Annotated in this window: 41 protein-coding genes and 2 pseudogenes; 15 read left to right on the forward strand and 28 right to left on the reverse strand. The window is 63.0% G+C overall.

Features of this window, described 5'->3' with window-relative positions; genetic code table 11:
• Positions 1-273: 273 nt before the first annotated feature.
• The 10 genes and pseudogenes from AOA61_RS12710 to gspG form a co-directional block, all read right to left on the reverse strand.
• Positions 274-12,789: a filamentous hemagglutinin family protein gene (locus AOA61_RS12710; RefSeq protein ID WP_099601873.1), complete on the reverse strand. Its 12,516-nt coding sequence runs from the start codon at positions 12,787-12,789 to the stop codon at positions 274-276.
• A 183-nt stretch (positions 12,790-12,972) separates the two neighbouring features.
• Positions 12,973-14,154, reverse strand: coding sequence for a substrate-binding domain-containing protein (locus tag AOA61_RS12715; protein ID WP_099601874.1), 1,182 nt, complete (start codon positions 14,152-14,154; stop codon positions 12,973-12,975).
• 523 nt (positions 14,155-14,677) lie between these two features.
• The gene (gene gspF / locus AOA61_RS12720) at positions 14,678-15,889 is read right to left on the reverse strand and encodes a type II secretion system inner membrane protein GspF (RefSeq protein ID WP_095185996.1); all 1,212 of its coding nucleotides are present in this window, start codon (positions 15,887-15,889) and stop codon (positions 14,678-14,680) included.
• Positions 15,889-17,307, reverse strand: a complete 1,419-nt coding sequence (gene gspE / locus AOA61_RS12725; RefSeq protein WP_099601875.1) for a type II secretion system ATPase GspE — start codon at positions 17,305-17,307, stop codon at positions 15,889-15,891. Before gspE ends, gspF begins: the two co-directional genes overlap by 1 nt.
• 217 nt (positions 17,308-17,524) lie before the next feature.
• Positions 17,525-17,677, reverse strand: a pseudogene (locus AOA61_RS12730) (type II secretion system protein GspE); the annotation flags it as partial.
• Positions 17,678-17,816: 139 nt separating this feature from the next.
• Positions 17,817-20,123, reverse strand: a complete 2,307-nt coding sequence (gene gspD, locus AOA61_RS12735; protein WP_099601876.1) for a type II secretion system secretin GspD — start codon at positions 20,121-20,123, stop codon at positions 17,817-17,819.
• Positions 20,120-20,632, reverse strand: a complete 513-nt coding sequence (gene gspM / locus AOA61_RS12740) for a type II secretion system protein GspM (protein ID WP_099601877.1) — start codon at positions 20,630-20,632, stop codon at positions 20,120-20,122. Before gspM ends, gspD begins: the two co-directional genes overlap by 4 nt.
• Complete coding sequence (gspL, locus tag AOA61_RS12745; RefSeq protein WP_099601878.1) at positions 20,625-21,695, reverse strand: type II secretion system protein GspL; 1,071 nt, start codon at positions 21,693-21,695, stop codon at positions 20,625-20,627. The genes gspM and gspL overlap by 8 nt, the downstream gene beginning before the upstream one ends.
• Complete coding sequence (gspK, locus tag AOA61_RS12750; RefSeq protein ID WP_158234800.1) at positions 21,692-22,570, reverse strand: type II secretion system minor pseudopilin GspK; 879 nt, start codon at positions 22,568-22,570, stop codon at positions 21,692-21,694. The genes gspL and gspK overlap by 4 nt, the downstream gene beginning before the upstream one ends.
• Before the next feature lie 8 nt (positions 22,571-22,578).
• The gene (gspG, locus tag AOA61_RS12755) at positions 22,579-23,028 is read right to left on the reverse strand and encodes a type II secretion system major pseudopilin GspG (RefSeq protein WP_032885405.1); all 450 of its coding nucleotides are present in this window, start codon (positions 23,026-23,028) and stop codon (positions 22,579-22,581) included.
• Positions 23,029-23,176: 148 nt separating this feature from the next.
• On the opposite strand from gspG, the gene gspI reads away from it, so the two are divergent.
• Positions 23,177-23,542: a type II secretion system minor pseudopilin GspI gene (gene gspI / locus AOA61_RS12760; RefSeq protein ID WP_032885406.1), complete on the forward strand. Its 366-nt coding sequence runs from the start codon at positions 23,177-23,179 to the stop codon at positions 23,540-23,542.
• Here gspI and AOA61_RS12765 read toward each other — a convergent pair.
• Positions 23,529-23,960, reverse strand: coding sequence for a type II secretion system protein N (locus tag AOA61_RS12765; RefSeq protein WP_099601879.1), 432 nt, complete (start codon positions 23,958-23,960; stop codon positions 23,529-23,531). The two genes, gspI and AOA61_RS12765, sit on opposite strands and share 14 nt — an antisense overlap.
• 93 nt (positions 23,961-24,053) lie before the next feature.
• Here AOA61_RS12765 and gspH point away from each other — a divergent pair, with 93 nt between their 5' ends.
• Complete coding sequence (gspH, locus tag AOA61_RS12770; RefSeq protein WP_099601880.1) at positions 24,054-24,506, forward strand: type II secretion system minor pseudopilin GspH; 453 nt, start codon at positions 24,054-24,056, stop codon at positions 24,504-24,506.
• Positions 24,503-25,105 (forward strand): type II secretion system protein GspJ, encoded by a 603-nt coding sequence (locus tag AOA61_RS12775; protein WP_099601881.1) that lies wholly within the window; start codon positions 24,503-24,505, stop codon positions 25,103-25,105. Before gspH ends, AOA61_RS12775 begins: the two co-directional genes overlap by 4 nt.
• Before the next feature lie 930 nt (positions 25,106-26,035).
• Here the strand turns inward: AOA61_RS12775 and AOA61_RS12790 are convergent.
• Genes AOA61_RS12790 through AOA61_RS12800 form a run of 3 tightly spaced genes read right to left on the reverse strand, consistent with a single transcriptional unit; the run spans position 26,036 to position 28,186 of the window.
• On the reverse strand, positions 26,036-26,962 hold the full coding sequence (locus tag AOA61_RS12790) for a FecR domain-containing protein (protein ID WP_099601883.1): 927 nt from the start codon (positions 26,960-26,962) through the stop codon (positions 26,036-26,038).
• Positions 26,963-26,999: 37 nt separating this feature from the next.
• On the reverse strand, positions 27,000-27,545 hold the full coding sequence (locus tag AOA61_RS12795) for an RNA polymerase sigma factor (protein WP_032888437.1): 546 nt from the start codon (positions 27,543-27,545) through the stop codon (positions 27,000-27,002).
• Entirely contained in the window at positions 27,542-28,186 is a 645-nt protein-coding gene (locus AOA61_RS12800) for a secretin and TonB N-terminal domain-containing protein (protein ID WP_099601884.1), read from the reverse strand. The genes AOA61_RS12795 and AOA61_RS12800 overlap by 4 nt, the downstream gene beginning before the upstream one ends.
• 217 nt (positions 28,187-28,403) lie before the next feature.
• Between AOA61_RS12800 and AOA61_RS12805 the strand changes: the two genes are divergently transcribed.
• Both AOA61_RS12805 and mntP read left to right on the forward strand, forming a co-directional pair.
• Positions 28,404-28,715, forward strand: coding sequence for a hypothetical protein (locus AOA61_RS12805; RefSeq protein ID WP_032888433.1), 312 nt, complete (start codon positions 28,404-28,406; stop codon positions 28,713-28,715).
• A gap of 221 nt (positions 28,716-28,936) precedes the next feature.
• The gene (mntP, locus tag AOA61_RS12810) at positions 28,937-29,500 is read left to right on the forward strand and encodes a manganese efflux pump MntP (RefSeq protein WP_099601885.1); all 564 of its coding nucleotides are present in this window, start codon (positions 28,937-28,939) and stop codon (positions 29,498-29,500) included.
• 137 nt (positions 29,501-29,637) lie between these two features.
• On the opposite strand, the gene AOA61_RS12815 is transcribed toward mntP, so the two are convergent.
• On the reverse strand, positions 29,638-30,705 hold the full coding sequence (locus AOA61_RS12815) for an NAD(P)-dependent alcohol dehydrogenase (RefSeq protein ID WP_099601886.1): 1,068 nt from the start codon (positions 30,703-30,705) through the stop codon (positions 29,638-29,640).
• Between the two features lie 148 nt (positions 30,706-30,853).
• Here AOA61_RS12815 and AOA61_RS12820 point away from each other — a divergent pair, with 148 nt between their 5' ends.
• Positions 30,854-31,672, forward strand: coding sequence for an alpha/beta fold hydrolase (locus tag AOA61_RS12820; protein WP_099601887.1), 819 nt, complete (start codon positions 30,854-30,856; stop codon positions 31,670-31,672).
• 43 nt (positions 31,673-31,715) lie between these two features.
• Here the strand turns inward: AOA61_RS12820 and AOA61_RS12825 are convergent, their stop codons facing one another.
• Positions 31,716-32,102, reverse strand: coding sequence for a DoxX family protein (locus AOA61_RS12825; protein ID WP_099601888.1), 387 nt, complete (start codon positions 32,100-32,102; stop codon positions 31,716-31,718).
• Between the two features lie 74 nt (positions 32,103-32,176).
• Positions 32,177-33,052 (reverse strand): LysR family transcriptional regulator, encoded by an 876-nt coding sequence (locus tag AOA61_RS12830; protein ID WP_032888423.1) that lies wholly within the window; start codon positions 33,050-33,052, stop codon positions 32,177-32,179.
• 112 nt (positions 33,053-33,164) lie between these two features.
• On the opposite strand from AOA61_RS12830, the gene AOA61_RS12835 reads away from it, so the two are divergent.
• Both AOA61_RS12835 and AOA61_RS12840 read left to right on the forward strand, forming a co-directional pair.
• Positions 33,165-34,391 carry a YbfB/YjiJ family MFS transporter gene (locus AOA61_RS12835; protein ID WP_099601889.1) on the forward strand — a complete coding sequence of 409 codons (1,227 nt, stop codon included), beginning with the start codon at positions 33,165-33,167 and terminating at the stop codon, positions 34,389-34,391.
• Complete coding sequence (locus tag AOA61_RS12840) at positions 34,388-35,386, forward strand: NAD(P)H-quinone oxidoreductase (protein WP_099601890.1); 999 nt, start codon at positions 34,388-34,390, stop codon at positions 35,384-35,386. The genes AOA61_RS12835 and AOA61_RS12840 overlap by 4 nt, the downstream gene beginning before the upstream one ends.
• A gap of 123 nt (positions 35,387-35,509) precedes the next feature.
• Here the strand turns inward: AOA61_RS12840 and AOA61_RS12845 are convergent, their stop codons facing one another.
• The 3 genes and pseudogenes from AOA61_RS12845 to AOA61_RS12855 all read right to left on the reverse strand — a co-directional run bounded on the left by AOA61_RS12845 (position 35,510) and on the right by AOA61_RS12855 (position 38,013).
• Positions 35,510-36,634 (reverse strand): alkene reductase, encoded by a 1,125-nt coding sequence (locus tag AOA61_RS12845; protein ID WP_095186011.1) that lies wholly within the window; start codon positions 36,632-36,634, stop codon positions 35,510-35,512.
• A 77-nt stretch (positions 36,635-36,711) separates the two neighbouring features.
• Positions 36,712-37,389: a type 1 glutamine amidotransferase domain-containing protein gene (locus AOA61_RS12850; protein ID WP_032888414.1), complete on the reverse strand. Its 678-nt coding sequence runs from the start codon at positions 37,387-37,389 to the stop codon at positions 36,712-36,714.
• Positions 37,386-38,013: pseudogene (locus tag AOA61_RS12855) on the reverse strand (TetR/AcrR family transcriptional regulator). The gene AOA61_RS12850 and the pseudogene AOA61_RS12855 overlap by 4 nt, the downstream one beginning before the upstream one ends.
• Before the next feature lie 173 nt (positions 38,014-38,186).
• On the opposite strand from AOA61_RS12855, the gene AOA61_RS12860 reads away from it, so the two are divergent.
• Positions 38,187-39,131: a GlxA family transcriptional regulator gene (locus AOA61_RS12860; RefSeq protein WP_032888410.1), complete on the forward strand. Its 945-nt coding sequence runs from the start codon at positions 38,187-38,189 to the stop codon at positions 39,129-39,131.
• On the opposite strand, the gene AOA61_RS12865 is transcribed toward AOA61_RS12860, so the two are convergent.
• Positions 39,109-39,615, reverse strand: a complete 507-nt coding sequence (locus AOA61_RS12865; RefSeq protein ID WP_032888441.1) for a GNAT family N-acetyltransferase — start codon at positions 39,613-39,615, stop codon at positions 39,109-39,111. The genes AOA61_RS12860 and AOA61_RS12865 overlap by 23 nt on opposite strands.
• A gap of 178 nt (positions 39,616-39,793) precedes the next feature.
• Here AOA61_RS12865 and AOA61_RS12870 point away from each other — a divergent pair, with 178 nt between their 5' ends.
• Positions 39,794-40,669 carry an undecaprenyl-diphosphate phosphatase gene (locus AOA61_RS12870; protein ID WP_032888408.1) on the forward strand — a complete coding sequence of 292 codons (876 nt, stop codon included), beginning with the start codon at positions 39,794-39,796 and terminating at the stop codon, positions 40,667-40,669.
• Between the two features lie 925 nt (positions 40,670-41,594).
• On the opposite strand, the gene AOA61_RS12875 is transcribed toward AOA61_RS12870, so the two are convergent.
• Genes AOA61_RS12875 through AOA61_RS12890 form a run of 4 tightly spaced genes read right to left on the reverse strand, consistent with a single transcriptional unit; the run spans position 41,595 to position 45,065 of the window.
• Positions 41,595-42,419: a sugar phosphate isomerase/epimerase gene (locus tag AOA61_RS12875; protein WP_099601891.1), complete on the reverse strand. Its 825-nt coding sequence runs from the start codon at positions 42,417-42,419 to the stop codon at positions 41,595-41,597.
• A gap of 1 nt (position 42,420) precedes the next feature.
• Positions 42,421-43,620, reverse strand: coding sequence for an NAD(P)/FAD-dependent oxidoreductase (locus tag AOA61_RS12880; protein WP_099601892.1), 1,200 nt, complete (start codon positions 43,618-43,620; stop codon positions 42,421-42,423).
• Positions 43,621-43,622: 2 nt separating this feature from the next.
• Positions 43,623-43,943, reverse strand: a complete 321-nt coding sequence (locus AOA61_RS12885) for a MocE family 2Fe-2S type ferredoxin (RefSeq protein WP_032888397.1) — start codon at positions 43,941-43,943, stop codon at positions 43,623-43,625.
• A gap of 27 nt (positions 43,944-43,970) precedes the next feature.
• On the reverse strand, positions 43,971-45,065 hold the full coding sequence (locus AOA61_RS12890) for a fatty acid desaturase family protein (RefSeq protein WP_099601893.1): 1,095 nt from the start codon (positions 45,063-45,065) through the stop codon (positions 43,971-43,973).
• Positions 45,066-45,226: 161 nt separating this feature from the next.
• Here AOA61_RS12890 and AOA61_RS12895 point away from each other — a divergent pair, with 161 nt between their 5' ends.
• Positions 45,227-46,276 carry a LacI family DNA-binding transcriptional regulator gene (locus tag AOA61_RS12895; protein ID WP_099601894.1) on the forward strand — a complete coding sequence of 350 codons (1,050 nt, stop codon included), beginning with the start codon at positions 45,227-45,229 and terminating at the stop codon, positions 46,274-46,276.
• A 116-nt stretch (positions 46,277-46,392) separates the two neighbouring features.
• Here the strand turns inward: AOA61_RS12895 and yghU are convergent, their stop codons facing one another.
• On the reverse strand, positions 46,393-47,226 hold the full coding sequence (gene yghU / locus AOA61_RS12900; protein ID WP_099601895.1) for a glutathione-dependent disulfide-bond oxidoreductase: 834 nt from the start codon (positions 47,224-47,226) through the stop codon (positions 46,393-46,395).
• Between the two features lie 44 nt (positions 47,227-47,270).
• The gene (locus AOA61_RS12905; RefSeq protein ID WP_095186022.1) at positions 47,271-48,506 is read right to left on the reverse strand and encodes an MFS transporter; all 1,236 of its coding nucleotides are present in this window, start codon (positions 48,504-48,506) and stop codon (positions 47,271-47,273) included.
• A gap of 100 nt (positions 48,507-48,606) precedes the next feature.
• On the opposite strand from AOA61_RS12905, the gene AOA61_RS12910 reads away from it, so the two are divergent.
• The 3 genes from AOA61_RS12910 to AOA61_RS12920 are packed head-to-tail and all read left to right on the forward strand — an operon-like array spanning position 48,607 to position 50,713.
• Positions 48,607-49,569: an AraC family transcriptional regulator gene (locus tag AOA61_RS12910; protein ID WP_099601899.1), complete on the forward strand. Its 963-nt coding sequence runs from the start codon at positions 48,607-48,609 to the stop codon at positions 49,567-49,569.
• Complete coding sequence (gene mug, locus AOA61_RS12915; RefSeq protein ID WP_099601896.1) at positions 49,566-50,072, forward strand: G/U mismatch-specific DNA glycosylase; 507 nt, start codon at positions 49,566-49,568, stop codon at positions 50,070-50,072. Before AOA61_RS12910 ends, mug begins: the two co-directional genes overlap by 4 nt.
• 44 nt (positions 50,073-50,116) lie before the next feature.
• Positions 50,117-50,713: a glutathione S-transferase gene (locus AOA61_RS12920; RefSeq protein WP_099601897.1), complete on the forward strand. Its 597-nt coding sequence runs from the start codon at positions 50,117-50,119 to the stop codon at positions 50,711-50,713.
• Positions 50,714-50,850: 137 nt separating this feature from the next.
• Here the strand turns inward: AOA61_RS12920 and AOA61_RS12925 are convergent, their stop codons facing one another.
• Entirely contained in the window at positions 50,851-51,618 is a 768-nt protein-coding gene (locus AOA61_RS12925; protein ID WP_032888373.1) for an SDR family NAD(P)-dependent oxidoreductase, read from the reverse strand.
• Positions 51,619-51,755: 137 nt separating this feature from the next.
• On the opposite strand from AOA61_RS12925, the gene AOA61_RS12930 reads away from it, so the two are divergent.
• The gene (locus tag AOA61_RS12930; protein ID WP_032888370.1) at positions 51,756-52,904 is read left to right on the forward strand and encodes an aldose epimerase family protein; all 1,149 of its coding nucleotides are present in this window, start codon (positions 51,756-51,758) and stop codon (positions 52,902-52,904) included.
• The last annotated feature ends 206 nt before the right edge of the window (positions 52,905-53,110 follow it).

Here is a 53,110-nt window from a genome sequence, read left to right on the forward strand (position 1 = left end):
GGGATGCCGGTTTAGCCGCCCTGCGCCATGGATGGCGCGTGGCGGCGGCCCCCCAAATCAATGTCGGATTACGGGCATGCCGAGCCTAGGCGAGGCACCGAGTGGTGGGGCGAAGGCTTTTTGGTTACTTTTGTGCCTTTACAAAAGTGACCCGCTGTAAGAGCGGAACCCTAAGCCGCCGTTACCCAAATAACGGATATGTACACCAGCAAAAAAAAAACGGGGCAATCAAAGATCACCCCAAAAGTCCAACGAGAGGCCCTACCAACCCAACTACAACGAAATCTGCTTCCTCTCCTCGTCCGTCAACCGCGCCCGCGCCTGTTCACTCAGAGGCCCCGCGCCCAGCACCTGCACCGGGCTGTTGGGGTTATACCCCGACGTCTTCTGCCCCTCTTCAACCCCACGCTGCACCGGCTCAGTCCCAAACCCGAGCACTTCCACCGTCACGATCGAAGCCCTGCCCTGCTTGGCCGCCGCCTGCTGACTGCGCGCCGCATCTTCCGCCGCCTGGGAGGCCGCTGCCCCCGCCGCGCTGGCCGAGCTCATGGCGCCGGTATTGACAGAGGCCGTTACAGGCACCCCAGACGATTTGCCCTGGGACTGGATATTCGCCGCGTTCACCACCCGCAAGGCCGCGATGTTGACGTTACCCGACACCCGAATCCCCGCCTCGCCCGCATCGATGGTGCCCAACGGCGCGATCAGGTCGATGTCTCCCGCCGGTACTTCCGGGATCGGGTTCAGCGTGGCGATCCCCGCACCGGTGCTCGGCACCGACGGCGACAGGCCCACGTTGCCCCAGTTGTCATAGACACGCTTGGGCGGTGTGTACACCACGGTGGTCTTGGAGCCGCGACCGGCGTTGATGTCGCCCTCGGCGGTCCACCCCATGATCGAGCCGCCAAAGGTGGTCATGATGCGGCTCTGCCCCAAGAGGATGCTACCCATGGAATACAGCTGAATGTCACCGGCACCCTGAGTGATCACACCCGCCGTGGACGGTGGCGCCGCGCCTTCGATGCCGAAGGTCTGGCCGCCGCCGGGGGTGAGCATCTGGATCGACCCACCGGCATTGGTGTGCACGCCCGAGCCGTTGAACAGTGTGATGTCGCCTTGGTAAGTGATCGGGTTGCCGGCCACGTCCCTGGTCGGGAACAACGCAGCGATCGCCGCACGGCCACGCAGGTAGCTGCCCTCGCGGACGCCGCCGTCCTGGTTGTACTCGCGGCCAGCGGCCTTGAGTTCGGCAAAGTACACGTCACGGGCAAACACCCGTTGTTGTTCAGCGGGTAATGCAGCGTAGTAAGCGCGGGCCTGCTCGCTGTCGCCGGCAAACCCGAAGCGCTCGGCCAGCCAGGTGGCCAGTTCGTCCTCGTAGGTCTTGGCCACTTTGCCGCCCTGCAAGGACTCGCCCGTTTGTGCCTGGTTGAGCGGGTTCAGGTAGCTCTCGACGAACCGTTGGTAATCCGGTCCGGTGGCGCCGACACCGGCCTGCATGACGATGCTCGCGCCAGGGCGGTTGTCGCCCGGCAACACCGCGCCGAGGCTGGTCACGCTGTGCTCGCCGCCCGTGCCTGTTAGCAGGATATTGCGCCCGGCCGACACTTCCAGCAGGCCGGGGCCGGCTACCTGGAAGTTGCTGTAGAGAATGTCGCGCCCGGCAGACACGATGGAGATGTCCTGCGTGTTTTTATGAATGAACAGATTGTCGCTTGGCGACGCGACGGTAAAACCATCAGTGCCAAAGGTACGACCACTGCTGACGATATCCCGCCCGGCCATCATGCGGACCGCGCCATTCCCTTCATACCAGGTCTCACCTTCATGCACTGACCCGGGTGTCTTCTGGAACGTGATTATCCGACCACTGCTCACCCCGACAAGGTCGCCGTCCATCGCATAAAACCGCGCCGGTTCAGCACTGCCCGCAGATGAAGCGGCTGTGGTGCCAGACCCGAATGCGAACAATGAGAGGTTGCCCGCGTTACCCGTGACCGACAGGTTGCTGGCGACCACGGCGTTGCCAACCCGGCCTTGGTACGCAGGATTCCACGGCGTCGCCATCGCACTGTTCGCCGTGCCGGACTGGCTAACCGGCATGCCGCCGGCGTAGATCGAGTCTTGGGCAAGGAACTGCAACTGGCCGTTTTCCCCAGGCGCCAACAGCAAGGGATAACTGTAGGCGCTGTCACCGTTGGTCTGCGTCTGCGCGGCTTTACCGTAATACAGGCTGCCGCCCGCTGCGGTAGCGTTAAGGATGGACGGGTAGACCACCGCCAGGTCGGCCGTCGCTTCGGAGCGGGTGAAGGGTGTGAGGTTGCCGCCCAGTGAAAACAGATCAATCGCGGTGTCTTTAGTCCACAACGTAAACCAGCTTGAACCGCTGCCGACTTTCGCGCCTTGGGTAAAGGGTGATACGTGCGAAAGCTGTACCCGGCCCGGGTCTTCGACGTTTTGCACCACTAAGTCGCCCAGGGTCTGCAGGTTGAACGTGGCATCACCGGGCACCAGGGTCATGCCACCACGGGCAACGCCACGGGTCGCGACCAATGGGTCGAACGCGCGAGTTTCGCCCGGGCTCTGGGTGGGGGAAATGCTGCCGTAGAGCATGTCGACGCTGCCCACGCTGGTGCTGCGCAGTTGCACATCGCCGCGCAGGTTGACCAGCACACCATCACGATGGTCCGCAGTCGCGGCCACGCTGGCCGGGTTCAGCGCGCCACCGATGCGCACGCGCAAATCGCCGCCGCCGGTCAACTGCTGGCTGCCATCGCTGGCGATCCGCCCCGTGCTGCCGACCGCCAGGGCCAGGCCCTGACTGTGGGGGTTTACAGTGGTGTTGTTGAAGCCATAGCCCAAGGTATCCAAGACCCCGGCATCACCGACCACGTTCACGTCCAGATTGCCGCCACCCAAGGTGCCGAAGCCGGTGAAGCCAAGCATTTTGTCCGCCGCCGTGGTCGCGGTGTAACTGCCGAAATTGATCCACCAGGCGGTGGGTTGAGCTTGCCCGCCCGTGGCCACGTCACCACTGCCCTGGCGCCACAGCCAGTTGCCGACTGCGGCCGAGTCCACTCCGGCGTCCTTGGGGTTGGGACGCGCATTGCTGGTCGCAGTGCTGGTGATATTACCGGTCAGGTCACCGCCGACATTCAGGGTCAGATTGCCCCCGGCCTCCGGGTACCAGGCCCGGTAGCGGCTGGTGGGTGAGCCGTTGACGAATTGCTCAAAGTAGCTTCCCGGATCGTTCAGCACAGCGCCGGACGGTTGAGCGTTGGGCTGGTTGTACGGGTCACCCGCAAACGTGCCGGTCGATGAAGTACCGGCGGTGTACACGCCGTACAGCGAATCCATGCTCAGGTTGCCCGCACTCAACAACTCCAGGTCACCGCGGCCGGTGCGGATCACACTGAAGCGTGTACTCGAAGGCGTCGCCCCGTATTCGGTCGTGCTCTGGGCCGCGCAATATTCGGGAGCCAGGGCGCAGACTTCATCCACCGTAGGCAGCTCCAGGCTGGCGAGGAACTCATTGGTGATCACCGCGCCCACGGGGATGATCACACCGGACTGGTTCAACAGATCGTCAGCCGCTTGCTGCGTCCACACGTAGGTCACTTTGATCGCGCAATACTCCGGCGCGCCGGCGCAGAAATCCTCGATCGACCCCAGGCTCAAGTCATCGAGCAATTGCTGGTCGATGGGGTCGCCCTCTTTGATGTCCAACCCAGCCTCGGTCAGCACCGCCACCGCTTCGGCCGTCCAGGTCTGAACGCCTTTGCTCGGCAATTCCTTGGCATACATGCCGTAGTGATTGTCGGCCAGGTGAATATCGCCGCTGCGCGGATGGGCTTGCAGCAGACGGCTGTCCGCTGCCTCGGTGTCGGCACCCGCCACCAGGCGCAACGACCACGATTGGGTGCCTTCGGCCAGCATCGGCGAGATGGCCCACACCTGACCGGCGTCGCCAGACACCCCAACCCGCAACTGCACCGAGGCAGCCCCGTTGGGCAACTTCACATCGGTGCCGGCGGGGATCAGCGCGCCCTTCGGCAGGGCTTTGCTGCCACTCAGTTGCACGATGTTATTGGCCAGGTTCGCCCCGTGCACCGTCGGCAGCGGTAAACCTTTGGGCCAGATCATGTCTTGCAGACGGGTGCCTTGGGTCAACAGTGTCCCGGCGCCCAATTGCGTGCCCGCCACCAGGGTGTGCGCCTCGGCGAGCAACGTACCGGCGGCAAACAACAGGTTGCCCCCGGCATCACGCACGTCCGCCGCCAATACGCTGCCCGCCGGCAGAACCAGGTCCTGGCCCAAGGTCGCGGCCACTGGCAAACGGGTGCCGGCGGCGACCGTCAGGCCTTTGATCGGCAGGTCGTAGTTGAGCGTGCTGCCCGCCGGGAACGCCGTACCGTCTGCCAGGGTTACACCGTTGCCCGGCACCACGATGGTGCCGCCGCTGAAGTCCACACCGGGCAGCAGCACCCAGCCTTTGTCATCCTCGGACACCGGCGGTTTGGCGAAGCCATCGTTGATACTGCCGTAGATATTCAAGTCCCCACCGGCGCGCAGCGTCAGGCTGCCGGACTCGCCGGAGCCGTAGACGGCATTGTTCTTCTGGCTGTTGGGGTTGAGGCTGGCATAGCGATAACCGGACAAGTCCAGGTCGCCCTGGACCACCAGGTCGCCGTCCGGGGTCTTGCTGACGATTTCCACACCGGGGCGCAGGTGGAAAGCGTCGGCGTAGGTCGCGTTATTCAAGCCGGCGAGCTTGTTATCCAGCAAGTTCGTATTGAGCAGGGCGGCATTGATGAAGGCCTCGCTCAAGGCGTGTTTTGCATCCAAATAACCTTGGGTGATTTCCTGATACGGCCTGCCACTGGCGGTCGGATCGCTTTTTTCGGGGGCGTCGTCGTAGGTCGCCATGCCGTTGAGGGTGATCGAGCGCGCGCCCTGAATGGTCAAGCGTCCACTGGCGTCGATCGCCACGTCATTGCCTGCCAACCGTGGTGCATTCAGTTCCAGGGTGCCGCGATTGCGTCCGTCATTACCAGCAGCCGCGCCGGTACCGTGGCGCAGGTCGATGCGTACGCCGTCGGCGAGGGTCAGTTGGCCGCTGCCGGAGCCCAGCACCACCGTGGCGCGGTTCGGCGAGTCGATGATCTTGCCGTAGCTGTCCACGCGCAGCTTGCTGCCGTGAGCGTCGAGAACGGCTGTGCTGTCCAGGGTCAGGCCGTTCTTGCCGGCCAGGTTGATACTGCCGACGCGCTCACCGCTGGCGTCCACCAGGCCGGTCACGCGCAGGCTGCCGTTGTCCACGGACACGCTGACGGTGCCGGCCTTGAGCCCGTTGCCGATGGTCAGGTCGCCCTGCTTGAGCTGAAAGCTGCGCGCACCGAACACTTCGCCCTGGTTCAGGCGTTGGTTGAGGTCGGCAAACTGCTGGTCCAGGGAGCCGCTGCTGCCCAGGCGCTGCGCCTGGATCTCCACGGTTCCAGCTGGTTGCGGCATAGAGGTGCCACCGGCGTTGTAGTAACCACTGCTGCTGCCGAGGATCTTGCCCTGCAGATCGACGATTCCACCCGCCGCATCCGTGGCCACCGCACGCAACTTGCCGGCTTGGTTGTGCTTGGCGGACAGGTCGATGGTCGAGCCCGCCGCCTGCAGGATATTGCCGCTGCGGCTGTCGAGCAGCACATCGCCGCCCCACCCGTATTGGGTCACATCGTTGAAGGTGATCCCACGACCGGCCACGTCAATCAGCGCGTCGTCGGTCAACACCACATCGCCACGGGCACTGAGGCTGACTTTACCGCTGGGCAACACCACCGCACTGGCCACGCGGATGCTGTCGCCTTGCAGGGACAGTGCGGCACCCTGGCCGCTGGCGTTGCCACGGGAGCCTGCCGAGGCGCCGATATCGATCGCACCGCCGGCTTTGATCGTGTTCACCGAGCCGGCCTCACCGGTCATCAGCGGGGTGCGAATGGTCAAGTTGCCGCCGCTGTACTGGAAGCCGCTGACCGGGTCATAGGCGCCCTGGCGCTGGTACACCGACAGACTGCCCTTGTGGTTGGCGGTGATGCGCTCGCTGGCATTGAGAGCAACGTTGGCAAAGCCCAGGGCCAGGCGGTCGAAGCTTTTTACAGTGCTGGGCTGGCCAAATTCGCCATAGCCAAACTCGATGCGCTCGGCATTGATATCCAGGCGCCCACTGCCAGTGCCTGCGCCGCCTGCCACCACCGCGCCGGGGGCGTTAGTAGCACCCAGCCAAATCAGGTTAGCGGTGTGAATGGTCGCGACATCGCTGGCACCACCGGCGCCGTAGATGGACGGGGTGGACAGCATCAGGTTGCTCAGCAGCGACTTGCCGGTCAGCGGGTCATAGGTGTCGAGGCTGGCGCTGCCGTAGAAGTTAAAACCGTCACGCGCCGACAACTGCAGGGTCTCCAGGGCCGGTGCGCCTAATTGCGTGTCGCCGCGCAGCAGGCGGTCGAGCAGCGCCTGGTTCAGGGTCAGGCCGGCTGGCAAGCGGTTTGCGGCAGCCGCCGCGGCGAGGGCTTCGACGCTGCCCAGGTTGATGGTGCTCACGCCCAGGTTGAGGTGACGAGTGCCATAGCGCACCTGGTCGCCCAGTTGGAAGGTGCTGTCGGTCAGGGCCACGATGCTGCCATCGGAATACAACCCGGTCTGGCCGGTGCAGACGCTCGTGCTGCATGCGCCGATGTTGATACCACCGCTGGTCACACCGCCGACTTGAGGGGCACTCACCACGTTCAGCAAACCGTTGGACACCGCCAGCATATTGGCAACCTGGTAGATAAAACCGTCGCGGGCATCGTAGCTGGCGGCACCGCGCCCCAGGGTGTTGATCGAAGCGCCCTGCTCTACCACGATGGCGCCGGTGTTGCTCACCAGGAACACTTCGGGCGCGGCAAGGGTGGCGCCCGCACGTAAAGTCACGTTGCTATCGGCGGCATTCACACCCGATGCCAGGCTTATGAAGTTGCCCGACTGGCCATACTCCACCATGGTCATGCCCCCCACCATCAGCCGTGAAGCACCGATGGCATTGAGGGTGTCGGCTTTAAGCGTAATGCCGGAAAAACCGGCGGTAGCCGAAGCGTCAGCCGCGATCACTTCAATGCCGAGCTTGCCAGGGTCCAGTACCGCTACCGTACCGCCATAGCCTCCCGTCGCGGCATCAAAACGTCCGATACCCTCGAAGGAGAATGCGTCGGCCCCCTGGCCGGGGCGCAGTGCCAGTTTCAGGGTCTTGGCGTCGGCTTCCAGCATGGGGCGCGGTACGCCTAACCTGGCCGCATCGGCTTTGGCGAATTGGGCGTAACTGGTTTCGTTGTATTGGGAATAACGGCGCAGGGTGTCCGCCGAAGTCAGGATCAACTGGCTGGCAGTGCTGTTGCGGATCCCGGTGTGGGCAATCGACAACTGCCCGGCCGTGGCCCACGAGCCATTGCGCATCAAGATGGTCGCGGCGTCGCTGCCGACTCCGGCCAGGCCATTGATCTCCACGCGATAGGCGCCGGGCATCAAGGCATACGTCGACGGCATCAAGGTATAGGTGCCTGCCGGCAACCCTGGCACACCCGCGCCGATGGTGACCTGCTGGCCAACCAGCGGCGCCACGGCACCGCCCTCCGCAGCCACCGGCGCTACGCCGGGTTGCACGCCCGGCACGATGGCGTAGATCGGGTTGGTGGACAGCCCCGGCAACACAAACCCGCCGTTGGCACCAAATTGCACCAGCGGGTTGTAACGCGCATCCGTGGAGCCGCCGCGCCCGGAAACAAACCCGGCGCCGAGTAACTCGCCACCGCCCGACAGGTCCAGGATGGCATCCGGCTGCACCGCAACCGACTGGCCGCCCAGAATGACGCCCACGCTCAAGTCGCTGTTGGTATTGGCCAGCCCGCCTTGGCCGAGGAATGTCACCGTCTTGCCGTTGTACTTGTAAACCTGCCCGTCCAGCGTGCCGCCATAGGGCAACACCAGGCCCTTGCCGCTCACCGAGGTGACGCTGCCCGGCAGCAATTGCACCAGGCTGCTACCCATGCTGCCGATATCGATCAGGCCCAATGGCGCGCGCACCACACCGCCTTGCTTGACGGTGGCAGCGCCCAGTTGCAGGCGTCCGAATGCCGAATACGGCAGGGGCGCGTCCGTGCTGCCGACGCGGCCAATGGTCAACGTGCGTAAAGGGTCAAACGTCAGGCCCTGCACAGCCGATGACTCGCCCAGGTAACCGGCGATGACACGGGCACTGACTTCCGTGCTCGGGTACACCTGCGCCGCCCGCAGGGTCATGTCGCCCTGAGTCAGTAACTGGGTACTGACACCGGTAATGATGTCGTTCGCGGAGGCGCCCACCAGAAAGCGCAAATCGCCCTGGCTGGTCAGGTTGACCTGGTCGAAGCCACGGCGCTCAAGGCTCGCCAGGCTATTGTCGGCGCCGTACAGGCTGCTGCGATTGCCGAAGATCACATTACCGCGCACTTCCACGAGGTCGCCGTCGGCATTGAACTGCGCCTCGGTTGCACGCTGGGATGGCGCCGGCAACACCGGCACCGGACGCACGTATAAATCCTTGCCCGTCTCGGGAGGCGCAAGGTAGCCCGCCAGCAACAGGTGCGGCGCCGTCAGGTTGATACGTGAGTTGCCTGCCGCGTTTTCACTGAGGCCATAACCACGGCTGTAAAAACGCAGGCTCTGGCCCATGTCCAGGCTCACATCACCGTCAAAGCTCAATAAGCCATTGCTCAACAGCGCGAGGTTATCGAAGCCGCCGGCAGTGACTTGATCCACACCCAGGCGGCCATGCCCGTACTCCAGGCTGTCGCCCAGCGCGGTCGGTTGGTGCACCTGGCTCAACACCAGGTCACGGACCTTGAGCACCCGATCGGTGACCCCGGCTTTCTGGTAATACGGGCTCTCCAGCGCCAGGTTGAGGCTACCGCCCGCCGCGCCGGCGCCACCGGCCCTGGCGACCAGGCTGCCATCCAGGTACAGGCCATTGTTGGAGGCCAGGCTGATGCTGCCGCCGTTACTGGCGACCTGCACCGCGCCCTGCCCTGGAATATTCAGCAAGGCCTGGGTGCCGGACGCGTCCAGGCGCGCACCGTCGCGCACGACCACGAACACGTCGCTGGCTGTGGCAAGGCCGGTGTTCAGGTCAAGCGAGCCGCCAATGTTGATAGTGCCGCCGTCGCGCACCACGCCGTAAGTGCCGCCACGGTAGTCCACCGCCGTGGCCGCCCGCGCCGCCACGTCGATCAACGCCTGTTCGCCAATCCAGATCGAGCGGTCATGGCCGATGGCGTTCACCGCCTCCGAGGCGCCGGTGGTCACACCGCCCAGGCTGACACTGCCGCCCCAGGCATTGAGCGTACCGTTCAGGGTCAATTGACCGATGCTGCGCAGCTTGATGGCCTGGCCGGGATCGACGTTGATCACGGCGCCGTGGCCCACGGTCAGGGCCGTGCTCGCCAGTTGCGCAGCCGTGGCGTAGACCGTGCCGGCGGTGAGGCTCAAACCGGCGCCACGGCGTTGGGTCAGCACGCCCTTGGTCGCGTCCTCCTGGTACAGGGGCGGCGTCCATTGCCCCAAGGCCGTGGCGGGATCGCTGCCCGTTGGCGTGGTGGACGCTTGGGTGCCCAAACGATAGGTCGGCAGGCTCACATCCACTTGCGTACCGTCGGTGACGATCAGCCCTTCGTTGCCGGTGATGTCGTAGGCCGAAAAACCCTTATTGAAGAAGTCGCCAGCCAGTTTCAGGGTGTCGCTGTCCACCGCAGCCGCGCTGTTGCCGATCTGCACCTTGCGTGCCTGCAAGGCCAGGGTGCCGCCGCCACTCACGCCAAAGCCGAGCACCTCGCCCTCCAACGCCAAGGCGCCGAGGGCGCCCAGGGTCACACTGCCGCCCTTGCCGCCGGTGAGCTTGCCGTCGACGCCGAGGGTCGCACCGGAGGACACATCCACCACACTGCCGGCCGCCAGGTTGACGTTGTTCGAACTGCGCAACGAGACCTTGCCGCCGTTGACATACGCCACACCGGTGCTGTTGGTCGGGTCGAGCAGTAGGTTGTTCCAGCGGCCACGGGCGTCGAGCTTGACGCCGGCCGCGACACTCACACTCGAACCACCGGCCAGGGTCGTGTCTTCGACCTCGCCCGCTTTCAGCGGGTTGACCTGGCTGAGGATGTTGCCCGCATTGATGCTGCCACCCAGGGCTGTCAGGTTGGCGTTGATATCAACCCTCGGTCCGAACAGGGTGATGTCGCCGCCGTCGGCCACGCTGAGCGCGCCATTGACGGTCACCTGCTGCCTGGCCGCGACCTTGATCGCGCCCAACGGGTTGCCACTGAGCTGCTCGCTGTCGAGCAGGATTTTGCCCTGGCGGTCCTGGGGCAACGCGGTGGCGAGGTCCAGGCCATCGGCGATTTTTTCCAGGCTGCCTTCGATCGACACCTCGTCGGCGTTCGCCCCCAAGGCGTAGCGCAAGGTGCCGGTGGTCTTGTTGTAGATCGGCGTGTACTGGCCAATGATCAACTGCGCGAGCTGGGCCATGGCTTTTTGGGATTGCTGGTAACCGTCCAGGTTGATGTTCGGCGCCTGGGTCTGGCGATCACCCTGGAACACCGCGCTGATCATCTGGCCTTCCAGCACTGCGCTGGCGGTGCTGACCACCAGCTTGCCGGCGTCACGGCCCACGGTATAACCGGCCTCGTTACGGCCCTGCGGAGCAATCATCGGGTTGTAGTAGTACTCGGTCTGGCCCCAGCGAACACTGGTGTCTTCATAGCCCTTGTAGATACCGGAATAAAGAATGTCGCCGGATGCTTTGGACAACTCGTACAACCGTCGATCCGGGCCCTTGAGCCAGGTTTGCCGGATATAGCCCCCTTGCACATCCACGGTGCCGCCCGACAAGTTGATCTGCGCGCCCTGCTGGGTCACGACATCTTTGCCGGTAAAGGTCACGGTGCCGCCCTGGGCCATCCATTCGCCCACCGAATGGCCCTGGGTGCCGAGGTAACCGCCGACTTCCAGCAGACCACCGGCGGTGTACCAGCGATCGGTGGCGTAGCCGCTGGTGCCGGCCGGGACAAACACCAGGTCGCGTAAGTCGACCCACACGTCGTTATTGATCAGTTGCCCATTGTCGCGGTTGATCGGCGCATCCCGCTGCTCGTTGCCCTGTACGTTGATCTTGATGTTGTTGGCTTCCATCGACACCTTGACGCCCACGGCGCCCGACACGTCGATCATCGCGCCATCGCGCACCAGGCTGCGTTGACCGGCGCTGACCGCCACCTGGCCGCCGGTGGCGAGGGTGATCGAGCCTTTCTGGAAGTCCACGGTGCCACCGCTGACGATCTCGATACGCGACTGGTCAGTGCGGTCGGCCACGGCGCTGAGGTGGTTGAACTGCCCCGTGATCAGGTTAGCCGGCGTGCCGTCGAGCTTGATCAGGCCATTGTCTTTCTGGCTGTTGAGGGCGGTGCTGCCACTGGCGTCCAACAGGATTGCAGTGGTGCTGCCCTCCCCCAGGGTGACGCTGCCGCCGGTGTCGCTGGCCGAGTTGAGCAAGTGAATGGAGCCGCGGGTGTCCACCGAAGTGCTGGCCAGGACCACGCCGTTTTGCTGAACCTGGTGCCCGGTCAGAGTGACGTCGCCGGTGGAGGCCATGATCAGGCCTTTGTTGATCACCTTGCCTGCGCTGCTGCCCGGCTTGAGGCTGGCGGCGACTTCATTGCCACGGGTGGTGGAACGCTCGTTGCCCGCCGTGCCCACCCCTTTGCGAATGTAAAAGCTGTCACCGGCCGCCAGGGTGGTCTGGCCCTTGGCGGTGATGATCGTGCCGGCGTTTTCCACTTCGGTGCCGAGCAGCAAGGCATAGCCGCCCGCGTCGGTGGAGGTGGCGGCGTTGTGGGTCTGGATCAACGCACCGCGCTGCACCTCGACCTTGCCCGCCGCGTCGGTGAACGTCGGTTGAGTGCCATTGGTGTCGACATAAAGGCCGCGCTGGATGAACTGGTCATCGGTGATCGTCGCGGCAGCCGCCACCAGGTTGCGCACATTGACCTGGCTGGTGCCACTGAAGACAACGCCGTTACGGTTCATGATCATCACCGTGCCCGCGCCCTGAATCTTGCCCTGGATTTCGCTGGGGCGTGCCTCAGGGTCATTGACGCGGTTGAGCACCGCCCAGGTGGACTGCTGCTGGAAATCCACCGTGGTGTTGCGCCCGACGTTGAACGTCTCCCAATTGAGGATCGCCTTGTCGGCGGTCTGCTCAATGCTCACCGTGGTCTTGCCGCCCGCCTGGGTCTGGGTCGGCGCCTTGGCATTGGTCCAGCCCTGGGTCAGGCTGTTGTCCACCTGCAAGCCGCCTTTGCCGAGGCCGTCGGGAATCGTCGAGACCTGACCGAACGCCGCCTGCCGACCGGCCGCCTGCGCCGCCTGCTGCGCCGCAATCGCCGCGACCGTGGTGTTGAGCGTGCTGATGGACCGCGCCAACTGCTGGTTGACCCGCGCCTGCTGGTTCAGCGTCGGCACCGACGGCATCTGCCCCGCATTGATCCGCGCCGCCGTCGTCGCCTGGGTCGCCCCCTTGGCCGCGAACCACGCTGGGCTGAACGCCGTCGCCGCATGGGCATTGCCCGCCACCACCAACAAGGCAATGACCTGAGCCAGAGGCTTGAGGCGCAACACAGTCTGGGCGTGCGAGCCCTGGGCATTCAGCTTGAGCGTGGGTTTGCAGCGGACCATCGGGAATCTTCCTTCTTTGTAATCGCCAGGAGCAAGACAGGCTCACGTATGAGGGTTAGGCGGTTGGCGAGGGGCGGGACTGAACTTCTGTCATGCAAAGTTCATAAAGGGCTGCTAACGCAAAAAAATCAGCAACGGCACAGGCCGTTGCTGATCGGGGTTGCGGGTCGTTGAAAGCCTGGGTTACAGCGGACGACCGATGGCGTTGCAGACGCTGGTGTTACCGATGCCTTGAGCGCTGGAAGCGGTGGCAAAGGTGTCACGCACGGCTTTTTTCCAGTTGGCTGGCAGCGGCACGAAGCGGTTGTTGTTGATGGCGGTGTCGTTGTTGATCAGGTTGCCGTAGTGGCGGTTGAAGAACGCACGGACCTGAGTGGTCTGGGTGGCGTCGGCGTAGCACTGGCTGAAGATCACGTTAGTGAAGCCCAGGATCGGGTAGCCGCTGGATGGGTAGGCGAACGTCGCCGGGCCGCTGGCGGTGGCAGCGAATACCGGTACCCAGTTGTCCGGGTTAGTGGCGTCGATGAACGAACCATCGGCACGGGCTTCGGTTGGCGCAGGGATCTGGCCAATGGCGGTGGAAACGTTGGCAGGCGCTGGCGAAACACCGCCAATCTTGGCCACTTTGGTGGCGTCATCCAGACCGGCCAAGGTGGTCGCCGCGTAATCCGGGCTCATGTAGGTGATCGCGCCATCTTGAGCGTTCAACGCGGTCATTACGCCTTGGCTGCCGGTAGCGGCCACTGCGCCAGCAGGCAAGCCTGCACCGTAGCTGGACGAAAAGGTGGTGGTCACGGCGAACGGTTGCGTCTCAGCGCACTTGGCGTTGAGGAAGCGCGTGAACAGTTCGGTGGTACCGCTGGACTCGCTGCGGTAGATCACTTTGATCGCGCCGGTGCGACCCGAACCAGTGATCTGGTTCCAGTCGGTCAAGCGGCCCGAAAACACGCCGCACAGTTGGTTGACGCTCAGATCAACCGCGTTGGCGCCAGCCTTGTTGAATGGAATGGCGACCGAAGTGGCCACCGAAGGCGCCTGGATCAACTTGCCCCAAGTCGCTTGTTTGTTGGTTTGGTAAGCCAGCAGCTCAGCAGCCGTCAGCTTGGAATCGCTGCCTGCCCAGTGCACGTTCTTGTTAGTCACGCCCGCCACGAACTTGGTGTAATCGTTGTTCAGGAAAGCCGCCTTGCCGTTGCCGCTGCCCACGCCGATGTAGGCGGCGAAGCCAGTGGTGAGGACGCCGGAGGTTTGGTACAGCGGCTGTGGCAAGGTTGCGCCGCCGCCGTTGATGTCAGCCATTGCAGCCTGGGCCGAGCACAGTGCAGCGAGGGTCATGGATACCGCGAGAACGTTGCGCTTAAACATGAAGAATCTCCTTTCGTCGTGTTTGTACGTTTGGGGTAGATGGCTCTTGCATGACGCCATGGCTTCGGTCCCAAGCCGTGATAAAGGGGTGGCCGGGGGTGAAAACCATGGAAGAGAAAGTCGCAGTTTCCGATGACAGATGTAGGAAAAAACCTCGGGAGGAAACACTTGATTTTTAAAAAGATTCTCGGGTGTTTTGGTCATGATTCTGAGCGATTTCAGCCCAGGTGACAGCGAGGTTTCAGAGGCCCTGCCGTGGAGGCGGCAGGAACCGTTGGCAGATGACGGAATGAGGAACCCGAGGTTGGGACCCGGACATCGGGATACCAAAAAAACAACTGAAAAACGCGTTGAGTGGTGGAGGACGCTCGCCCCCCAATAGAACTGGATTTCCACGCAATGGATCTGCCCCCCGACAAAACGCGGTGTCTCAGAGAGGGTGCCGTGTCAGGTTTTGGGGTGGCTTCACCACCCAGCGCGGGGCAAGCCCGCTCACCACAGTAAGCCCGCTCACGCCGTTTGATCAGGTAACGAGTTGGTTGATCTCGATGATCGGCAACAGCACCGCCATCACAATCACCAGCACCACCGCCCCCATCACCACGATCATCAGCGGCTCCAGCAGCGCGGTCATGCCCATGGCCCGGCGTTCGATATCCCGCGACAGCGTCTGCGCTGCACGTTCGAGCATCGGCGGCAGCGAGCCGGTTTTTTCGCCGCTGGCGATCAGGTGGATCAATACCGGCGGAAAGACTTTCTCCACCGCCAGCGCCGGCGCCAGGTTGACCCCTTCGCGTACCTTGGCAGTGGCGTCGTTGACGCACTGGCTCAGGCGCTCGTTGGACAAGGTTTGGCGCGCCGCCTCCAGCGCCCGCAACAGCGGCACGCCAGCACCACCGAGGATGGCCAGGGTCGAGGCAAACCGCGCCGTGTTCAGACCCAGTACAAAGCGCCCGATCAGCGGCAGGCGCAGCACGCGACTGTGCCAATTCAAGCGCGCCACCGGGTTGCGCAGGTACAAACGCCAACTCCAGAAACCGCCGACAATCCCGGCGAAACACAGCCAGCCCCACGCGCGGATAAAGTCGCTGGCGTTGAGCATCGCCAGCGTCAGCCCAGGCAGGTCCTGACGCGCCTGGGAAAACGCACTGACCACCTGGGGCACCACGTAACTGAGCAAAAAAATCACAATGCCGATGGACACCAGCCCCACCACACCGGGGTAGATAAACGCGGTGAGAATCTTGCCGCGCAGGTTGTTGCGTTCCTCGATGTAGTCCGCCAGGCGCTCCATCACCTGGGCCAAGTCACCGGACTCCTCCCCCGCCGCAATCAACGCACGGTAGATCGACGGAAAATCCCGAGGCCGCGCCGCCAACGCATCCGCCAGGCGCATGCCGCCGCGCACATCCCCACGCACGGCCGCCAACGTCTGGGCGATGTGCTTTTTCTCGGCCTGCTCCACCGTGGCACTCAGCGCCGCCTCCAACGGCAGGCTGGCGCCGAGCAGGCTCGCCAGTTGCCGCGTGGCCCAGGCCAAGTCGTTGTCCGAGAGCTTGGGCGTGAACAGGCTACTGCCCGCCGCCGCTGGCTGGCCGCCTTCGATCTGCACCAACAAGGCCGTCAAACCCCGCCCGCGCAAGTGGGCAAACGCTGCGCTCTGGCTGTCGGCCTCCACATGCCCGACCTCGACTTTGCCGCTGGCATCCGCGGCTTCATAGCGATAGCGATTCATCAGGCGTCCCGTGTCACGCGCATGATTTCTTCGGGGGCCGTGGCGCCGCTGCGCACCCAGCGCTCACCGTCTTCACGCATGCTGAACATCCCGGCCCGCCGCGCGGCCAGGCGCAAATCCTGCTCGCCGGCGCCCTGATGAATCAGGCTGCGTACATCGTCGTCGACGCAGAACAATTCATGGATACCGGTACGCCCGCTGTAACCGACCTGGTTGCAGTGCGAGCACCCCACCGGACGCCAGGTGCCCGGCGCGGCAGGATCTTCCTGCTTGCAATGGGGGCACAGGCGGCGCACCAACCGCTGGGCCAACACACCCAGCAATGACGACGCCAACAGGAACGGCTCGACGCCCATGTCGATCAAGCGGTTCACCGCCGACACCGCATCGTTGGTGTGCAACGTGGCGAGTACCAAGTGACCGGTGAGCGAGGCCTGCACGGCGATCTGCGCGGTCTCCAAGTCGCGGATTTCACCGATCATGATGATGTCCGGGTCCTGACGCAGAATGGCCCGCAGCGCCAGGCCGAAGGTCATGTCGATCTTGGCGTTGACCTGAATCTGGCTGATGCCCGGCAAGTCGTATTCCACCGGGTCTTCCACGGTAAGGATATTGCTGGTGCTCGCGTCCAACCGCGCCAACGCCGCGTAGAGGCTGGTGGTCTTGCCACTGCCGGTGGGCCCGGTGACCAGCACAATGCCGTGGGGCTGGCGGATCAAGGTATCGAGGCGCGCGAGCAACTGCGGCTCCATGCCCAGAGTCTCCAACTGCAAACGCCCGGCCTGCTTGTCGAGCAAACGCATCACCACCCGCTCGCCATGCCCGGTGGGCACCGTCGACACTCGAATATCAATCGGCCGCCCGGCCACACGCAACGCAATGCGCCCATCCTGGGGCAGGCGTTTTTCGGCGATGTCGAGTTGAGCCATGATCTTGATCCGCGACACCAACGCGCCATGCAGCGCCTTGCGTGGCGACACCACATCGCGCAGCGTGCCGTCGACGCGGTAGCGCACCACGGAATGGGTTTCGTAGGGCTCGATATGAATATCACTGGCCTCGTCCCGCGCTGCCTGGGTGAGCAAGGCGTTGATCATGCGGATCACCGGCGCACCGTCCTGGGTGTCGAGCAGGTCGGTGATCTCGGGCATGTCCTGCATCAGGCGGTCGAGGTCGACCTCGTTTTCCGCCGCGCCCACCACGGCCGCGGCACTGCCGGTGTCGGCGTAGGCACTGGCCAGGAGACCGTCGAGTTCGTCATCGCGTATCTGCTCAATCCGCGACTGGCCGAACTGGCGCTGCACTTCGCTGATCGACCAGCCGGGGGTTGAGGGGCAGACGGTCAGCAACATGCCGTCCTCGCCGGGGCGCAGGAGGATGCGTTGGGATTTGGCCCAGGCGTAGGGGAGCAGGCTCACAAGGTATCCTCCTGACCGAGCACGGTCCAAATGTGGGAGGGGGCTTGCCCCCGATAGTGGTGGGTCAGTGTGTACATCTGTGGCTGAAACACCCTCATCGGGAGCAAGCCCCCTCCCACATTCAGATCTTCATTTGGATTCATGGCCGTGCACCTACAGGTACAGCCCGAATCACCGCCCTCGGCCCCGGCTGCTGCCCGCCCGGAATCGCCTTCTCCACCTGTTCAATCCGCGACTGGCCGAACTGGCGCTGCACTTCGCTGATCGACCAGCCAGGGGTTGAGGGGCAGACGGTCAGCAACATGCCGTCCTCGCCGGGGCGCAGGAGGATGCGTTGGGATTTGGCCCAGGCGTAAGGGAGAAGGCTCACAAGGTATCTCCCTGACCGAGCATCGTCCACATGTGGGAGGGGGCTTGCCCCCGATAGCGGTGGGTCAGTGTGTACATCTGTGGCTGACACACCCTCATCGGGAGCAAGCCCCCTCCCACATTCAAATCTTCATTTGGATTCATGGCCGTGTACCTACCGGTACAGCGCGAATCACCGCCCTCGGCCCCGGCTGCTGCCCGCCCGGAATCGCCTTCTCCACCGAAGGCAACTGCGGCGCCTGCACATCCGGCATCGCCCAACTGTGTTCCGGCTGCAACCCACCCTGCGCCCGACGCATAAACTCATAGCGGTTCAAGGTAATACTGCGCCCCGCCCCACTGTCGCGAATGATGTAAGGCCGCAAAAACACCATCAAGTTGGTCTTGCTCACACTGCGCTTCTCATTGCGAAACAACGCCCCCAACCCCGGAATATCCGATAGCCACGGCACCGCGTCGTTGCTCTGGCTATAGCCATCCTGCAGCAACCCACCCAGCACCATGATCTGCCCGTCATCCAGCAGAATGCTGGTATCAATCGCACGTTTGTTGGTCACCGTCCCCGCCGCCACCGACGCCCGGGAATCCACACTGCTGACTTCCTGATAGATATCCAGCTTCACCGTGCCGCCCTCGGAGATCTGCGGGCGCACGTTCAGCTTGAGCCCCACTTCTTCGCGCTGCACGGTCTGGAACGGGTTATTGCTGGTGCCCCCGCCGCCGGTCACATAACTGCCGGTGACAAACGGAATCGTCTGCCCCACAAAAATGCTCGCCGCTTCGTTATCCAGGGTCAGCAGGTTGGGCGTGGACAGCACGTTGGTGCCGCCCTTGCTCTTCAAGGCGCGGGCCAGCACCTTGAGGTCGAGCACCTTGCCGATCCCTGGAATATCCACGGTGCCGTTGACCAGACCGATGTTCAGGCCCTTGGGCAACACATCAATGCTGGTGGGACTGGCGGGCGTGCCATTCACACCGCTGCCGCCGAGGTTGACGCCGCCAAACCCGCCTTTGCCCGCCAGGTTGCCGGCCTGCCATTGCACGCCGAATTCCGTGGCGTCGTCCTCGCCAACTTCGACGATCAGGCTTTCGATCACCACTTGGGCCCGGCGTTGATCGAGCATGTCGATCACTTCCCGCAGGTTGCGGTACAGCGGGTCCGGCGCGGAGATCAGCAAGGTGTTGGTGGTGGCGTCGGCCTGGATGGTCACGCCGCCGGCGCTGAACGCAGTGTCCTGATCCTTGGACGGGCTGGCAGTGGAGGGTGAATCCTGGCCATAGCTCGATTGCACCCCACTGCCGGTGGGCGTACCACTGCTGTTCTGCGCATTGCTGGCTTGCGTGGCGTTCTGGCCATTGCCGCCCATGGCGCTGAGTTTGCTGCGCGCCTCGTCGCTGACCCCGGCGTCACTCTCGCCTGTCAGCAACCCGCGCAGCGACTGGGCCAGCTTGCCCGCCTGGGCGTTGCGCAGGTACACCACGTGCATGTTGCTGGGGTTGCTTTGGGCGTTGTCGAGCTTGTAGATCAAGTTGCGCGCCAGCTCCGTGCGCTCGGGGCTGCCGGAGCGAATGATGATGGAGTTGGAACGCGGATCGCCAATCACATTGATCTGCTGGGTCTGGTCGGCCCCCTGGGTTTCCAGGAGCTCGGCAACCATGGCCGCGATATCGACAGCAATGCCGTTCTGGATTTGCACCACGTCAGTGTCGATGGCGCTGGGCGTGTCGATGCCACTGATGATCTGCGCGACCCGCGCGAGGTTTTCCGCATAGTCGGTGATGACGATGCTGTTGTTACCGGGGTAGGCGTTGATCGGGTTGTTTGGCGACACGATGGGGCGGAGCACCGGGATCAGGTTCACCGCGTTTTCGTATTGCAGGCGGAAGGTACGGGTCTGCATGCCGCTGCTGCCGGCGCTGTAGATCGGCCCGCCGAGCAACTTGGCATCGGCCTCCGGCACCACCTGGGCCACGCCGCCGACATCAACCACGCTGAACCCCTGCATGCGCAGCGCCGCCAACAGCATGTCGTAGGCCTGATGCGCGGGGACCTGGCCTTCGCTGACCAAGGTCAGGTTGCCTTTGACACGTGGGTCCACCAGGAACTGCTGACCGGTAGCACGGGACAGTGCGCGCACCACGGCCTGAATATCGGCGTCGACAAAGTTGAGCTGCACCGGTTGGTCGCCCAGCGGATTACGTGCCTTGACGGTCGTCGGGGCCTGGCCTCGGGCGCTGTTGGTCACCCGGTGCTGTATGGCGGGTTTGGGGACAAGTTCGCGCTGGCGATCCAGCACGGTATCGCCGCCGCGGCGGGTCTCGGCCAACGGCTGGCCGAGTTCGCTGTCCACCAACAACGGCTTGGTGGCCTGCTGGGTGCTGCACGCACTGAGCGCCAGCAACAGCAGTGGCGCGGCCATACGAAAAGGGGGGACTGACCACTTCATGAAGCTTCCTTAGCGCCAAGCGCCTGATCCATGCGAACGGTCCCGGACACAGTGCCGGCCGAGGTGTCGACGGTGTCCGGGGCACGCTGCAAACGTGCCTCGGACACTTCCAGAGAAAAGGTTCGGGGATTGCCCAACAACCAGCCCACCACAGCGTCCGCCGGGGCGTTGTCGAAGGTCAGGCGCCAACCGCCAGCATCCAGCGCCTGCAACTGGTAATGCTCGCGCAGACCGGCGCTGTCCAAGGCCTGGCGCAGCGCAGCTTCGTCGGCGGGCCGAGGTGCTGTGACGTCCTGCAACAGCACCTGCAACGCGGTAGCCTGGGCGCGCAGCTTGGGGGTTTCGGCTTGCCAATAGTCGATCTTTTTAAGCGCGGGCTGGACCAGAATCAGCCAGGTCAACAGGCTCGCCAGCACCAGACCGGCCCCCACCAGCATGCGTTTTTCACGCAGGGCCAGGCCGTTCCAGAACACATGGGTCTGGCTGCGTACGCGGTGCCATTTATTCATCGCCGGCTCCAGGTTTTTCCGCGATCTGCGCGGGCGCAATGCTCCAGCCATGGTCGTCCCGTGTGGCGGTAAAACCTGCCTGGGCCAACGCGGCTTGCCACTCGCCCTCGGCCGCCGGGCTGCGGCTGTCAGCCAGCAGTTCCAGGTGCAATCGCCCCTGCTCGAAGGTCAGGGTGTCGACGCTGCCCACCATAAACGGCAGATGGCTGCCCACCAGTTGCAGCAGGCTGGGAAAGCGCTGGCCGGGGTCGGCGGCGGCGCCAGTCTGGCGTGCAGTCAGTTGCTGACGGGCCTGCTGCAACGGGTTGAGCACCACCGGCAATTCAGGAAACGCCTGGCGTACCTGCTGGCTCATCAACGCCTTGAGCCGCTGGCCTTCATCCGCCTGGCGGGCGGCGTACAGGTTGAGGCCGACCGTCCACACGACGGCAGCCAACGCGACACAGCCCAGCGCCCTGCCCCAGCCACCGCTGGACGCTTGGCTGAGACGCGCGTGCAGGCCCCAGCTCGGCACGGCACCGGCCCAACGCTGCGCCGCGTCCACCAGCGGCACATCGAGCGCCTGCAAACCCAGCGGGTGCACCGCCGCTTGTTGCAGGCTGTCGCGCGTCAACAAATAGCCTTCATCCAACGCCGCAGCCCCTACCGGCAAGGCATAGGGCGCGGGATACAGGCCGCGCAGTTTGAGTGGCGCCTGCGCCAGGACCTGGCTGAGTCGTTCCAGCCCAGCCTTCGGCACCCAACCAACCTGCACGCGGCCATCGCTTTCGCGCGGGCCGTGAGCCACTTGCATCTGTTCCACTGGGCCGAGGATCAACGCCTGGGCCGCGCAGGCCACGGCGGCATGGTTTTTGGCGGCAGGCAGTGGCGGCAATTCGAGGCTTGTCAGCAGGCTGTCGCAGGGGTGCAGAAAGCAGTCCACCGCGTGGCGGCCCTTGCCCAATTGCGCCAGGCTCTCATGACCTTCAGAGACCACCGTGCCACGCTCCCACCAGGCCCATTTCACCCGGCTGTCCACACTCAATTCAGCCAGCGGCGGCAAGGCAATGCGCAAGCGTTTCATACGCCCACCCGCGACCAGATCACCTGGGGCCGGCGATTTTCCGGACGGTGCAGCAGCGCGTCGAGGGTCACCCGACGTTGCTCCTGCCGCGCCTGGCCTTGCAGGCGAAACCACTCGCTGGTGATGCCGACCTGCACTGAGTCCACCGCCACCTGGGGCAAGTGCAGGCGATTGACGAAATCCCCCCGGTTGATAAACCAATGCCCGCCGTCACGTTCAGCCACCAGCGCCTGGGCCTGGGACAGACTCAGTTGGGGCACCACGGCGCTGAGCACTTCGGCGCGGGCGGTGTTGCCGTTGACCCAAGTCATGTCGGGCAGCACGCTGATATAGGTCTGCATGCGCTGCAACATCACGGCGTCGAGGCCTTCGACACCGCTCAAGTCGTCCAGGCTGCGCAGCATCGGGTACTTGGCGGGCGTATCGAGTTGCGCATAGGACGCGATGACCCGCTGGCTGATACGCCGGCTCACCGCCGGGTCAACACCGATCAGGCGGCACAGGCGTTCAAAACTCTGCAGTTGCTCGGCATCCACCCGCTGGCGATTGACCAGGTTGCGCAGGTTGAACTTGCCCTGCTCGTCTTCAACCCGACCTTCGAATGTGCCGCCCTGAGCGCGGGCCCAAGGTTGGTCAAGGCGGGTCAGCACGTCTTTCTGGCGCGCCTCCCACAGCATCTGTCGGCTGCGCTCAAGCCCTCCCTGCAACAGCCACTGGCCCTGCGTGCGCATCTGCTCGGCTTCCAGGCTGCGGGTAAACACGGTCTGGCGCGTGAGCATGGCGCCGGCGATCACCGCGACCACGGCGGCGATCAGCAACGCGCTGATAATCGCCATGCCGCGCTGCTTCGCCGCTGGGGGCGAATACTGTTTCATGGCGCGCCTTACAACTGCCAGGAGCCAATATCGGCATTCACGCCATCGCCATCCGGCTGGCCATCGGCGCCGAGGGAGAACACATCGACTTCACCGTTAGCGCCCGGGTTGAGGTAGTGATACGGGTGGCCCCACGGGTCATTCGGCAATCGGTCAAGGTAGGCGCGCCAAGTGTTGGTCTTGGCATCCGCCGGGCGTTCCACCAGCACTTTCAGGCCCTGGGTCATGTTCGGGTAAGTGCCGTGGTCGAGGCGGTAGAGTTTCAGCGCCTGCATCAAGCCGCCGATGTCCTGCCTGGCCGCCGTGGCCCGCGCCTGGTCCGGCCGGTCGAGCACCTTGGGCACCACCATCGCCGCCAGAATCCCGAGGATGACCACCACCACCATGATCTCGATCAAGGTAAAGCCACGCTGGCCGCGAGGGCCTGGCAATGGGGACGTTAGGCGCGCGATATCCATCTCGACATTCCTTGGGTTGGGTGCATTTCGTGGCGCAGTGTTGCAAGAACATATGTCAGTCGTATTGAAAATCCTCGGGAGGTTCGGTCGCCAATCGGTCAACTCGCGGCGCTAGTCTGCGGGCCTGTTTACGGGCTTTGAGAGCGCCATGTACGGCCATCGCAACGAGCAAGGATTTACCCTGATTGAAGTGCTGGTGGCGCTGGCGATCATTGCCGTGGCCATGGCCGCCGCTGTGCGTGTGGCCGGATTGATGACCCAGAGCAACGGGCTGCTGCGGGATAAGTCGATGGCGTTGCTGGCGGCCCAAAGTCGCCTGGCGGAGGTGCGCCTGGAGGGCGGCCTGCGCAGCGGCAAGAAGACCTTCGAGTGCGACCAGGGCCGCTTGAAGCTGCGCTGCGAGCAGACCGTCAGCGCCGATGGCCCGCTCTTTCAAATCAGCGTGTTGGTGCTCGACGCCAGCCGTGAAGCGCCGCCCCTGGCGCGGCTCGCCACCCAGGTCATGGCCGAGTGAGGCGCGGCAACGCAGGGGCATCCGGCAACTTATCGAGGTTGACGCGCAGCTTCTCGCCACCGCGCTCAATCTCCACGCCATCGCCTTCGATAGCCGTCAGCCGCACGCCAGGGCTGAGGCGTTCACCCAAAAGAAAACTGCGCGGCGGGCCGTCGTTGAGGCTGAGGATCGCCACCGCACCGCGCGCGCCAGCGAGCACGCCAGTGACCTTGACCTGCAACCCCGTCGGCGCATTGGCAAACCATTGCAGCGCCGGGTTATCGCTGCGTGCCGCCAGAGCCTGTGGGGTGGCCTGGGGCGTGTGGGATTCGGCGGACGTGAGTAGCAGCGGCGTCCACACCACCCCGCCAGCCAATGCCGCCAGCAACGCACCGATCTGCACGCCCTGGGCGGGTGAAAAACGCAGGGAAAAAGCCATGAGTGGGACCTCCTGTTTGTCCGTGTCTCCAGCGTACAGGCCAATTCGCACGTTTTTATTTCACAACCTCGCCAGTTCAGCAGGTGCCCCACAATGAAACAGCACGGCTTCACTCTGATCGAGCTAATGGTGGTGCTGGTAATCATCGGCATCGCCAGCGCGGCCATCAGCCTGAGCATCAAGCCTGACCCGCTGCACCTGCTGCGCAAAGACGCCGAGCGCCTGAGCCAATTGCTGCAAGTGGCCCAGGCCGAAGCCCGCGCCGACGGCCGCCCGATTACCTGGCGCGCCGATGCCAAGGGGTTTCGCTTCAACCGTCGCCGTGATGACGGGATGGGCATGGAGGCGTTCCAGGGCGATGCCCAATTGCGCCCACGCTTATGGGAGAGCACGCCGATGCAAATCAACATCGAACCCCGGCAAACCCTGGTGCTCGATGCCGAGTGGATCAGCCCACCCGTGCGTGTGGTGCTGTCCGACGGGCAACACAGCCTCAGCCTGCAACGCGATGCCGCCGGTTTGATGCGCGTGGTGAGCCAGCCATGAGTTCATCGCAGAAAGGCTTCACCCTGATCGAAGTGATGGTGGCGATCATGTTGATGGCGGTGGTCAGCCTGATCGCCTGGCGCGGCCTCGACAGCGTGACCCGCGCTGATCATCACCTGCAGGCGAGCACGGAACAGACTGAGGCGCTGTTGCGAGTGCTGAACCAGCTGCAGCGGGACATCAGCCTCAGGGCCAGCGTCGAACTGACCGCACCGACAGACGACGCCGATGGACTGGCCGCGGTGACGGTGCGCAGCTCTGACAGCAAGGGGTTTGAGTTGAACGTGATTCGTCGTGCACCGGTCGCTGGGGATGGGCTGCAACGGGTGCGCTGGTGGCTCAAGGGCGACAACCTGTATCGCGCGGCGGCGCCTGCGCGGGATCGGTTTCCGTTGCCGGCGGCCAAGGATGGCGTGGTGGTGTTGACGGGGGTGAGCGATTTGCAGGTGCGGGTGTGGGAGACGGATAAGGGCTGGCGGCAGTTGAGTGGGAATCGGCGGGGGGATCCTTTGGGGTTGGAGGTTAGGCTGGTCAGGCAGACCGCTCAGGGGGTTGAGCGGTATCGGCAGGTTTTGGGGCCTTTGCGGGTGGGGGAGTGATTGGGGGCATATCCGTTATTTGGGTGATGGCCGCTTAGGGTTCCGCCCTTACGGCGGCTCACTTTGGAAAAGCCCCAAAGTAAGCAAAGGGCTCTTGCCCCAACACTCGGCACCTCGCCTAGGCTCGGTGTGCCCGCACTCCGGCTTGAATCCGTGGGCCGCCGCGATGGGCCATCCATGGCCCAGCGCGGCTAACCCGGCGTCCTGCCGGGTTACCCACGGATTCAAGCCTGCGTTCGGCCAGCGTGTTTGACGGGGCGCCTAAGATCAAAATCAAGATCACAATCAAAAGCGCAGATCAAAAGACCGCTGACTTCGTCAGCGAAAAGGATGTAAGAGCCAGATCAAAAGCACATCAAAAGCACATCAAAAGCAGAGCAAAAGCAGAGCAAAAGCAGGACAGCAGGACAGCAGGACAGCAGGACAGCAGGCTAGAACCTATCTGTCTGATCTATGGAGATCAAACTGTGGGAGGGGGCTTGCTCCCGATGGCAGTGGGTCAGTCACAACTGCATCAACTGACACACCCTCATCGGGAGCAAGCCCCCTCCCACATTTGAAATGAGGTCGGCCTGAGAACCCGGTCGGCTCTAAGGCCGCCGCGCTCTTGCTTTTGATCTGAAATCGCCCCGTCAACCACGATGGCCGGAATCCGATGTTGATTTGGGGGGTAAACCGGCAGGGATGCCGGTTTAGCCGCCCTGCGCCATGGATGGCGCGTGGCGGCGGCCCCCCAAATCAATGTCGGATTACGGGCATGCCGAGCCTAGGCGAGGCACCGAGTGGTGGGGCGAAGGCCTTTTGGTTACTTTTGTCTGGGCCGGCATTCCGGCCTTTACAAAAGTGACCCGCTGTAAGAGCGGAACCCTAAGCCGCCGTTACCCAAATAACGGATATGTACACCCTAACGGATATGTACACCGACACACCTCAACTCAACAAAACAACCCCCCCAGGCAACTCCGTACACTTAGCCCCATAAGCATCCCGTATCAACAACGCCACGCCCGCCAACTGCTGCAAACTAAACCGCGCCTGCACCCGCCGCTGCCCCAATTCTTTGTTAAGCAACACCAACATCCCCGGCCGATAGCGGTTGATCTCATCCACCACCGTCGCCAACGTCGCGTTGTCAAACACCAGCACCTGCTCACGCCAGGCCACCACCGACTGCGTATCCACGGTGATCACGTCACTGACCCCGGCAGCGCCGTAGCTCATTTGCCGACCACGGCCCAAACTCACGCTGTTGCCGCCAACGTCCACCGACAGCGACCCTTCGATACAGGTGACACACACCCTGTGATCGGTATGACGCACATTGAACCGCGCCTGCGCCGCACTGACCCAGCCCTCCCCGGCCTGGACCTTGAGCGGCTGCGCAATGTGGGCAACGACCTCGACCTCGCCTTCGAGCAATTCAATCCCCTGACCCATCCGGCTGATGCGCGTCTGGGTATTGAGTTCCAGGCTCACGCCATCACTCAACAGCACCTGGCGCTGCTCGCCGACCTCAGTGCGATAGTCCGCCGTCAGCCCGGAAAACCCGCCCGGCACGCCGACGCGCACCATCACCACCGCCGCCGACGCGGCAATCGCGGCCCCCAGAAATGCGCGACGCCCGAACTGACGCGGCGCAGACGGTTGCTCAAGCGCCGGTGCCAATTGCTGCCACAACCCCTTCGCCTGCTCAAACGCCTGGGCATGCTCCGCGCTCTGGGCGCACCAGGCTTTGAGGGCCTTGGCATCGGCCACGGTGGCGCGGCCCGAGGTCAGCAGGAGCAGCCAGTCGCGGGCTTCATCGTGCAAGGGGCTGGCGGCAGATTGCCGGGCGATGGAGAGGCTAAAAATGTTCAAGCGCGCACATACTCACGGTTTTATCAGGGACTCAACACTAAGACGGTTTTCCGGCGCCGGGACCGAACCGCTGGATCACTTTTCTTTCCAGACGTTTGGCGCAATGACCCAGTGCGGCCTTGATTTCCTTCTCGACCATGCGCGTGGAAATGCCGAAGCGCTGGGAGATTTCCAGGTGCGGCGCCTCTTCCAGGCGGGCGGCGATCAGGATCTTGCGTCGGCGCGAGGGCAGTTCATACAGGGCTTTGACCAGGGACTGGATTTCACGTTGACCGCCCACCACCCGCGACGGGTCCTGGGCTTCGTCGGCGCTTTGCAGCAGTTCTTCCACTTCGCTGCCGGTCAGCAAACGGGCGTCGGCCTCGCGGCGGTCGGCAGCGATGTTCAGGGCCATGCGGTACAGGTAGGCATTGGGTTGCGCCAGGTTCGGCGGCATCTCCATGCGGTCGACTCGCAGGTAGGTTTCGTGCAACACGTCATTGGCTAGGTCCTCCGAGCCCAGACGCTTGCGCAAACGCACCTTGAAATCTTCGTAAGAGGCCAGGAACAAGCTGACCATCGTGCTGTGCCCGGTATTTTTCATCCGCCCGAGGCTCCTTTTACGGCTGTGCATTCCATGCGTGTTCCTGTGGTGTCGGGCATCAAGAGCAAAGTCACCGGTTGACGCAGTGAACTCGGCGCCGGGCGTTCCACCCGTGCAGCGCCCAAGCTGCGGACCAGTGCTTCATCGCGTTGTTCATCGCCGGTGGAGCTGACCAGCCGGCTGTGTTCGATCACGCCGTCGCGGTTGACCCACACCTGCACCAGCGCACGAAAACTGCCGGGCCGAGTCAGGGGCGAACGGCACAGGCTGGTCTCGATGGCCTGCTGCAAGGCCGTGGCGTAGCTGTTATTGATCCGCGCAGCACTGCGGGCCGCCGCACCATGCGCCGGGGGCGGTTGGCTAACCTCGGGCAACTGCAAGGTAAACGCATCGCTGCGTGCATAACGTGCCATCAGGCCGCTCCCTGTCAGCAACATCGCCAGAGCCTCCTGCGCCGTGAAGCGACCGCGCACGGCGAGGGAGCGTCGGCCCTGCGTCAACTCGCGGTCCACGAGCACCGCTATCCCCGTCGCGCGGCTATAGGCCTGCAGGGCGTGTTCAAGGTCTTGCGCGGGCAGGTTCAGCAGCAACAGCGGCGACTGCGCTCGCGCAACCCCGCCGCCGGCCAGCAGCAACAGCAAGACCAGGGCGCATACGGCGCGCCTCCAGGCTCCCTGTTCACCCCCTGCGTAGCATCGCTGCACGGCCGACGCGCCCTAGAAAACCGTCATCCTGAGGCCCGTTTATGAACCTGATGTTACGGTGATAGCAAAAAAAACATCACGGTGACGAGAAGCCCGCTGCACTAGACTCTCAAGCCATACCGGCCCACTCCTTCGGGCCTGCCAGGAGGCCATGATGAAGCTGCTCCCGACCCTCGCCAGCCTGTTGCTGTGCGCCGCCCTGCCCTTACTCGCCCACGCCGACAATGCGCCAAGCGGTTGCACCGAGGTCACGGTGGATGGGTACAAGGCGCCGGATTACGGCTGCCTGGGCCAACAAATGGGCAATGACACGAATGCAACCAAGGCGGCGAAGAAAAACCGTGAGGCGCAGCATCTTTCTATCGAGCAGCGGCCGCCGAACGCCGTGGGCTTATCCACCCCGGCGGCAACCAGCGTGCGCATGGGCAATACGTTTGGTACGTCGGTCAAGCCGCAACGGCCGTGAGCCTTTTGACGAAATTTTCATCTTTGCCCCCCTATGATCGGCCACCTCGTTGGGGAGTAACCGGCTTCTGACCCCGTTGGAAGCGTTCGTATCAACATATTCGGCAACCTGCCGTGGTGCGAACACCGTTTTTCGGTTGGTGAGACCAGCGACACATCCATGCCTAAAGTCGGGCGCGTGGTTGTGTCGTTGTGTCCTATAGCCCGACTGGAAGCCTCACCGTGAACCCCATTTCCCTGATTCTTCTCGCCCTGGCCATGTCCACGGACGCCTTCGCGGCGGCCATCGGCAAAGGCTCCAGCCTGCACAAACCGCGTTTGACCGAAGCCCTGCGTGCCGGTGTGATTTTTGGTGTGATCGAAGCCATCACCCCGATGATCGGCTGGGCGATCGGCCACGTGGCCACCCGTTGGGTGGAAAGCTGGGACCACTGGATCGCCTTCACCCTGCTGGTCGGTTTGGGCCTGCACATGATCTGGAACGGGCTCAAGGCCGATGACGAAGAAGCCGAGAAACCGACCCAGCACTCGTTCATGATCCTCGCCGTCACGGCGTTTGCCACCAGCATTGATGCGATGGCAGTGGGTGTTGGCCTGGCGTTCGTCGACGTGAATATCCTGGTGGCCTCCGCCGCGATTGGCCTGGCGACCATGACCATGGTGACCATCGGCATAATGCTCGGGCGGGTGCTGGGCACCGTGGTGGGCAAGCGTGCCGAGATGGTCGGCGGCGTGGTGTTGATGCTGGTGGGTGCGACGATTCTTTACGAGCATCTCTCGGTCTGACGTGCACACATAACAAATGTGGGAGGTGGCTTGCCACCGATGGCGGTGGGTCAGTCAATGATGCTGTGACTGTACTACCGTTATCGGGGGCAAGCCCCCTCCCACAGGGGTTCTACGGTGGCTTGGAGGTCGAGTTTTCAGGCCGTGTGGCTTTCCTTCTTCAAACTCTCCATATCGATCACAAACCGATACTTCACATCGCCCTTGAGCATCCGCTCATACGCTTCGTTGATGCCTTGGATGTCGATCATCTCCACGTCCGAGACAATCCCGTGCTTGGCGCAGAAGTCGAGCATGTCCTGGGTCTCCTGGATCCCACCGATCAGCGAACCAGCCAGGCTGCGGCGCTTGAAAATCAGGTTGAACACGGTCGGCGACGGGTGCGGGCTGTCGGGGGCGCCGACCAGGGTCATGGTGCCGTCACGCTTGAGCAGGTTAAGGAACGCATCGAGGTTATGCGGCGCGGCGACGGTGTTGAGGATGAAGTCCAGGCTGTTGGCGACCTTGGCCATTTCGTCTGGATTCTTCGACACCACCACATGGTCGGCGCCCAGGCGCAGGCCGTCTTCGCGTTTGTTGGGTGAGGTGGTGAACAGCGTGACCTCAGCGCCCATGGCGTGGGCGATCTTCACCGCCATGTGGCCGAGGCCGCCGAGGCCGACCACACCGACCTTCTTGCCGGGCCCGACCTTCCAGTGATGCAGCGGCGAATACGTGGTGATGCCCGCACACAACAACGGCGCCACGGCGGCCAGGTTGGAATCGTCGTGGGAGATGCGCAGCACGAACTTTTCCTTGACCACGATGCTGTCCGAGTAGCCGCCAAAGGTATTTTCACCGCCGAACACCGGGCCGTTGTAGGTGCCGGTAAAACCGCTCTCGCAGTATTGCTCTTCGCCCTCGGCGCACGAGGCGCAGTGCTGGCAGCTGTCGACCATGCAGCCGACACCGGCCAGGTCGCCAACCTTGAATTTGCTCACATTGCCACCCACCGCCGTCACACGGCCGACGATTTCATGGCCGGGGACCGACGGGTAAAGGGTGTTGTTCCACTCGTTGCGCACGGTGTGCAGGTCGGAGTGGCACACGCCGCAATACAGGATGTCGATCTGTACATCGTCAGCCCCTGGCGCGCGGCGCTCGAAGGTAAAGGGCTTGAGGACATCCTTGGCGTTCTGGGCGGCGTAGCTGTAAGTCTTGGCCATTTCGTTCACCTGTGTGATCTGACGGTAGAGGTCAGTGGACCAGCATAGACGCTGAACCGTTCAACCAAGCACACCCATACAAGCCCTTCGTCAGGTTTACGGCAATAGTGAGCTAGAGTCTTCTCGCCCCCTCAATCAGGAGTTTTCCATGAGCACATTCGTTGCCAAAGACGGTACCCAGATCTACTTCAAGGACTGGGGCAGCGGTAAGCCCGTGCTGTTCAGCCACGGCTGGCCGCTGGATGCCGACATGTGGGAATACCAGATGGAATACCTGAGCAGCCGTGGTTACCGCACCATCGCGTTCGACCGCCGTGGCTTTGGCCGTTCGGACCAGCCGTGGACCGGCAACGACTACGACACCTTCGCCGATGACATCGCGCAGTTGATCGAACACCTGGACCTCAAGGAGGTGACCCTGGTGGGCTTCTCCATGGGCGGTGGCGATGTTGCGCGCTACATCGCACGCCACGGTAGTGCCCGGGTTGCCGGCCTGGTGCTGCTGGGTGCAGTGACGCCGATCTTCGGCCAGAAGCCCGATTACCCACAGGGCGTGCCGACCGATGTGTTCGACGGTATCAAGGCCGGTTTGCTGAAAGACCGTGCGCAGTTCATCGCTGATTTCAACACGCCGTTCTTCGGCATCAACAAGGGCCAGACCGTTTCCGAAGGTACGCTGACCCAGACCCTGCAAATCGCGATGCTGGCGTCCCTCAAGTCGACCGTGGATTGCGTCACGGCCTTCTCCGAAACCGACTTCCGCCCGGACATGGCCAAGATCGACGTGCCGACCCTGGTGATCCATGGCGATGGCGACCAGATTGTGCCGTTCGAAACCACCGGTAAAGTGGCCGCTGAGATGATCAAGGGCGCCGAATTGAAGGTCTACAAAGATGCGCCCCACGGGTTTGCCGTGACCCACACCCAGGCGTTGAACGAAGACTTGCTGGCGTTCCTGAAGCGCTGAAACCGCTCTCCTTATTTAGCCGGGCTTGCCCGGCTTTTTTTATTCAGGCAAAACGCTGACCGAGCACAAAACGCCCCGGCCCGGCGATCAGCACGCTGGTAAAGAGGATCAGCAACAACCATCCAAACTGCCCTTCAAACAATGTCCACTCTGGATGCACGACCACCATGGCGATCAACAGCACCGCCAGGATGGGCAGGCATGCCAGGCGCACCAGCACGCCGACAAGGATCAGCAACGGGCACAGCACTTCGGCAAAAATCGCCAGCAGCAGCGTGACGTGTGCGCCGAGGTGAAACGGGTCTTCGATCAGCTTCAGTTGTTCGCTGTAATTGAGCAATTTGGGCAAGCCGTGTACCCACAGCAGGAACAACGCCCCGCTCGCCCGCAGAAACAACAGCCCCAGATCCTGATGTCTTGATTCGTTCATAGGTGTTCCCTGTTGGTTGACACATCGATTGTGTCCACAGAGCGCCCCTCAAGATTGCAAGCCTGTGCTGACCTTTACTCCCCCGTTCCCGCAAACCCCGCGACGATTTCATCGATGACTACCCGCACCCGCGCGGTGTGGCGCAGGTCGGCGTGGGTCACCAGCCATACGTCATAAGGCACCGGCCGCGTGCGCTCGGGCCATAGGCGAACCAGGCCGTCACGCTCGCCGGTGTACACCGGGATCTCGCCGATACCGAGCCCGGCGGCAATGGAGCGGCGCACCAGCAGGCTGGAACTCAACGCCGCGACAATGCGCCCACGGCCCAAGGGTTCGGACACCAGGGTCAGGTCTTTGTGGGTTTGCAGATAGGGTTGGTAGACCACCAGATCGTGGCCTTCAAACAGGCTGCCGGGCTCGGGAATCCCGTGGCGATCGACGTAAGCCTGGGAAGCAAACAACCCCAGCGGCCATCGAGCGATGCGACGGGCTATCAGGTCGGGGCTGTCGGGACGGGTGTTGCGCACGGCAATGTCGGTTTCACGTTTGGCCAGGCTCAGGAACTGGGTCGATGCGTCCAACTGCACGCGCACATCCGGGTGCTGGGCGTGGAGGCGCGCAATCGCAGGGATCATAAAGTCGATGGCCAGGGAATCGGTGGTGCTGACCCGTACGGTGCCGGTCAGGCGGTCATCCAGGCCTTGGATCTGCCGCTCCAGGTCCAGGGCCGAACGCTCCATTTTTTCCACCGAGTGCAACGCGGCTTCGCCCACGGCGGTCAAGGCGTAGCCCTCGGAGGTGCGCAGGAACAGCGTCGCGCTCAAGGACTTTTCCAGGGCGTTGACCCGCCGCCCGACGGTGGCCTGGTCCACCCCCAGCACCCGTGCGGCACCGCGCAGTGTGGACTCGCGGCATACCGCCAGAAATACCCGTGCGTCATCCCAATTCATGCGTACTCCTTATGCTGCATATCTGCATCACTATGCCGTGTAATCGCTGCATTATTGCACCGACGTTCCTCGATATGCTGAGCACCAGAGAAAAATACTCAGGACCGCCACCATGCAAGACACTCAAGCACGCAGCGCCGTCTGGCTGCCCATCTTCGCCGGCCTGTGCGCCAGCCTGGTCAGCATCGGCCTGGCGCGGTTTGCCTACACGCCGTTGATTGCATCGCTGATCCAGGCCCACTGGTTCAGCGCCAATGACGTGGTGTACCTCGGCGCCGCCAACCTAGTGGGTTACCTGATCGGCGCGCTGATAGGCCGCCCCCTCGCCCAACGCAGCTCCAACAAAAGCGCCCTGCGTCTGATGATGGTGGCGGTGACCCTGGCGTTTTTTGCCTGTGGTTTTCCGTTGTCGGTGACGTGGTTCTTCGGCTGGCGCCTGCTGTCGGGCATTGCCGGTGGCGCGATCATGGTGCTGGTGGCCGCGACCGTGTTGCCTCATGTACCGGCCGCACGCCGAGGCCTGGCCAGTGGCGCGATCTTCCTGGGCATCGGTTTGGGAATTGCCGGGTCGGGCACACTGGTCCCACCGCTGCTGAGCCTGGGTTTGCAGCAGACCTGGTTCGGTCTCGGTCTGTTGGCGGTGGTGCTGACGGCCGCCAGTTGGTTCGCCTGGCCCAACGGCACGCAGCATGAAGCACCGCAACCGGCGGGCAGCACGTTGCCGACCCCTGCTGGCGTGTACCTGCTGTTTGCCCAATACGCCTTTATGGCGGCGGGCCTGGTGCCGGCGATGGTGTTCCTGGTGGATTACGTGGCCCGCGGCCTGGGTGCCGGGGCGCATATCGGCGCGATGATCTGGGTGATGTACGGCCTGGGCTCGATTGTGGGGCCCGTCACTTATGGGTTCCTGGCAGACAAGCTCGGCGCACGCTTGAGCATCCGCGTGGTGTTGCTGGTGCAGGCGATTGCCGTTGGTTTGTTGCCGTTCGCCGGCTCGTTTACGGCCCTGGCGGTACTGGCGGTCATCCTCGGTTCCTTCCCGCCGGGCATCGTGCCGCTGGCGCTGGCGCGGGTGCACGAACTGATCCCCAATCATCACCAACAGCAGGTCGCCTGGAGCCGTGCCACGGTGTCCTTTGCCACCTTTCAGGCGGTCGCGGGCTTTGCTTACTCAGCCCTGTTCAATGCGAGCGGCGGCCAGCATGCGCTGTTGTTCATGATCGCGGCCGGGGCGATAGTGGTCGCCCTTGCACTGGAACTGGTCATGCTTTTGCTGAACCGCCGGCCGCCCGACGCGGTCCCACCCCATACGCTCATCGCTGCAGGTAACTTCAAATGATGCTCCCTAACGACATGACCCTGATCGAAATCACCACGCCCGGTGGCCCAGAGGTGCTCCAACCGCGCCAGGCGCAAGTGCCCGTGGCCGGTCCCGGCGAGATCCTGATCCGCGTGCACGCCGCCGGGGTGAATCGCCCCGACGCCCTGCAACGTGCGGGCAAATACCCGATGAAGCCCGGCATGAGCCCGATTCCGGGTTTGGAAGTGGCCGGTGAAGTGGTGGCGCTGGGCGACGGCGTGACCGCGTTCAGCCTGGGCGACAAGGTGTGCGCCCTGACCAATGGCGGCGGTTATGCGCAGTTTTGCGCGGTGCCCGCCGGCCAGGCTTTGCCGATCCCCGAGGGCATGGACTGGATTCAAGCCGCCGCCGTACCGGAAACCTTCTTCACTGTGTGGGCCAACCTGTTCGGCCTCGGCGATGCGCACACCGGCCAACGCGTGCTGATCCACGGCGGCACCAGCGGCATCGGTACGACCGCGTTGATGCTGTGCCGCGAATTCGGCATCCAGGCTTTCGCCACCGCCGGCAGCGCCGACAAATGCGCGGCCATTGCGAAGCTGGGCGCCACGCCGATCAATTATCGCGAGCAGGACTTCGCCGACGTCATTGCCCAACAGACTGACGGCCAGGGTGTGGATGTGATCCTAGACATCATGGGAGCCTCGTATCTCAACAACAATCTCAAGGCCCTGGCCATGGACGGCCACTTGGTAATGCTGGGTTTCCTCGGCGGCGCCAAGGCCAACGACGTCGACCTGCTGACCATCCTCGGCAAACGCGCGGTGATTACCGGTTCGCTGTTGCGCGCGCGCAGCAAGGATGAAAAAGCCGCGATTGCCGAACAGTTGCGTGAATACATTTGGCCGGTACTGGAAGCCGGGCGCTGCTTGCCGATCATCGACAAGGTGTACGAATACACCGACGCGGCCCAGGCCCATGCGCGGATGGAAGGTGGGGATCATATTGGCAAGATTGTCTTGCGGGTCGTGTAACCAGCAGGCATTAGATAGCAAATGTGGGAGGGGGCTTGCCCCCGATTGCAGTGGGTCAGTCAATGCTGCTGTGACTGTCCCGCCGCCATCGGGGGCTAGCCCCCTCCCAAATTGGTTGCATGACTACCCGAGGTACGTGGGGTAGTCGATGTACCCTTCCTCACCCCCACCATACATCCCCTCTTCACGCAGTGGATTCAGCGGCCACCCGTTGAATATCCGCTGCGGCAGATCCGGGTTGGCGATAAACGGCCGACCAAACGCGATCAAATCCGCCAGCCCTGCTTCCACCAGTTTCGCGCCTCGTTCAGCGGTGTAGCGCCCGGCATAGATAATGCGGCCGCTGAAGGTGCTGCGCACGGCTTCACGGAAGCTGTCGGGCAGGATGGGCGCATTGTCCCAGTCGGCTTCGGCGATGGAGACATAAGCAATGCCTGACGCTTGCAGCACTTTGATCGCTTCGATGTAGGTGTGGTGCGGGTCTTCTTCCACCAGGCCGATGTACACACGGTCTTCGTCGGTGCCGCTGAACAACGGTGAAAAACGCACGCCAAGGCGTTCCGGGCCGACCACGGCGCTGACCGCTTCGACGATCTCACGCAGAAAGCGCAGACGGTTTTCCAGTGAGCCACCGTACTCATCGTCGCGGGTGTTGGAATGGGCCGAGATGAACTGGTTGACCAGGTAACCATTGGCCGAATGGATTTCCACCCCGTCGAACCCTGCGTCCAGGGCATTGCGCGCAGCCTGGGCGTAGTGCCCGACCAGTTGCTTGACCTCAGCAGTGCTCAACGCACGCGGCACGGGTGGTTGCACCAGTTCGCCGGTGCCAGGCCCGGTGGCGATAAAAGCTTTGGCTTGCAAGGCCGCCAGCGCAGATGGCGCCACGGGTGCTGCGCCGTCGGGCTGCAAGGCGTTATGGGACACGCGCCCCACATGCCACAGTTGCGCGAAGATCACCCCGCCGTCGGCATGCACCGCGTCGGTGACTTTGCGCCAGCCGTCGATCTGCGCCGGGCTGTAGATGCCCGGCGTCCAGGCATAGCCCTGGCCACGGGGTTCAATCTGCGTGCCTTCGCTGACCATGAATCCGGCGCTGGCACGCTGACGGTAATACTCAGCCATCAGATCTGTGGCGATATCGCCGGGCTGGGCGCTGCGTTGGCGGGTCAGCGGCGGCAGCACGACACGGTTAGTCAGGGTGTGATTGCCCAGTTTTACCGGGGTACTTAAAACGTTGTCAGTCATGGATTTTTCCAAATTTTGGGCGCACGAAAGCATTGGCGACTCTAAAGAGTCGCCAACGAATCGAGCGGTTGATTAAGTTAAGCGGTGAGTTTCAGCAGGGCCTTGGCGACATCGCTGGAACTGCCGGGGTTCTGCCCGGTGACCAGCAAGCCATCAACGATAACGAAGGATGCCCAGTCGGCGCCCTTCTCATACTTGCCACCCAATTTCTTGAATTCATCTTCAATCAGGAAAGGCACCACCTTTGTCAGGCCTACGGCGTCTTCCTCAGAGTTGGAGAAACCGGTCACGCGACGGCCTTTGATCAACGGCTCACCGTTGACCGCCTTGACGTGACGCAGCGCGCCCGGTGCGTGGCAGACAAAACCAATCGGCTTGCCGGCACGCTCAAAGGATTCGATCAGCGCGATGGACACCGGCGATTCCGCCAAGTCCCACAGCGGGCCGTGGCCGCCTGGGTAAAACACCGTGTCGAAGGCGTCCACGTTGACCGTGTCCAGCTTGACGGTGTTGGCCAGCGCCTGCTGCGCCGCCGAGTCGGCCGCGAAGCGATGGGTCTGCTCGGTTTGCGCATCCGGTTCGTCGCTGACCGGGTCCAACGGCGGCTGGCCACCGGCTGGGGATGCCAGTACCACGTCGGCGCCGGCGTCCTTGAACGCGTAATACGGAGCGGCAAACTCTTCGAGCCAGAAGCCGGTCTTGCGGCCGGTGTCGCCAAGCTGGTCGTGAGAGGTCAGTACCATTAATACTTTCATTTTCCAGTGCCTCGATCAGTGAATGTCAGTGTGTTCAGGGTGACCCAACAACTGTCGGGTCAGCAGCAACGCCTCATCAAACGGCGCGGATGTAAGGGTGATCTTGCTCATGACACTGCTTCCCAGCCACAGCGCATACAGCTGCTGGGCCAAGTCCTGTGGGCGGTGTTGAAGCCGCAATGAGCCGTCTTCAACGCCGCGCTGCAGCGCCACGGCGAGTAATGCAATGGTGCGAGAAGTGCCGCGTTGCAGGGCCAAACGCATCGGCTCTGAAAGGTCAGACACCTCCGCACCCAGTTTGACGGCAAGGCATTTGCCCGCTTCGGTGCAGCCGGTCTGATTGTCGATCCAGGCGTCCCAATAGCGCATCAACTTGGCGTGCTGGGATAAACCCGGTTGGTCGAACAGTTGCTGCATGCCGTGCACGTAGTGGTCGAAGTAGGTGTCGAGCAACACAACACCGAAGCCATCTTTAGAGGTGAAGTAGTGATAGAACGACCCCTTGGGCACCTCGGCCGCTTGAAGGATTTCGTTCAGGCCCACCGCAGAAAATCCCTTGCGGCCGACAAGCACTTGCGCCGCATCCAGAATGGTCTGTCGTGTATTTTTGGTTTCGCTGCTCATGCTTGACTCCAACCAATTAGACCAGTCGTCTAGTTCGTTGAGGCAATGTTAGGGGCCGAGTCGAACCCTCACAATGTCAGATACGCAAGGATTCCGGACATCGCCCGAGGCGGGTTGCCGTTTACCCGGCACGCGCCGACAATCCACCCTCCCGCGCCCCTTGGAGAATGACGATGCACAGCGTTGCGCTGATGGTTTACCCGAACTTTCAATCCCTGAGCCTCAGCCTGGGCTCGGTGTTCGAGTGCGCGAACCTGTTGCGGGGCGAGCCCGCCTATGAATTTCACCTGGTGTCAGAGCGTGGCGGTGCGGTGATGACCTCCCAGGGTTTTTCGGTGAACACCTCGCCGATTCGGCCCGAGGGCTATGACACCCTGATTGTGAGCGGCTACCTGGAATTCCGCCTGCCGGAGGCCAACCTGCTGGAGTTGGTCAAGGCCGCTTCGGCGCAATCACGCCGAGTGGCCTCGTTGTGCATGGGCATCTTTGTGCTGGCCGAAGCCGGATTGCTGGAGGGCAAGCGCACCACCACTCACTGGATTCACGCCCCGGCGTTTCGCAAGCGCTACCCGGATATCCATCTGGAGGAAGACAAACTGTTTGTGGTGGACGGCCAAGTGTGGACCGGCGCCGGCATGAGCGCCGGCGTGGACATGGCGTTGGCCATGGTGGAGAACGACCTGGGCAGCGACCTCGCCCGGCGCATTGCACGCAAACTGGTGATCGCCCAGCGCCGCGGCAGTGAGCAGTCGCAATTGTCGGCGTTGCTGGAACTGGACCCCAAGTCCGACCGCGTGCAACTGGCCCTGGCCTACGCCCGCGAGAACCTCACCCATGACCTGTCCGTGGAAGCGCTGGCGGATGTTGCCCGTTTGAGTCCACGCCAGTTCAGCCGGGTGTTCCGCGAAGAAACCGGACAAACCCCGGCCAAGGCCATCGAAGCCCTGCGCGTGGAAGCGGCGCGGGCGATGATGGAAACCAGTCGTCACCCGGTTGAAGTGGTGGCCCGCGAAACCGGCTTTGGTGATCGCGAGCGCATGCGTCAGGCGTTTCTACGGGCGTTCGGGCAACCGCCCCAAGCGATGCAGCAGGCGTTTAATGCAGCGCCGCACGCGTAATCAAATAGCTCACCAACTGCGGCTCATCGTCCAGCTCGATGGTCTGCACCGGGCGCGGCAGGTTATCGAGCACCGCGCGCCAGAACGCCTGGGACACTTCGTCCTGGTCATAAAACCGCACCAACCAATCCGACACGCCGCTGCACAGCACTTGGGTGGCGATGGCGCGGCCGATGCCTTTGCGGCGATAGCGCTTGAGGATAAACAGGTCGGCCAGTTCCAGGGCGTCGATGCCAGGCAACTCACTGCCTTCGATCAGTAGAAAGCCGGCGATATAGCCGTCGACCAGCAACAGGTTGGCGCTCCACTGCGGGTCTTGCCAGTAGCGCGTCAGGTGTTCGTCATGGATATAGAAACGGCCGTCCGCCTCGACATCTTCCTGCTCCCAGTCCGACGACTCATAGGCGTAGTACTGGTAAAGATTGCGGATCAACTCGGATGCTTCAGGGCCGGTCTGGATCAGTTCCACTGTAGTTTCAGGCATTAGGCTCTCGATCAAAAAACGCAGGGCGCCATTGTTCACAAAACCTCGGCGCAGTCCAATAGCGCCGCGAACCTTTCTACTTGCTGAACCGATTGCAAATAGCCGTTGGCCCTGCCGAAGCGCTGAAACATTTCGAATAGACTTCGCCGAAATCTCCCTTTTCTGAAGGACACGTATTTTGACGAACGTCTGTTCCGCCGGCCTGGATGTGGGCTTTGCGTCCCTGGATTACCTGCAGATTTTTATCCTCGGTGTGATCCAGGGTTTTACCGAACTGCTGCCGGTCTCCTCCACCGCCCATATGCGCGTAGTGCCCGCCCTGCTCGGCTGGCAGGATCCCGGTTCGGCCTTTTCGGCGGCCATGCAATTGGCCGCACTGGCGGCGGTGGTCAGTTATTTCTGGCGCGATGTGCGCCAGGTGACCACGGGCAGCATCGGGGCGGTGCGCCGGGGCGACTACAACGACCGTTGGTTCAAGCTTGCGGTGGCGATCGTGCTGGCGACGATCCCTATTGGCATCGCCGGCCTGGCGTTGTCGTCGACGTTGAACGCCTGTAACTCGCCATTGCGCGGTTTGATGGTGATCGGCATTTCCTGCCTGGTGATGGCGGTGTTACTGGCGGCGGCCGAGCTGCGTGCCCGGCATACCCGCGACATGAGCGAGATGCGCCTGCGCGATGCGCTGATCGTCGGTGTGGCACAGATTGGCGCGTTGATTCCTGGGGTGTCGCGTTCCGGCTCGACCCTCACTGCGGCGCTGTTCCTCAACTTCAAACGTGAAGAAGCCGCGCGGTTTTCCTTCCTGCTGGGCCTGCCGGCCATTGCCCTGGCCGGTTTGAAAGAACTGTGGGTGCTGCTGCGCGCCGACCTGCCGGCCCACGCATGGCCACACCTGTTGTTTGGCCTGGTGGTGGCGAGCGTCTCGGCGTTTTTTGCAATCTGGGGCCTGATGAAGTTTTTGGAGCGGTTCTCCACCTGGCCGTTCGTAATCTACCGGGCGCTGCTGGGGGTGTTCCTGATTGTGGCGGTGAGTACCGGGTTATTGGCCGGGTAAGGCGGTGTGCGCTTAAGGAATGAGCGGGCTTCGGTGGGGAGATTGCTTCTGTGGTGGGGTTGCTTCTGAGATGGGTTGCTTCTGTGGTGAGCTTGCTTCTGTGGTGAGCTTGCTTCTGAGATGAGTTGCTGTTGCTTCTGTGGTGAGCGGGCTTGCCCCGCGCTGGGCTGCGAAGCGGCCCCATTGAGACCACCGCATTTCTTCAGATAAATCCCGGGGGCAGGGTTTGGGGCCGCTTCGCAGCCCAGCGCGGGGCAAGCCCGCTCACTACAAAGAACATGCCCACGCTCGTACTGCAGCCTTCAGACCCGGCTTTGGCAATCGCTCCAAACCTGGCGAATCATCCTCTGCAGCTTCAACGCCTCGGCCCAGTGTGAGCTTGCTTCTGAGATGGGTTTGCTTCTGAGATGAGTTGCCTCTGTGGGGAGTTTACCTCTGTGGTGAGCTTGCTTCTGTGGTGAGCGGGCTTGCCCCGCGCTGGGCTGCGAAGCGGCCCCATTGAGAACACCGCGTTTCTTCAGGTAAATCCCGGGGGCAGGTTTTGGGGCCGCTTCGCAGCCCAGCGCGGGGCAAGCCCGCTCACCACAAAGAATGTGCCCGCTCTCGTAATGCCGCCTTCAGCCCCGGCTTTGGCAATCGCTCCAAACCTGGCGAATCAACCCCTGCAGCCTCAATGCCTCGGCCCAGTGTGAGCTTGCTTCTGAGATGGGTTTGCTTCTGAGATGAGTTGCCTCTGTGGGGAGTTTTGGTGAGCTTGCTTCTGTGGTGAGCGGGCTTGCCCCGCGCTGGGCTGCGAAGCGGCCCCATTGAGAACACCGCGTTTCTTCAGGTAAATCCGGGGGGCAGGTTTTGGGGCCGCTTCGCAGCCCAGCGCGGGGCAAGCCCGCTCACTACGAAGAACATGCCCACGCTCGTACTGCAGCCTTCAGCCCCGGCTTTGGCAATCGCTCCAAACCTGGCGAATCATCCTCTGCAGCTTCAACGCCTCGGCCCAACGATCACTGATTTCACGCCCGTCCGCACCGGTAATCGCATACGGCGGCGGGCCCAGTTCGCAGGTGAACGACAGACTCTGCCCTGTGTCCGGGCGAGCCAACCAGTCTTCAATACCGTAGCGCCACCAGCCGGTAAACCGTTCGACCCAGGCGTGATGCTGGGGGAACTCCATTGAGACCTGAACCTGCTCGCTGCTCGCCACGCGCCCATGAAAGCCCCAACTGTGACGCAGGATCGTGCGGATCTGTTCATCGTCCTCCACCGCGCCCGGTTCGGGCAATTCGCGTCCGACCACGTAGTGGGACAGGTCGGCCAGCAACTTCAAGTCGGGCATTTGCGCCAGCAGGTCGAGGGTGAACAGCAGGTCGTTGGTCAGGCGATAACGGTGGGTTTCCAGCAGTACCGGGAAATCCACCTGCTCGGCCAGGCGCTGCCAACCTTCGACCAGCCGCGCCGCGTCGGCCTGGGTGCGCGGGCGTACGTCGGCTTGCAGGGTGAGGTGGTGGCAGCCGTAGCGGCTGATCACATCCAGTGCAGCGGCCAGGTCGTCCACCGACTGAGGGAAAAGCTGGCCTTCGATCTGTAAGCCCCGCGCCGTGGCCGCGGCGTGCAGGCGTGTCACCGCGGCGGGCTTCCAGTAGTGATCGGTGATGCCGTCGAAGCCGGCAGCGGCGATTCGATCCAACTGCGCTTCAAGCGGGCCGGGCTCGGTTTGCATGGCCCACAGGGATTGGAACACTAGGAATCGGCGCATATCAGCTCCGCAGCAATTGTTTAAGGGACAGTTCAGGGTCCGCCAGGCTGGACGGGTTGAGCACAGTGTGCGCGGTGATCAGGCGCTCACACAGCTTGATGTCCTTGGCGACGCTGTTGCCGGGCGCCCAGCCGCACGCACCTTGCAACCGCACGTCAGCATCGAGGTAGAACAGCAACAGGCCGCCGGCTGGCAAGACGCGACTGATCATATGCGGGGTGATCACGCCCACGGTCTGCAAGCCCCAGTCGTACTGGTCGGACCAGAAGCCGGGGATCGCCTCAAAGGGGACCTCGCGCCCCAGCATATTGAGTGCGGCATGCCGCCCCTGAGCCTCGGCGTTGCGCCAGGTTTCCTGGCGTTGGTACTCGCCGCCGAGGCGAAACTCGCAAACGTCACCTGCCGCGTAGATGCCCGGCGCACTGGTGCGTAAATGCGCGTCAACGCGAATGCCCTGCCCCACCTCCAGCCCCGCCGCCACGGCCAGCTCGATGTTCGGTTGCATGCCGATGCCGACCACCACCAGGTCACACGGCAGCACCTGCCCGTCGACCAGTTGCACGGCATCGCCATGGATGGATTCCAGCGACACGTTCAAGCGCACGTCCACGCCTTGCTGGCGGTGCAGATCCAGCAGCGCCTGGCTGATCACCGGCGGCAACACGCGGCCGGCCAGGCGCGGCCCAGCTTCGAGCACCGTGACTTCGCAGTCCATGCCTCGGGCAGTCGCGGCCACTTCCAGGCCGATAAAGCCGCCGCCGACAATCACCAGTTTCACACCGGGCTGCAACGCGGATTTCAGTGCCAGCGCTTCATCGTGGGTGCGCAGGTACAGCACGTTGGCCTGTTCCTGGGGCAGACGCCGCGCCCTGCCCCCGGTAGCCAGCAACAGGCCGGCGTAGGACAGCCACTGGCCGTCGGCCAATTGCAGACGCTGTTGAAGCGGGTCCAATTGGCTGACCGGGTTACCCGCGATATGTTCGATGCCCAACTCGGCCAGCCGGGCGCTGTCGCACAGGCTGCATCCCGCCAGGTCCATGCTGCCCTGCAACAACCCCTTGGACAGGGGCGGCCGTTCGTAGGGCAAGTGCGGCTCGTCGCCGATCAGGATCAGGCGTGCGGTATAACCCTCTTCGCGCAGGGTCAGCGCCGCACGGCCACCAGCATGGCCGGCGCCGACGATAATCAAGGGTGCGTTCATGATCACGCCGTGACAGCGAGCAGTACCCGCCCCGCTTCGACCCGCACCGGGTAGGTCTTGAGATTGACGCACACCGGCGCGCCCATGGCCTTGCCGGTGCGGTAATCGAAGCGTCCGTTGTGCTTGGGGCATTCGATGATGTGGTCCATCACCAGGCCATCGGCGAGGTGGATTTTCTCGTGGGTGCACAGGCCTGCTGTGGCGAAAAACTCATTGTCCGCCGAGCGGTAAACCGCGTAGGTGTGCGGCCCGTGATCGAAGCGCAGCACATCTTCTTCGTCTATTTCGCCCACGGCGCAGACGTCGATCCATTGATCGTTCATGGCGTTTTCTCTTGTTATAGATGAGGTTCAGCTGGCGGCGGCTTCGGCATGCATTGGGGCGCGGGCAGTCGGTTCCGCACTCGGGCCAATCGGCCTCTGGATGAAATACGTCGGGTCGCTGCGCTGCTTCAGGATCGTCGGAATGATCTCCCTGTACGCCTCGAAAATAGTGGCGTATGGCGGTGGGCAGTCATTGCGGATTTCCTCGTGCAACTGCGCAAGGGCGTGGTACGGCACCATCGGGTACATGTGATGTTCGAGGTGGTAGTTCATGTCCATGTAGAGAAAGCGCAGCACGCGGTTCATGTAGATGGTGCGGCAGTTGCTGCGGTGGTCGAGCACGTCTTCGGCCAGGCCCACATGCTGGGTGAGGCCAAACAGGTAGCCGAGCCAGGCGCCGTAGATACTCGGCAGCCCAACCAGCATCAGCGGCAACCAGCTGTGCAGGTAAAACGCGGTGCCGATGACCACCGCATAAATGCCGACCCAGATCCGCGCGGCGCGGAACACCTTGGGCCATTCGGACTCGGGGATAAAGTCCGCTTCCTGGGCACTCATCTGGCCGGCCGCATGGCGCGCCACCCCGCTGAAGGTCTTCCAGGCCAGCGGCAAATTGAACAGGCTCAGAAACATCATCAAGAAGCTCGGCGGACGCGGTTCGACAATCTCCGGATCGCGGCCAACCACAACGGTGTCGGTGTGGTGCCGGGCATGACTCCAGCGCCATACGTGGGGTTCGAAGATGCACATGAAACTCGCGACCTGGTACAGCACGTCGTTCATCCAGCGGGTCTTGAACGCGGTGCCGTGGCCGGTTTCATGCCAGCGCGGGTTGGACGCGGTGCCGTAGAGCACCCCATAGGCGAGGAAAAACGGCACGCAGGCCCAAGTGCCCCAGAACCAGTAGCCGCCGAAGCCGGTGGCGAACAGCGCGCTCACCCAGAGGGCGGTGTCGCGCAAGGCCGGGCCGTCGCGGCGCTGCATCAGTTCTTTCATGCGTTTACGGGAAATCGGCGATTGGTACCAACTGGCCGAGACCAGGCCTTTTTCAGCGGCGCGGGCGGCTTCGGGGCCGGTGAGGCTGTAGTCGCGCCGAGCGCTATGAACGGTGTGTTCGGGCATTGTTATTGTTCTCCGCAAGCGGTGGTTTCAGGTGCTTTGCGAAACCAACGATAGAGCGCAGCTAAATCACCCTCAAGGCCTTGAATCCATTCCCTATCAAGCTATCATCCAGGCCCAGCGGGGCTTGATAGTTTTCTATCAAGACGCTCAAGGGGGCTGTCATGAACAACAATAAACGCCCAACCATCGCCACCGTCGCCGCCCAGGCGGGCCTGAGTGTGGCCACGGTCGACCGGGTATTGAACGCACGCGCGCCGGTTAATCCGCAGACCGCCGAACAGGTGTTCCAGGCCGCCGAAGCCGTGGGCTACTTTGCTGCGCGGCTGATCGGCCAACGCATCCGCGAACGCCGGCCCACCTATCGCTTCGGCATCCTGTTGCTGGGCACCGCCCAGGCGTTCTATGCCAACTTGGCGCAGGCGATTGCCGCTGCCGCCGAGCATCACGGCACAGCCAACCTGACCTGCCAATTCGACTACATCAACGACCGCACACCCAGCGCCATCGTCATGCAGATCGAACAACTCGCCGTGCAGTGTGATGCCCTGGCGGTGGTCAGCTTTGCCCACCCGTTGATCAATGCTTGCCTGGCGCAGATCCGCGAAGCTGGCGTGCCGGTGGTCGCCCTGCTCTCGGATATCCACGAGCTCGCCTTGGAACCTTATGTCGGCCAGGACAACCACGTGGTCGGACGCACCATGGGCTGGTTGCTCGCTCGCACCTGTGGCGCACGCAAAGGCAGCGTCGGGATTTTATTGGGCGGCCACCGGTTTCTGGGGCATCAGGCACGGGTCGAGGGCCTGCACAGCTACCTGGCCGAACACGCACCTGGGCTCAAGCCACTTGAACCACTGATCAACCTGGACAACTGCGACATCACCGAAGAAGCCACCCTCGATCTGCTCACCCGCCACAGCGACCTGCGCGGCCTGTGCGTGGTGGGCGGCGGCGGCGACGGTATCATCAGCGCCCTGGCGCAGTTGCCCAAGCGCCCGGCGTTGTGCTGCATTTTGCAGGAGTCCACGGAGCTTTCTCGCCAGGCGCTGCGCCAGGGGTTGGTTGATGTGGTGATGGACTCGCAGCCACGGCAGACGGCGGTGGCACTGGTGGAGTTGTTGGTGCAATTGCAGAGTGCCGAGGGGTTTGATCCGGTGCGGCATCGGGTGCATATAGCGCCGCAGATTGTGACTTCCGAGAACATGGGGGCCTGATACATGAAGATCAGCAGGTGGGAGGGACTTGCTTGCAATAGCAGTGGATCAGTCGACATCTATTGATCTGCACCACCGCTATCGGGGGCAAGCCCCCTCCCACACTTGGATCTCAATCAGTCCAGGTCGCTCGCGTCATGCCGCTCGGCCAACTGTTCCTGGGGTTCGCCAGACACCCGATTCACCCGCCGGCCACGCTGCACCGCCGGCCGTGCATCAATCGCATCGGCCCAGCGCTGCACATGCTTGTACTCATGCACCGACAAAAATTCCGCAGCTCCATACAAGCGGCCTTTGACCAACCCGCCGTACCATGGCCAGATCGCAATGTCGGCAATGGTGTATTCATCACCGGCAATGTACTCACTCACCGCCAGGCGCTTATCCAGCACGTCCAGCTGACGCTTGGCCTCCATGGCGAAGCGGTTGATCGGGTATTCCATCTTGCTCGGCGCGTACGCGTAGAAATGCCCGAAGCCACCGCCCAGGTAGGGCGCGCTGCCCATCTGCCAGAACAACCATGACAAACACTCCGCACGGGCCGCAGGCTCGGTGGGGAAGAACGCGCCGAACTTCTCGGCCAGGTAGTGCAGGATCGCGCCGGACTCGAACACACGAATTGGCGTGGGGCCGCTGTGGTCCATCAAGGCGGGGATCTTGGAGTTCGGGTTCACGCCGACAAAGCCGCTGCCAAACTGATCGCCGTCGCCGATCTTGATCAGCCAGGCGTCGTATTCCGCACCGATGTGCCCCAGGGCCAGCAACTCTTCGAGCAGGATAGTGACCTTCTGCCCGTTGGGCGTGGCCAGGGAGTACAGCTGCAACGGGTGCTTGCCGATGGGCAGTTCTTTGTCGTGGGTCGCACCGGCGATGGGCCGGTTGATGCTGGCGAAGGTGCCGCCGCTTTCGGTTTCCCAGGTCCAGACTTTCGGGGGTACATATTCGGTCATGCTTACGGCTCCAGAAGCGTTTGCGATCAGCGAAGCGCTTGAGACTAAACCAAAGACGGGTGGTGCGTCACACTCCCCGCCGCAGCGTGCCGGGGCACCTGCACTCGCAGCGCGATCAACAAGGCCGCCAGCAGCATCAAGCAACCCGCGCCCAGAAACACCCCGTCGATGCCGGTGGCACTGAACATCGCCCCCCCCCCCGCCGCACCCGCCGCGATGGCCGATTGCACCGAAGCGACCACCATGCCACCGGCACTTTCGGCCTGATCCGGCACCGCACGCGCCACCCAGTTCGACCACGCCACCGGCACCCCGCCAAAGGCCATGCCCCACAGCGCCAGGAGCAATGCCTGACCCGGCAGTGACGCGGGCAGCAACACCAGGGCCAACGCAGCGACGCCCACCAGGACCGGCATCAACACCAGGGTTCCCCGCGGGTTGCGCACCAGCAACCACCCGGCCAGCAGCGTACCGACAAAATTCGCCGCGCCAAACCCCAGCAGCATCAACGCCAGCCCTTGGGTGCCGACCCCGGTGGCGCTTTCCAGAAACGGGCGAATGTAGGTAAACAGCGCGAAGTGCCCGGTGTGCACCAGCACGCAGCCGAACATGCCGATGGCAATGCCGGGGCGCAGTAGCACATCAAGCACGGTGCGCAGGCGCGCGGTGCCGCTGGGTGCCAGGCGCGGTAGCGTGAACAACTGGAAGGCCAGGGTCACCACGCCGACGGCGGCCGCAGCCACAAATGCACTGCGCCAGCCATACAGGTCCCCCAGGTAGCTGCCCAATGGCACCGCGACCACGGTACCCACCGCAATGCCGCTAAAGATGATCGACAAGGCACGTGGCAGCAACGCCGCCGGTACCAGACGCATCGCAACGGCCGCCGCCATGCTCCAGAAACCGCCGAGGGCAATGCCCAGCAGGATGCGCATCAACAACAGCACCAGGAGGCTGGACGAGAACGCCACCAGCAGGTTGGACGCAATCATCAGCGTGGAGAACCCCAACAGCACCAGGCGCCGGTCAATGCCGCGCGTCAAGCCAGGCACCAGCAAACCGGCGAACAACGCCACCACCGCCGTGACCGTGACCGCTTGCCCGGCCAACGCTTCCGACACGCCCAAGTCCAAGGCCATCGGCGTCAGCAGGCTGGCCGGCAGGTACTCCGCCGTGAGCAGGCCGAACACGCCCATCGCCAGGGAAAACACCGCCATCCAGGCCGGCGTGGTCGGTTCTGCCCTGCCATCGACAGGGGCATGGGACACACAATCATTCATCACAAGACATCCTCAGGCATTTACGTGATGGCCAGTCTAGGTTCGCCCATCAGGATGATCTATGATTCAAACCCTTGAGTTCTTGACCGAAACCCCGAATATGCCAGTCGACAACGCATTCACCCTGTCCTCCGAGCTGATCAATGAGCTGCTGCGCAGCATGCGCCTGCGCGGCGTGCAGTACCGGCGCATCCAGGCCGGGCCGGTGTTCGGCATCAGCTTTGCGGCCAAGCCAGGCCATGCGTATTTCCATTTTCTGGCCGCCGGCTGCGCGACCCTGCGCCTGCACGACGGCAGCCTCTTTGAGTTGTCGGCCGGCAATGCGGTGTTTATCGCCCACGGTGGCGCCCATGCGCTGCTGTCCAAACCGGATGACCCCGTGCAGGACATCGCCAGCTTCGACGCTGCACCGCTGGGCGATACCGTGTGCGCGGTGAATGCCTCGCCCTTTGCTCCCTCCAGCACCCTGCTGTTCAGCGCCTGCATGGAGTTCGAGCTCGACAGCATCCAGGGCCTCGGCAACCTGATGCCGGCCTTGATGCTGATCGACGCCGGCGGCCAGCGTTACCCCGGCTTGATGCCGATCCTGGCGGTGATGGAACGCGAAGTCTCCAGCGCCCGCGTCGGTTATGCCGGCATCCTTGCGCGCCTGGCCGATGTGGTGGCGGCGATGATCGTGCGGGGCTGGGTCGAGTGCGCCTGCGCCAATGCGTCGGGCCTCGCGGCCGCGTTGCGCGACACCCGCCTGGCCGGCGCCCTGCTCGCCCTGCACCAGCAACCGGGGCGCGACTGGAGCGTGGCCGAACTGGCGGCGCACTGTCATACCTCACGCTCGGTGTTCGCGGATCGTTTCCAGGCGACCCTGGGGGTACCACCGCTGCGTTACGTGACCGAGCTGCGCATGCGCCTCGCCAGCCAGTGGCTGACCCTGGAGCGGCTGCCCATCGAAGAAGTGGCGTACCGCCTCGGCTATACCTCCCAGGCGGCCTTCAGTCGCGCCTACAAACGCATTACCGGGCAACCGCCGGGCGCCAGCCGCCAAGGCTTCAGGAGCCCGGCATGAACGCCGGGCTGGAAGACATCCTCGCCGACCACCTGAACGTCGTGTTCTGCGGCATCAACCCAGGCAAGGGTTCCGCCGCCCTCGGCCTGCACTTCGCCAACCGCAGCAACCGCTTCTGGCGCGCCTTGCATCTGGCCGGGTTCACCCCCCACGAAATCCGCCCGGAACACGGCCGCACGCTGTTGCACTACCACTGCGGCCTGACCACGTTGGTGGAACGCCCCACGGCCAGCGCGGACGAATTGGCACGGCATGAGTTCACCCAGGCCGCGATGGGCTTCGAACAGAAGATCCGCCACTGCGCGCCGCGCTTCGTAGCGTTCCTGGGCAAGCCCGGCTACAGCGCATTGAGCGGCCAGCGCGAGATCGCCTGGGGCTTGCAGCCAACGGTGTTGGGCGGTGCGTCAGTGTGGGTGCTGCCCAACCCCAGCGGACGCAACCTGGCGTTCAGCCTGGAGCAGTTGGTGCAGGCGTATCAACAATTGCGCCGGGCGACCGAGTAACCTTAATCTCTTGAGCCCATCACCCCGAGAGCATTGGAGGCTTCATGAAACTGGTCGGCATGCTGGACTCGCCTTACGTACGCCGCGTGGCAATTTCCCTGGATCTGTACGGAGTGAGTTTTGTGCATGAACCCTTGTCCGTGTTCAGCACCTTCAACGAATTTGCGCAGATCAATCCGGTGGTCAAGGCCCCTACCCTGGTGCTGGACGATGGCACGGTATTGATGGATTCCAGCCTGATCCTGGATTACCTCGAAGCCTTGGCCCCGTCGGACAAAAAGCTGCTGCCCCTGCAACCTGCGGCACTTGCCAAAGACTTGCACGTTCTGGGACTGGCGCTGGCGGCCTGTGAGAAGAGTGTGCAGATCGTCTATGAGCACAACCTGCGCCCGGCCGAGAAGCTGCATGCGCCGTGGCTTGAGCGCGTGACCGGCCAACTGCTCGAGGCTTTTGCGTTGCTGGACAAGCAGCTGGGCGACAGCGAAGCACTGACCCAGGCGTCGATTACGGCGGCGGTGGCGTGGTCGTTCAGCCAGTTCACCGTGGCGTCGGTGGTCAAGGCGGATGCGTTCCCCAACCTGGCCCGGCATACCGAACGACTGGAGCAGCATGCGGCGTTCAAGCGTTACCCCATCGCCTAAGCACCGCAGTTCAAATGTGGGAGGGGGCTTGCCCCCGATAAGGGTGGGTCAGTCATAGAAGTACTGCCTGAACCACCGCTATCGGGGGCAAGCCCCCTCCCACATTGGTCTGTGTTGTCTGAGAGAGGGTGTTCGGCTCAGACCCAACCGCCATCCACAATAAAGTTCTGCGCCGAACACATCGCCGAGGCATCCGAGGCGAGAAACAACGCCATATTGGCGATGTGTTCCGGCAGGACGCTGCCGGGCAGGCACTGGCTGCGGGCGATCAGTTCCTTGGCCGCATCGTCCACCCACATCGCCAGTTGCTTCTCGGTCATGACCCACCCCGGCACCAACGTGTTGACGCGGATATGGTGAGGCCCCAACTCCCGCGCCAACCCCCGGGTCATGCCGTGGGCAGCGGCCTTGCTGGCGGCGTACACCGGGTAGCCGGCGGAAGCCATCATCCAGCCGACCGAGCCGAGGTTGATGATCGCGCCGCCGCCGGCAGCTTTCATCATCGGCACCACGGCCTTGGCCGCAAAGAAGGCGTGCTTGAGGTTGACCGAGATCAGCTTGTCGAAGGTGTCCGAGTCGACCTCTTCCAGGGTGTGACGCACGTCGTTGGCGGCGTTGTTCACCAACACGGTGATCGGCCCCAACGAATGCTCGAAACGCTCGATGGCGGCCTTGTAGGCGATTTCATCGGTGATGTCGCAGCACACGAATTCCACCGTATGCCCCTTCGAGCTCAACAACGCGGCCAGCCGATCGCCCTGGCTTTGCGCGCGGTCCACAAAGCCGACCTTGGCGCCTTGCGCGGCAAAGGCCCGCACCATGAACTCACCGATGCCCGAAGCACCACCAGACACCAGCACGGTTTTGCCTTCAAGGTCCGGATAAACAGCCTGCGCAGTACTCATATAACGGTTGCCTCGATCAATTAGTCTTATTTTATTTTACGAAATTGGCGTTAAAGGCTATAAATTCGCTGTCACACCAACAAAATATCGCTATTAGTAGAACTATTCCACTCAAAACAACAAAAGGAAGTTCGACCATGAAGCACCCTCGATACCTGCTGTCTGGCCTGGCGCTGTCCATGATGATCGCCAGCGGCGGCGCCCAGGCGGCCGGCCTGAGCAGCGAGCAAAAACCTTTCGGTAAAACCAACGACGGCACCGCCGTCGAACAATACATTTTGCGCAACAGCCACGGCATGCAAGCCACGGTGATCACCTACGGCGGCGTCTTGCAGTCGCTGAAAGTGCCGGACAAACACGGCAAGGTCGACGATGTAGTGCTGGGCTTTGACGACGTGCAAGGCTACCAGAGCGGTACGGCATTCTTTGGCGCGACCATCGGCCGCTTTGGCAACCGCCTCGCCGGTGGCGCCTTTGAACTCGACGGCAAGCGCTTCCAGGTGCCGCTCAACGATGGCCCCAACTCGCTGCATGGCGGCGCCCAGGGCTTCGACAAGCAGGTGTGGAAGGCCGAGACGGTCAAGGACAAGGACTCAGTCGGCGTGAAGCTGAGCTACCTGTCCAAGGACGGCGAGATGGGTTTCCCCGGTAATCTGAAAACCGAGGTCACATACCGCCTCAACGACAAGAACGAACTGCACATCGACTACACCGCCACCACCGATAAACCTACGGTGCTCAACCTCACCAATCACAGCTACTTCAACCTCGCCGGTGCAGGCAATGGCGACATTCTCAAGCAAGTCGCGACCTTGCACGCCAGTCATTACACGCCAGTGAATGCCACCCTGATTCCTACCGGCGAACTGGCGCCCGTCAAGGGTACGCCGATGGACTTCCTGAAACCGACGCCGATCGGCCAGCACATCAAGGAGGATCATCCGCAGCTCAAATTTGCCGAGCCAAAGCAAGGTGGGTTTGACTTCAACTGGGCGCTGGACACCAAGGGGGACGTGAAGCAACTCGCCGCCGAGGTGCATGACCCAGAGTCAGGCCGGCGTTTGCAGCTCTACACCAGCGAACCGGGCGTGCAGTTCTATACCAGCAACTTCCTTGATGGTTCGGTGAAGGGTAAAGGCGGCAAGACTTACCTGCACTGGAGTGGGTTTACCTTGGAGACCCAGCACTTTCCGGATGCGCCTAACCAGCCGAAGTTTGCCTCGACTCGGTTGAATCCAGGACAAACTTACAGCCAGAACACCGTGTTCAAATTCTCCGCCGATTAAAACTGTGGGAGGGGGCTTGCTCCCGATGGCGGTGTGTCAGCTACATATTCATTACCTGACCCACTGCTATCGGGAGCAAGCCCCTCCCACATTTGGGCTTTATAGAGTTTGGATCAGCGTTGTTTCATGCGGTCGATGACCACCGCCAGTAGCAGGATCAAACCGCAGATCACGTATTGATGAACCCAGGACAAACTTACAACCAG

Origin of the sequence: Pseudomonas sp. 2995-1 (assembly GCF_002742505.1) — a bacterium.
Taxonomy (GTDB): domain Bacteria; phylum Pseudomonadota; class Gammaproteobacteria; order Pseudomonadales; family Pseudomonadaceae; genus Aquipseudomonas; species Aquipseudomonas sivasensis.

Excerpts from the sequence above, each read along its gene's own strand:
- AOA61_RS12815 (WP_099601886.1), bottom strand. The coding sequence starts at position 30,705 with ATGGCCAAGACTTACAGCTACGCCGCCCAGAACGCCAAGGATGTCCTC.
- AOA61_RS12850 (WP_032888414.1), bottom strand. The coding sequence starts at position 37,389 with ATGAAAGTATTAATGGTACTGACCTCTCACGACCAGCTTGGCGACACC.
- AOA61_RS12925 (WP_032888373.1), bottom strand. The coding sequence starts at position 51,618 with ATGAGTACTGCGCAGGCTGTTTATCCGGACCTTGAAGGCAAAACCGTG.
- gspM (WP_099601877.1), bottom strand. The coding sequence starts at position 20,632 with ATGAATAAATGGCACCGCGTACGCAGCCAGACCCATGTGTTCTGGAAC.
- AOA61_RS12765 (WP_099601879.1), bottom strand. The coding sequence starts at position 23,960 with ATGGCTTTTTCCCTGCGTTTTTCACCCGCCCAGGGCGTGCAGATCGGT.
- AOA61_RS12795 (WP_032888437.1), bottom strand. The coding sequence starts at position 27,545 with ATGAAAAATACCGGGCACAGCACGATGGTCAGCTTGTTCCTGGCCTCT.
- gspI (WP_032885406.1), top strand. The coding sequence starts at position 23,177 with ATGTACGGCCATCGCAACGAGCAAGGATTTACCCTGATTGAAGTGCTG.
- AOA61_RS12910 (WP_099601899.1), top strand. The coding sequence starts at position 48,607 with ATGCCAGTCGACAACGCATTCACCCTGTCCTCCGAGCTGATCAATGAG.
- AOA61_RS12715 (WP_099601874.1), bottom strand. The coding sequence starts at position 14,154 with ATGTTTAAGCGCAACGTTCTCGCGGTATCCATGACCCTCGCTGCACTG.
- gspL (WP_099601878.1), bottom strand. The coding sequence starts at position 21,695 with ATGAAACGCTTGCGCATTGCCTTGCCGCCGCTGGCTGAATTGAGTGTG.
- gspH (WP_099601880.1), top strand. The coding sequence starts at position 24,054 with ATGAAACAGCACGGCTTCACTCTGATCGAGCTAATGGTGGTGCTGGTA.
- gspG (WP_032885405.1), bottom strand. The coding sequence starts at position 23,028 with ATGGATATCGCGCGCCTAACGTCCCCATTGCCAGGCCCTCGCGGCCAG.
- AOA61_RS12875 (WP_099601891.1), bottom strand. The coding sequence starts at position 42,419 with ATGCGCCGATTCCTAGTGTTCCAATCCCTGTGGGCCATGCAAACCGAG.
- AOA61_RS12825 (WP_099601888.1), bottom strand. The coding sequence starts at position 32,102 with ATGAACGAATCAAGACATCAGGATCTGGGGCTGTTGTTTCTGCGGGCG.
- AOA61_RS12835 (WP_099601889.1), top strand. The coding sequence starts at position 33,165 with ATGCAAGACACTCAAGCACGCAGCGCCGTCTGGCTGCCCATCTTCGCC.
- AOA61_RS12895 (WP_099601894.1), top strand. The coding sequence starts at position 45,227 with ATGAACAACAATAAACGCCCAACCATCGCCACCGTCGCCGCCCAGGCG.
- gspD (WP_099601876.1), bottom strand. The coding sequence starts at position 20,123 with ATGAAGTGGTCAGTCCCCCCTTTTCGTATGGCCGCGCCACTGCTGTTG.
- AOA61_RS12885 (WP_032888397.1), bottom strand. The coding sequence starts at position 43,943 with ATGAACGATCAATGGATCGACGTCTGCGCCGTGGGCGAAATAGACGAA.
- AOA61_RS12865 (WP_032888441.1), bottom strand. The coding sequence starts at position 39,615 with ATGCCTGAAACTACAGTGGAACTGATCCAGACCGGCCCTGAAGCATCC.
- gspF (WP_095185996.1), bottom strand. The coding sequence starts at position 15,889 with ATGAATCGCTATCGCTATGAAGCCGCGGATGCCAGCGGCAAAGTCGAG.
- AOA61_RS12830 (WP_032888423.1), bottom strand. The coding sequence starts at position 33,052 with ATGAATTGGGATGACGCACGGGTATTTCTGGCGGTATGCCGCGAGTCC.
- AOA61_RS12820 (WP_099601887.1), top strand. The coding sequence starts at position 30,854 with ATGAGCACATTCGTTGCCAAAGACGGTACCCAGATCTACTTCAAGGAC.
- yghU (WP_099601895.1), bottom strand. The coding sequence starts at position 47,226 with ATGACCGAATATGTACCCCCGAAAGTCTGGACCTGGGAAACCGAAAGC.
- AOA61_RS12860 (WP_032888410.1), top strand. The coding sequence starts at position 38,187 with ATGCACAGCGTTGCGCTGATGGTTTACCCGAACTTTCAATCCCTGAGC.
- AOA61_RS12845 (WP_095186011.1), bottom strand. The coding sequence starts at position 36,634 with ATGACTGACAACGTTTTAAGTACCCCGGTAAAACTGGGCAATCACACC.
- gspK (WP_158234800.1), bottom strand. The coding sequence starts at position 22,570 with ATGAAACAGTATTCGCCCCCAGCGGCGAAGCAGCGCGGCATGGCGATT.
- AOA61_RS12920 (WP_099601897.1), top strand. The coding sequence starts at position 50,117 with ATGAAACTGGTCGGCATGCTGGACTCGCCTTACGTACGCCGCGTGGCA.
- AOA61_RS12880 (WP_099601892.1), bottom strand. The coding sequence starts at position 43,620 with ATGAACGCACCCTTGATTATCGTCGGCGCCGGCCATGCTGGTGGCCGT.
- mug (WP_099601896.1), top strand. The coding sequence starts at position 49,566 with ATGAACGCCGGGCTGGAAGACATCCTCGCCGACCACCTGAACGTCGTG.
- AOA61_RS12890 (WP_099601893.1), bottom strand. The coding sequence starts at position 45,065 with ATGCCCGAACACACCGTTCATAGCGCTCGGCGCGACTACAGCCTCACC.
- AOA61_RS12805 (WP_032888433.1), top strand. The coding sequence starts at position 28,404 with ATGAAGCTGCTCCCGACCCTCGCCAGCCTGTTGCTGTGCGCCGCCCTG.
- AOA61_RS12775 (WP_099601881.1), top strand. The coding sequence starts at position 24,503 with ATGAGTTCATCGCAGAAAGGCTTCACCCTGATCGAAGTGATGGTGGCG.
- AOA61_RS12840 (WP_099601890.1), top strand. The coding sequence starts at position 34,388 with ATGATGCTCCCTAACGACATGACCCTGATCGAAATCACCACGCCCGGT.
- AOA61_RS12930 (WP_032888370.1), top strand. The coding sequence starts at position 51,756 with ATGAAGCACCCTCGATACCTGCTGTCTGGCCTGGCGCTGTCCATGATG.
- AOA61_RS12905 (WP_095186022.1), bottom strand. The coding sequence starts at position 48,506 with ATGAATGATTGTGTGTCCCATGCCCCTGTCGATGGCAGGGCAGAACCG.
- AOA61_RS12710 (WP_099601873.1), bottom strand. The coding sequence starts at position 12,789 with ATGGTCCGCTGCAAACCCACGCTCAAGCTGAATGCCCAGGGCTCGCAC.